Origin of the sequence: Streptomyces sp. NPDC019443 (assembly GCF_044389785.1) — a bacterium.
Taxonomy (GTDB): domain Bacteria; phylum Actinomycetota; class Actinomycetes; order Streptomycetales; family Streptomycetaceae; genus Streptomyces.
Map to the genome: position 1 here is coordinate 98721 of NZ_JBIRYJ010000016.1, position 57671 is coordinate 156391.

Annotated in this window: 48 protein-coding genes and 4 pseudogenes (2 of these 52 cut by a window edge); 27 read left to right on the top strand and 25 right to left on the bottom strand. The window is 69.0% G+C overall.

Annotated elements, in window-relative coordinates; all coding sequences use genetic code 11:
* Both ACH492_RS33260 and ACH492_RS33265 read left to right on the top strand, forming a co-directional pair.
* Positions 1 to 744, top strand: partial view of an alpha/beta fold hydrolase gene (locus ACH492_RS33260; RefSeq protein ID WP_398992098.1) — the 3' portion only. The gene continues 9 nt to the left of window position 1, outside the view; the window shows 744 of its 753 coding nt (coding positions 10–753); its start codon lies off the left edge, out of view; its stop codon occupies positions 742 to 744.
* Positions 745 to 1015: 271 nt separating this feature from the next.
* Positions 1016 to 1288 (top strand): annotated as a pseudogene (locus ACH492_RS33265) (FAD-binding protein); the annotation flags it as partial.
* A gap of 823 nt (positions 1289 to 2111) precedes the next feature.
* Here ACH492_RS33265 and ACH492_RS33270 read toward each other — a convergent pair.
* The gene (locus ACH492_RS33270; RefSeq protein ID WP_398992100.1) at positions 2112 to 3287 is read right to left on the bottom strand and encodes a catalase family protein; all 1176 of its coding nucleotides are present in this window, start codon (positions 3285 to 3287) and stop codon (positions 2112 to 2114) included.
* A gap of 445 nt (positions 3288 to 3732) precedes the next feature.
* Here ACH492_RS33270 and ACH492_RS33275 point away from each other — a divergent pair, with 445 nt between their 5' ends.
* Positions 3733 to 5796 (top strand): ATP-binding protein, encoded by a 2064-nt coding sequence (locus ACH492_RS33275; RefSeq protein WP_398992102.1) that lies wholly within the window; start codon positions 3733 to 3735, stop codon positions 5794 to 5796.
* A 193-nt stretch (positions 5797 to 5989) separates the two neighbouring features.
* Here ACH492_RS33275 and ACH492_RS33280 read toward each other — a convergent pair whose 3' ends face one another.
* Positions 5990 to 6991 carry an SCO0930 family lipoprotein gene (locus ACH492_RS33280; RefSeq protein WP_398992104.1) on the bottom strand — a complete coding sequence of 334 codons (1002 nt, stop codon included), beginning with the start codon at positions 6989 to 6991 and terminating at the stop codon, positions 5990 to 5992.
* Positions 6992 to 7363: 372 nt separating this feature from the next.
* Here ACH492_RS33280 and ACH492_RS33285 point away from each other — a divergent pair, with 372 nt between their 5' ends.
* A complete protein-coding gene (locus ACH492_RS33285) occupies positions 7364 to 8143 on the top strand; it encodes a DUF3152 domain-containing protein (RefSeq protein ID WP_398992106.1) in 780 nt (259 codons plus the stop codon).
* On the opposite strand, the pseudogene ACH492_RS33290 reads toward ACH492_RS33285, so the two are convergent.
* From ACH492_RS33290 to ACH492_RS33320, 7 genes and pseudogenes are all read right to left on the bottom strand, one after another.
* Positions 8121 to 8728 (bottom strand): annotated as a pseudogene (locus tag ACH492_RS33290) (hypothetical protein); the annotation flags it as partial. The gene ACH492_RS33285 and the pseudogene ACH492_RS33290 overlap by 23 nt on opposite strands.
* A 55-nt stretch (positions 8729 to 8783) precedes the next feature.
* Positions 8784 to 9326: a sigma-70 family RNA polymerase sigma factor gene (locus ACH492_RS33295; protein ID WP_398992108.1), complete on the bottom strand. Its 543-nt coding sequence runs from the start codon at positions 9324 to 9326 to the stop codon at positions 8784 to 8786.
* A 242-nt stretch (positions 9327 to 9568) separates the two neighbouring features.
* Positions 9569 to 10903 carry an FAD-dependent oxidoreductase gene (locus ACH492_RS33300; RefSeq protein WP_398992110.1) on the bottom strand — a complete coding sequence of 445 codons (1335 nt, stop codon included), beginning with the start codon at positions 10901 to 10903 and terminating at the stop codon, positions 9569 to 9571.
* A 186-nt stretch (positions 10904 to 11089) separates the two neighbouring features.
* Entirely contained in the window at positions 11090 to 11335 is a 246-nt protein-coding gene (locus tag ACH492_RS33305; RefSeq protein WP_398992112.1) for a zf-HC2 domain-containing protein, read from the bottom strand.
* A 502-nt stretch (positions 11336 to 11837) separates the two neighbouring features.
* On the bottom strand, positions 11838 to 12317 hold the full coding sequence (locus ACH492_RS33310; protein WP_398992114.1) for a MarR family winged helix-turn-helix transcriptional regulator: 480 nt from the start codon (positions 12315 to 12317) through the stop codon (positions 11838 to 11840).
* A gap of 102 nt (positions 12318 to 12419) precedes the next feature.
* Positions 12420 to 13724 carry an MFS transporter gene (locus tag ACH492_RS33315; RefSeq protein WP_398992116.1) on the bottom strand — a complete coding sequence of 435 codons (1305 nt, stop codon included), beginning with the start codon at positions 13722 to 13724 and terminating at the stop codon, positions 12420 to 12422.
* Between the two features lie 226 nt (positions 13725 to 13950).
* Positions 13951 to 14703 carry a creatininase family protein gene (locus ACH492_RS33320; RefSeq protein ID WP_398992118.1) on the bottom strand — a complete coding sequence of 251 codons (753 nt, stop codon included), beginning with the start codon at positions 14701 to 14703 and terminating at the stop codon, positions 13951 to 13953.
* Positions 14704 to 14839: 136 nt separating this feature from the next.
* On the opposite strand from ACH492_RS33320, the gene ACH492_RS33325 reads away from it, so the two are divergent.
* Positions 14840 to 15412 (top strand): TetR/AcrR family transcriptional regulator, encoded by a 573-nt coding sequence (locus tag ACH492_RS33325; RefSeq protein WP_398992121.1) that lies wholly within the window; start codon positions 14840 to 14842, stop codon positions 15410 to 15412.
* Positions 15413 to 15486: 74 nt separating this feature from the next.
* Here the strand turns inward: ACH492_RS33325 and ACH492_RS33330 are convergent, their stop codons facing one another.
* Positions 15487 to 17253, bottom strand: coding sequence for an ATP-binding protein (locus ACH492_RS33330; RefSeq protein WP_398992123.1), 1767 nt, complete (start codon positions 17251 to 17253; stop codon positions 15487 to 15489).
* Positions 17254 to 18157: 904 nt separating this feature from the next.
* Here ACH492_RS33330 and ACH492_RS33335 point away from each other — a divergent pair.
* The gene (locus ACH492_RS33335; protein WP_398992125.1) at positions 18158 to 18493 is read left to right on the top strand and encodes a hypothetical protein; all 336 of its coding nucleotides are present in this window, start codon (positions 18158 to 18160) and stop codon (positions 18491 to 18493) included.
* Positions 18494 to 18524: 31 nt separating this feature from the next.
* Here ACH492_RS33335 and ACH492_RS33340 read toward each other — a convergent pair whose 3' ends face one another.
* Positions 18525 to 19460, bottom strand: coding sequence for an MBL fold metallo-hydrolase (locus ACH492_RS33340; protein WP_398992126.1), 936 nt, complete (start codon positions 19458 to 19460; stop codon positions 18525 to 18527).
* Between the two features lie 348 nt (positions 19461 to 19808).
* Here ACH492_RS33340 and ACH492_RS33345 point away from each other — a divergent pair, with 348 nt between their 5' ends.
* From ACH492_RS33345 to ACH492_RS33360, 4 genes are all read left to right on the top strand, one after another.
* Complete coding sequence (locus ACH492_RS33345) at positions 19809 to 20018, top strand: hypothetical protein (protein ID WP_398992128.1); 210 nt, start codon at positions 19809 to 19811, stop codon at positions 20016 to 20018.
* A complete protein-coding gene (locus ACH492_RS33350) occupies positions 20005 to 21396 on the top strand; it encodes an amidase (RefSeq protein ID WP_398992130.1) in 1392 nt (463 codons plus the stop codon). Before ACH492_RS33345 ends, ACH492_RS33350 begins: the two co-directional genes overlap by 14 nt.
* Before the next feature lie 470 nt (positions 21397 to 21866).
* Positions 21867 to 24899 (top strand): BTAD domain-containing putative transcriptional regulator, encoded by a 3033-nt coding sequence (locus ACH492_RS33355; RefSeq protein ID WP_398992132.1) that lies wholly within the window; start codon positions 21867 to 21869, stop codon positions 24897 to 24899.
* A gap of 151 nt (positions 24900 to 25050) precedes the next feature.
* On the top strand, positions 25051 to 25779 hold the full coding sequence (locus ACH492_RS33360) for a hypothetical protein (protein ID WP_398992134.1): 729 nt from the start codon (positions 25051 to 25053) through the stop codon (positions 25777 to 25779).
* Positions 25780 to 25935: 156 nt separating this feature from the next.
* On the opposite strand, the gene ACH492_RS33365 is transcribed toward ACH492_RS33360, so the two are convergent.
* Together ACH492_RS33365 and ACH492_RS33370 are read right to left on the bottom strand one after the other, a co-directional pair.
* Positions 25936 to 26613, bottom strand: coding sequence for a response regulator (locus ACH492_RS33365; RefSeq protein ID WP_398992136.1), 678 nt, complete (start codon positions 26611 to 26613; stop codon positions 25936 to 25938).
* Entirely contained in the window at positions 26610 to 27779 is a 1170-nt protein-coding gene (locus tag ACH492_RS33370; protein WP_398992138.1) for a sensor histidine kinase, read from the bottom strand. Before ACH492_RS33370 ends, ACH492_RS33365 begins: the two co-directional genes overlap by 4 nt.
* A 260-nt stretch (positions 27780 to 28039) precedes the next feature.
* Here ACH492_RS33370 and ACH492_RS33375 point away from each other — a divergent pair, with 260 nt between their 5' ends.
* Entirely contained in the window at positions 28040 to 28501 is a 462-nt protein-coding gene (locus ACH492_RS33375; protein WP_398992140.1) for a hypothetical protein, read from the top strand.
* Between the two features lie 204 nt (positions 28502 to 28705).
* On the opposite strand, the gene ACH492_RS33380 is transcribed toward ACH492_RS33375, so the two are convergent.
* Complete coding sequence (locus ACH492_RS33380) at positions 28706 to 29320, bottom strand: TetR/AcrR family transcriptional regulator (protein ID WP_398992142.1); 615 nt, start codon at positions 29318 to 29320, stop codon at positions 28706 to 28708.
* Positions 29321 to 29346: 26 nt separating this feature from the next.
* Here ACH492_RS33380 and ACH492_RS33385 point away from each other — a divergent pair, with 26 nt between their 5' ends.
* Positions 29347 to 30681, top strand: coding sequence for a M14 family zinc carboxypeptidase (locus tag ACH492_RS33385; RefSeq protein WP_398992144.1), 1335 nt, complete (start codon positions 29347 to 29349; stop codon positions 30679 to 30681).
* 227 nt (positions 30682 to 30908) lie between these two features.
* Here the strand turns inward: ACH492_RS33385 and ACH492_RS33390 are convergent, their stop codons facing one another.
* The 3 genes from ACH492_RS33390 to ACH492_RS33400 all read right to left on the bottom strand — a co-directional run bounded on the left by ACH492_RS33390 (position 30909) and on the right by ACH492_RS33400 (position 33314).
* Positions 30909 to 31538 (bottom strand): hypothetical protein, encoded by a 630-nt coding sequence (locus ACH492_RS33390; RefSeq protein WP_398992146.1) that lies wholly within the window; start codon positions 31536 to 31538, stop codon positions 30909 to 30911.
* A 78-nt stretch (positions 31539 to 31616) separates the two neighbouring features.
* Positions 31617 to 32048 carry a subtilase-type protease inhibitor gene (locus ACH492_RS33395; RefSeq protein ID WP_398992147.1) on the bottom strand — a complete coding sequence of 144 codons (432 nt, stop codon included), beginning with the start codon at positions 32046 to 32048 and terminating at the stop codon, positions 31617 to 31619.
* Between the two features lie 690 nt (positions 32049 to 32738).
* Positions 32739 to 33314, bottom strand: a complete 576-nt coding sequence (locus tag ACH492_RS33400) for a sigma-70 family RNA polymerase sigma factor (RefSeq protein WP_398992149.1) — start codon at positions 33312 to 33314, stop codon at positions 32739 to 32741.
* A gap of 626 nt (positions 33315 to 33940) precedes the next feature.
* On the opposite strand from ACH492_RS33400, the gene ACH492_RS33405 reads away from it, so the two are divergent.
* The 4 genes from ACH492_RS33405 to ACH492_RS33420 all read left to right on the top strand — a co-directional run bounded on the left by ACH492_RS33405 (position 33941) and on the right by ACH492_RS33420 (position 38080).
* Entirely contained in the window at positions 33941 to 35053 is a 1113-nt protein-coding gene (locus ACH492_RS33405) for a trypsin-like serine peptidase (RefSeq protein WP_398992151.1), read from the top strand.
* Between the two features lie 233 nt (positions 35054 to 35286).
* Positions 35287 to 35820, top strand: a complete 534-nt coding sequence (locus tag ACH492_RS33410; protein WP_398992153.1) for a PadR family transcriptional regulator — start codon at positions 35287 to 35289, stop codon at positions 35818 to 35820.
* The gene (locus ACH492_RS33415; RefSeq protein WP_398992155.1) at positions 35820 to 36539 is read left to right on the top strand and encodes an ABC transporter ATP-binding protein; all 720 of its coding nucleotides are present in this window, start codon (positions 35820 to 35822) and stop codon (positions 36537 to 36539) included. Before ACH492_RS33410 ends, ACH492_RS33415 begins: the two co-directional genes overlap by 1 nt.
* A gap of 5 nt (positions 36540 to 36544) precedes the next feature.
* Positions 36545 to 38080 (top strand): FtsX-like permease family protein, encoded by a 1536-nt coding sequence (locus ACH492_RS33420; RefSeq protein ID WP_398992202.1) that lies wholly within the window; start codon positions 36545 to 36547, stop codon positions 38078 to 38080.
* Between the two features lie 296 nt (positions 38081 to 38376).
* On the opposite strand, the gene ACH492_RS33425 is transcribed toward ACH492_RS33420, so the two are convergent.
* From ACH492_RS33425 to ACH492_RS33445, 5 genes and pseudogenes are all read right to left on the bottom strand, one after another.
* On the bottom strand, positions 38377 to 38997 hold the full coding sequence (locus ACH492_RS33425) for a TetR/AcrR family transcriptional regulator (protein WP_398992157.1): 621 nt from the start codon (positions 38995 to 38997) through the stop codon (positions 38377 to 38379).
* A 229-nt stretch (positions 38998 to 39226) separates the two neighbouring features.
* The gene (locus ACH492_RS33430; protein WP_398992159.1) at positions 39227 to 40768 is read right to left on the bottom strand and encodes an FAD-dependent oxidoreductase; all 1542 of its coding nucleotides are present in this window, start codon (positions 40766 to 40768) and stop codon (positions 39227 to 39229) included.
* A 320-nt stretch (positions 40769 to 41088) separates the two neighbouring features.
* A pseudogene (locus ACH492_RS33435) lies at positions 41089 to 41328 on the bottom strand (MarR family winged helix-turn-helix transcriptional regulator); the annotation flags it as partial.
* Positions 41329 to 41987: 659 nt separating this feature from the next.
* The gene (locus ACH492_RS33440) at positions 41988 to 42398 is read right to left on the bottom strand and encodes a hypothetical protein (RefSeq protein WP_398992161.1); all 411 of its coding nucleotides are present in this window, start codon (positions 42396 to 42398) and stop codon (positions 41988 to 41990) included.
* A gap of 432 nt (positions 42399 to 42830) precedes the next feature.
* The gene (locus ACH492_RS33445) at positions 42831 to 43148 is read right to left on the bottom strand and encodes a transposase (protein WP_398992204.1); all 318 of its coding nucleotides are present in this window, start codon (positions 43146 to 43148) and stop codon (positions 42831 to 42833) included.
* Between the two features lie 665 nt (positions 43149 to 43813).
* Between ACH492_RS33445 and ACH492_RS33450 the strand changes: the two genes are divergently transcribed.
* Together ACH492_RS33450 and ACH492_RS33455 are read left to right on the top strand one after the other, a co-directional pair.
* Positions 43814 to 45094 carry an IS701 family transposase gene (locus ACH492_RS33450; RefSeq protein ID WP_398992163.1) on the top strand — a complete coding sequence of 427 codons (1281 nt, stop codon included), beginning with the start codon at positions 43814 to 43816 and terminating at the stop codon, positions 45092 to 45094.
* A 146-nt stretch (positions 45095 to 45240) separates the two neighbouring features.
* Entirely contained in the window at positions 45241 to 45354 is a 114-nt protein-coding gene (locus tag ACH492_RS33455) for a group II intron maturase-specific domain-containing protein (protein WP_398992165.1), read from the top strand.
* A gap of 43 nt (positions 45355 to 45397) precedes the next feature.
* On the opposite strand, the gene ACH492_RS33460 is transcribed toward ACH492_RS33455, so the two are convergent.
* The gene (locus tag ACH492_RS33460; protein ID WP_398992167.1) at positions 45398 to 45892 is read right to left on the bottom strand and encodes a hypothetical protein; all 495 of its coding nucleotides are present in this window, start codon (positions 45890 to 45892) and stop codon (positions 45398 to 45400) included.
* A 502-nt stretch (positions 45893 to 46394) separates the two neighbouring features.
* Positions 46395 to 46540, bottom strand: a pseudogene (locus tag ACH492_RS33465) (FAD-dependent oxidoreductase); the annotation flags it as partial.
* 603 nt (positions 46541 to 47143) lie between these two features.
* On the opposite strand from ACH492_RS33465, the gene ACH492_RS33470 reads away from it, so the two are divergent.
* The gene (locus ACH492_RS33470; protein WP_398992169.1) at positions 47144 to 48946 is read left to right on the top strand and encodes a DUF4157 domain-containing protein; all 1803 of its coding nucleotides are present in this window, start codon (positions 47144 to 47146) and stop codon (positions 48944 to 48946) included.
* A 186-nt stretch (positions 48947 to 49132) separates the two neighbouring features.
* Here the strand turns inward: ACH492_RS33470 and ACH492_RS33475 are convergent, their stop codons facing one another.
* On the bottom strand, positions 49133 to 49261 hold the full coding sequence (locus ACH492_RS33475) for a hypothetical protein (RefSeq protein ID WP_398992171.1): 129 nt from the start codon (positions 49259 to 49261) through the stop codon (positions 49133 to 49135).
* A gap of 271 nt (positions 49262 to 49532) precedes the next feature.
* Between ACH492_RS33475 and ACH492_RS33480 the strand changes: the two genes are divergently transcribed.
* The 8 genes from ACH492_RS33480 to ACH492_RS33515 all read left to right on the top strand — a co-directional run.
* Positions 49533 to 50015: an ISAs1 family transposase gene (locus tag ACH492_RS33480; protein WP_398992173.1), complete on the top strand. Its 483-nt coding sequence runs from the start codon at positions 49533 to 49535 to the stop codon at positions 50013 to 50015.
* A gap of 87 nt (positions 50016 to 50102) precedes the next feature.
* Positions 50103 to 52529 carry a GMC oxidoreductase gene (locus ACH492_RS33485; RefSeq protein WP_398992175.1) on the top strand — a complete coding sequence of 809 codons (2427 nt, stop codon included), beginning with the start codon at positions 50103 to 50105 and terminating at the stop codon, positions 52527 to 52529.
* On the top strand, positions 52526 to 54364 hold the full coding sequence (locus ACH492_RS33490; RefSeq protein WP_398992177.1) for a hypothetical protein: 1839 nt from the start codon (positions 52526 to 52528) through the stop codon (positions 54362 to 54364). Before ACH492_RS33485 ends, ACH492_RS33490 begins: the two co-directional genes overlap by 4 nt.
* Complete coding sequence (locus ACH492_RS33495; protein WP_398992179.1) at positions 54361 to 55425, top strand: alpha/beta fold hydrolase; 1065 nt, start codon at positions 54361 to 54363, stop codon at positions 55423 to 55425. Before ACH492_RS33490 ends, ACH492_RS33495 begins: the two co-directional genes overlap by 4 nt.
* Entirely contained in the window at positions 55422 to 56351 is a 930-nt protein-coding gene (locus tag ACH492_RS33500) for an acetoacetate decarboxylase family protein (RefSeq protein ID WP_398992181.1), read from the top strand. The genes ACH492_RS33495 and ACH492_RS33500 overlap by 4 nt, the downstream gene beginning before the upstream one ends.
* On the top strand, positions 56348 to 56833 hold the full coding sequence (locus ACH492_RS33505) for a hypothetical protein (protein WP_398992183.1): 486 nt from the start codon (positions 56348 to 56350) through the stop codon (positions 56831 to 56833). Before ACH492_RS33500 ends, ACH492_RS33505 begins: the two co-directional genes overlap by 4 nt.
* The gene (locus tag ACH492_RS33510; RefSeq protein WP_398992185.1) at positions 56830 to 57264 is read left to right on the top strand and encodes a hypothetical protein; all 435 of its coding nucleotides are present in this window, start codon (positions 56830 to 56832) and stop codon (positions 57262 to 57264) included. Before ACH492_RS33505 ends, ACH492_RS33510 begins: the two co-directional genes overlap by 4 nt.
* Positions 57261 to 57671 carry the beginning of a patatin-like phospholipase family protein gene (locus tag ACH492_RS33515; RefSeq protein ID WP_398992187.1) on the top strand. 924 nt of this gene lie beyond the right edge of the window, so 411 of the gene's 1335 nt are visible here — the first part of the coding sequence; it begins with the start codon at positions 57261 to 57263; its stop codon lies off the right edge, out of view. Before ACH492_RS33510 ends, ACH492_RS33515 begins: the two co-directional genes overlap by 4 nt.

Genomic DNA, 57671 nt, shown 5'->3' on the forward strand with positions numbered 1-57671 from the left:
GTCTTCGTCCACGGGGTACCCGAGACCAGTCACCTGTGGGATCGATTGCGGGCGCGTCTGAGCACCGACTCGGTTGCCTTGCGGCTTCCAGGTTTCGGCGCCTCCCGCCCTGATGGATTCGAGTCGACCATGGACGAGTACGTGCAGTGGGTGGAAGGGGAACTACACAAGCTCGATGGCCCGATCGATCTCGTGGGACACGACTGGGGAAGCCTTCTGGTGGCGCGTGTCGCCACCAGATCCACCGTCGCTCTGCGCAGTTGGGCCATGGACGTTGCCGGCATCCTCCACCCCGACTACGCGTGGCACGACATTGCCCAGCTCTGGCAGACACCGGGCTCGGGGGAGGCTTGGGCGTTTTCCACGCTGGAAGCCTCCGACCCCGGCAATGCCCTCAGCGCCGCCGGTCAGCTCATCGCGGCCGGGGTTCCCGAGAACGACGCCCGGGCGATGGGCGAGGACTTCGATCTGACGATGGCCTCGTCCATCCTCGCCCTGTACCGCTCGGCGACCCCCAATCCGTTCGCACACTGGGGGACAGAGCTGACGTCACCGACAACGGCTCCGGGCCTGGTCATCCACCCGACGCTCGACCCGTTCGACGACGCCGACTCACCAGCGGTGGCCTCCACCCTCGGAGCGCGTTTCGAGCGTCTCGAGGGTCTCGGCCACTGGTGGATGCTCGAGGAACCCGGTACTGCGGCCGCCACCCTGGAGAAGTTCTGGGCAGATCTGGACTCGTGATCCGCGCGAGTGGATCCGGACAGTGACGTGGCCGGGGGCCGGCTCAGGCCGACGAACTCGGCTTGCGTTGGCGGCCCATCGGAGGGATGACTCTCACCCGCGGTTCGCACTGGCAGCCGTTGCCGACGATCCGCAGCAGATCCCACCGTCTTGGCGGGCCTGTCCGGGTGCGGAGAACCGACAAGCCGTCGAAGGGGCCGGTTTGCCAAACTGACAAACTTGTTTGCCGTGGGAAGTACGTGGTGCGACCGTGCTCGAGAAGGTGGTCGCCATGACCCGCAACGGTGGAAACCACGTGACCGGAGCCCTCGATGCGGCGGACGCACCCGCCGGGCACGGCGCCTACGACGTCGCCGGTGGTGGGGCGGCAGGCCTGAGCGCGGCACTGGTTCTCGGCCGCTCACGGCGAAGCGTCCTCGTGGTGGACGCCGGTGAACGCCGCAACGCCCCGGCCGCGCACATGCAGGGATACCTGACGCGGGACGGTATGACTCCCTCGCAGTTTCTCGCCGCAGGGCGGCGGGAGTTGAAGGCGTACGGCGTTCGGCCAGCACATGGGGTGCGCTCAGGGCAGCGGCAGAGAGTCCCGACCCGCCAACCTCCCGCAGGGACCTCGGGAAGGGTCAGGGCGTGGGCAGCTGGAACAGCTGATACTCCGCGACGGTTTCGAATCCCATTTGCCGGTAGACCGGTTCCCCCATCGCGCTCGCCTGGAGCGTGCCGACCCGCAGTCCGCGTTCCCGCCCTTCGCGCAGGGCTGCCGCGGTCAGTGCCGCACCGATGCCTGGTGCCGGTTGGCCTCGGCGGTCGTGACCACGTAGACACCCGCCGCTCCGTGTGCCTCCAGCATGAGGGCGGTCCCCACCGCCTCCCTGTCGAGCCGTCCGGTCAGCCGGCCTCGATCCGTACCGTGTCGTCCCGCAGGTGCGGGGCAACGCCGAAGGACGGTCTGTAGGCGTGCACCCACTCCGTGAGCGCGGCGCGGGTGTCCACCGTCTCGATGTTGAGCCCGGCGGGCCGTCCAGTTCGGTCGGCCTGTCCAGCCGGACGGCTATGACCGGCATCTCGCCGACCTTCACCGCCCCGCGGAGCCACGGGACCCCGTCCAGCCGCTCGGTGGCGCATTCGACGGCGAGGCCGGCCTGCTCCCTGCGTCGCAGCCGCAGACCCCGTTGAGCTGAGGATGCGACACCCCGCTGCGACAGTAGGTGAGTTCCTCGTCCTGGCCGCCCTCTTGCCCCCAACCGAGCGAGTAGTAGTCACGGCAATTGGGCAGTTGGACGCAATGTCTCTCACGTCAAGCGCTCCCCTGTCCGTATCTCAGTGACAGCCCAGTCCTCGCGGCAGTCGATGTCTGCGGAAGCCGATCAGGTTTCCTGGTCGGCTCCGCGGCCACCGGGCGCCGCTCCATGCGTTCGCCCCGGGGCGGGCCGCCCCCAGGAGAGCGCGTCGGCGGGTGAGGAGGGCTCGTGCCGTGTCTGCTTGTTGATACGGCGCCGCAGTTCGGCCGAGCGTCGGTAGACCTCCCTGCGGAGGCGGTTCAGTTCGCCGAGCGGCGCGTGCTCCGGCCTCGTGCGCCAGGGATTGATCGCGGTGGCGTCAGCGGCCTCGATATTCCGCTCGTCCGAGATGTCCTGGGCCGGAACGCGCAGCAGCGCGACCGCGCGAAAGGGTGCGAGTTCCTCCGGCCATGCCACGGAGCTGTTGTCCACCGGCGTCGTCGAGAGGCTCGTGCACAGCTGGGCCTCGAGCGTGAAGGTGTGGGTGCGCTCGGCCGTCTCGGCCACGAGCGTCCGGCGGAACGGCTCGTCCTCGGCATCGGTGTCGACGCCGCGGTGGACCACGGAGGACGCCGTGCCCGTCGTGGGAGTGATGCGGAGCCTGGCGATGTAGCGCCCGAATCGGATGGCGCCGATGTTGTAGTAGCGGTACAGGAAGAGGTGCTGTCGCTCGATGCGCAGCAGGGACACGAAGGCGAGCAGGTCGTCCCACCGCCAGTCTTCCGGTTCCGCTCTTCCGCCGCTGGTGAGCAGTTGCTGCAGGACCTTGTTGCGGGACGCCGTGGTGGCCAGCGAGTCCGGCAGCTCTTGCAGCAGCTTCTGAGTGGTCAGGTAGTCGTGCGCGGTGTTCGAGAAGAACACCGGGGAATTGACCATCGGAATGTCGAGCGTGCCGCTGTCCTCTCCGTCCAGCAGCGACCGTCCTGGAACACCGAATAGCTTGATCCCCATGCCCAGGATGGGGCCGAGATACCGGTCCGCCCGGATGTGCGCGACACCGTTCGAGTACCGGGCTACGGCGTCGTACGTGCGCGGATGGGAGAAGAGCCCCTGGGCGTACTGCTTAGGCAGGCCGTCGAGCACCTCGAGTTCGCCCGCCACCAGGCCGAACGACTCTGCGTGCGCCCCCCGCAGGGCACGGCCGCCGTTGTCCCACACCCGGCCGCGCATGAAGGCCTCCATGTCGTCGACCAGGCGCTTTTCGATCTTTTGGTAGTCGGGGGGCAGGCTCTGCTGATAGGCGGAGAAGGGTACGAACGACATGGCTCTCTCTTCCTGGTCTCTGGCTCTGCCTATGCGCTGCGTGCCCGTCGCGGCGATGCGACGGGCACGCGGCGCGTCGGTGCGGCCGGGTAGTCACGCGACGGCTGGGACGCGGTTGCAGATGGCTGGTCCGTGGCCTGGCGGCGACGTCCGGCACGGAGCACCGGTGCAACACCGCCGGGCTGCGAGGAGGCGGGGCTGAGGTGCTCCGCTCCCGGCCTCCCCGGGGAGCCGCGGTACGGCCGACTGTCCAGCCCTGCTCCGCAACTCCAGTCTCTGCTACGGCCATTGGCGGCAGCGGGTTCACGCTGTTCGGGACACACCCCCGGCAGCGGGGCGGGCGTAGCCGCCGGCACGCACCGGACCGCACTCGCGCCTGACAGGTCCACGGCATTGAGAGGCACGCCGTAACCTGGGCGGGGGTGCACGCTGCGAAAGAGAGGTCATGGAATCGATGAGCAGGGGCGAAGGCGTCATCGACGACAGCCTGGCTGCCGGGCGGGACCGCGCCTTCGTCGGGCGCCAGGCAGAACTCTCGCTGTTCAAGGCCGCGTTGACGGGCGACGCTCGAGCGTGCCCCATCCACTACCTGCACGGGCCGGGCGGTATCGGCAAGTCGATGCTGCTGCGCCGTTTCGCCAGGGAGGCCCGCCTGGCGGGCCGTACGGTCGTCGAGGTGGACGGCCGTACGGCCGCTCCGACACCGGAGGGCTTCGCAGAGGCGGCCGGGCAGGAGGTGAACGCTCCGGGAGTGGTCCTGCTCGTGGACACCTTCGAGAGGTGCCAGGGACTCGAGGGCTGGCTGTGGGAACGCTTCCTGCCGCAGCTGCCCGTCGGCGCGATCGTGGTCGTGGCGGGGCGGAACGCTCCCGACCCACGCTGGGCAGCCGACCCCGGGTGGGACGGTCTGCTGCAGGTCACTTCTCTGCGCAACCTGGCGCCCTCGGATGCCGCCGCGTTCCTCACCGGGCGGGGCGTGCCGCCCCACGTCCGCACGACGCTGCTGTCGTTCACCGGCGGCAACCCGCTCGCGCTCGCACTGGCAGCCGCGCTCGCGATCAAGGACGAGGCGTCCGCACCCAGTTGGCGGCCCGATCAGGACGCCGTCTCCTTCCTCCTGCCTCTGCTCATCGGGGACACTCCGAGCTCCTCGCACCGCCGGGCGCTCGAGATCTGCGCCCATGCCTATGTCACCTCCGAGTCCCTGCTGCGGGCGCTCATGGGAGAGGAGGCATCGGAGCTGTTCTCCTGGCTGCGCCTCCAGCCGTATATCGAGACCTCGGCCGCGGGGCTCTTCCCTCACGACGCCGTCAGGGAGTCGTTGGAGGCGGACCTGCGCTGGCGGGACCCGGACGGCTTCGCCACGATGCACGAGCAGATGCGCCGGTACTTCCTCTCACAGATCCGCTCCGCGCCCGAGTCCCAGATGCTCCAGGCCACCGGCGCGCTGATCTACCTCTACCGCGGTGACGGCCTCATGTCGGAGTTCAACGACTGGCGCAAGGTGGGCCTGGTCCAGGAACAGCCGTACGGTCTGGCCCATCGCGAGCGCGTCCTGGAACTGGCTCACAAGGCCGAGGGCGAGGAATCCGCGGCGGTCGCCGCCTTCTGGCTGGACCGCCGGCCCGAGGCGTTCTACGTGTACCGATCGACACAGACGGGTGAGGTCGTCGCGTTCTTCGCCTGGCTGCGCATCGAGGAGCCAGAAGGCCTGGAGACCGATCCGGTGGTCGCCGCGGCCTGGCGGCACGCCCGGGCGATGGGGCCGATCAGACCGGGCGAACACATGGCACTGGCCCGCTTCTCGGTGTATCCCGACGAGTACCAGCACCCGTCGGCTCCGATGACGCACATGCAGTGGCGCGCGACCGGGGAAATGATCCGGGCCGACCGGCTCGCCTGGTCGTACATCGTGATGCGGGACAACGGGTCCTGGGACGCCCACCTGCGGGACATCAACATGCTGCCCGCCGACGAACGGCCCGCGGTCGGCGACCAACGCTACGCGCTGTTCGGCCACGACTGGCGCGCACAGCCGGCCGACCCCTGGCTGCAGGAGAAGACCGCCGCGATGCTGTCGGGCGCGTCCATGACCCCTGCACCGGCGCCGGCTCGCGGTGGGCTGCTCGTGCTGTCACGGCCGGAGTTCGACGCAGCGGTCCGGGAAGCACTGCGCACGCTGCGAAAACCGGCGGTGCTCGCCGGCAATCCGCTCAACCGCAGCCGTCTGGTCCTCGAGAGCGGGCGCAACCTGTCCGAAATTCTGGCGGCCGGCGCCGAGGGCCTGCTCGACGAGCGCAGCGGGGATAAGCGCCACCGTGCGGTGATCGCCACCTACTTCAGAGGCGCGCCCACCCAGGAGGCGGCTGCGGAACGTCTGGGACTGCCCTTCAGCACCTACCGGCGGCATCTCACGTCCGCCATCGAGCGGATGAGTGACCTGCTGTGGCACCACGAACTCCGGGGCACCGAGCTGCCGGTCAAGGATGGGAGCGGGGAGCCGGCCTGACAGCGCACCGGCTTCCGGGGGGCGGACGATGCGGTCCGCACCGGCGGCCCGGCACCGGTGTGTCAGGCCTGCTACATCATGAGCTGTCGCGCGGCGGTCACCGCCTCGTCGCTCAGCGGCGTGGGACGCAGGGTCTCGGGGTCCAGCCGCACCTGCACGCGATGGCCGTTGGCGTGCGTCACCGAGCCGGGGGTCACTTCTTGACGAGCTTGCCGTCGGGGGCCACCGCGAACCAAGTGCCCCCTGCGCCCTGGCCGTTGACGTCGCCCGGCTGTTTGTCGCCGGTGAACCAGTACAGCGGCCAGCAGTCGATGGTCTGCTGCTTTGTTCCGTCGGGCCGCTGGAAGGGGATGACCAGCTTCGGATCGATGCCTCGCACATCGTTCTTGGCGATCAGGGCGGCGGGCTTCCACTTCTCCAGGCAATCGCCGGCGCACGCGGATGTCATCGGCCAGTCTGTGTCCCGGGTGAAGCGGTACAGGGTACGGGCCTTGCCGTCGACCAGGATCTCGCCCAGTTCCGGGTGCTTGACGGTGGACATGCCCGGCAGATCACCGCTGCCAGCGCTCTCGTCCGCGCCGCTGCCCTTCCCGGCGCCCCCGCCGCGGATGGCGTCCAGTACGCCATCGAGGCCGGGCACGCCCTCCTCGGGGAGCGTGGCGAACCAAGTCCCGCCCACACCTTGGCCGTTGACCTGCCCTGGCTTCGTGTCCTTGGCATAGCGGTAGACGGGAATGCCGGCCACGGTCAGCTGGTCAATGCCATCGGGACGCTTCAACGAGCCGAGGAGGCCTGCCTCCAGCCCGGCCGGCACGGTCGCCCCCGCGGCGGGGACGGGCGGCCAGAGCTTGGCACAGCCGCCCACGCACGCGGACGCGGAAGGCCGTGCGCTGTCGTTCGTGAAGCGGTACAGGGTGAATCCTGTTGCGTCCGTCACGATGGGCCCCAGCTTGGGCTCGTTGGCCAGCGCGAGTTGCCCGGCCGGGGTGTCGGGACCGGGGACGTTCCCGGCCAGGTCCTGCGGGTTCACGGCGGCCGTCTCCTGCGCCCTGCCGACGGCTTGCCCGCCTTCGGAGCCGCTGCACGCGGACGTGAACACGATCGCGGCAGCCGTCAACGCGACCGCCCCGGTGCGCCAGCTCACCATGGCAACCAGCCTTCCCTCGCTGTTCCGCAGCGCCCGGCGGCGCTGCACGGATCTCCCTACGAGGGGCAAGGGGAGGAGGTTCACCGCATGTCGGGGACGGTCACTTCCCGGCGGCGTCGGGGGGGACATGGGCGTGCACCGTGACTTCTCGGCACGCCAGTACCCGTCGAAGGCCCTGGGCACGAGCGGCAGTCCCGGAGATGCTCGGCCAACGGCGTGTGCTGAGGGCGGGCCGTGGTGCTCCAGACTCTCTGCGGCCAACTCAATCAGCACGTGCTCACACTCCCGTGCCCGTCGGGCTGCGGGCATGAACGACCGCCATTCGAAAGGCTGTTGAACCGTTTACGCATTCGCGACGTTGGAACGCTGCGTAATCGAAAGTCAGGGCCTGGAGCCACCATCCGCGTCTGAAGGAGACCCGTGTCCCGTACGACGTCGCGCCGCCGACCCGCGGCCCGGCCCCGTCACAGGAGGACAGCCGTACTGGTCGCCTCCGTGACGGGCGTCGCCGTACTGACCTACGGCTGCCTGCCGGAACCGCAGAAGGGCGCTGCGACTGCCGGAGCGCGGGAGACGCCCGCATGGTCGGAGGAGCAGCCTGAACCGGACGAGCCGAGCACGCCGGCCGGCCCGTCGATCCCGGCCACCGGATCCGGGGAATTCGCTACCGCGCGTGACACCCTCGGGCCCGTCGGAAAAGGCACCCTCCGCCGGTACCGGGTGCAGATCGAGGACTCCCTGGACTTGTCACTGCCGGAGACCGCACGCGAGGTGAACGCAATCCTCGGGGATCCGCGCGGATGGACAGCCGAGGGGGATGCCTTCCAGCTGGTCCCGTCGGGACCCGTGGACTTCACGGTCAAGATAGCCACCCCCTCGACCGTCGACGCCATCTGCGGCGCCGCCGGTCTGGAGACCCAGGGCAAGGTCAACTGCACCGTGGGCTCGACGGTGGTCGTCAACCTCAGACGATGGCAGCTCAGATCACCGCAGTTCGACGGCCCCATCGAGGAATACCGTGCCCTGATCATCAATCACGAGGTCGGGCACCGTCTGGGACACGGCCACGAGGGCTGCCCAGGCCCAGGAAAGCTCGCTCCCGCGATGATGCAGCAGATCAAAGGCCTCAAGGGCTGCAAAGCCAACGCATGGCCCTACGACCGCCAGGGCAAGTACATCAAGGGGCCGCCGGTCGACTGAGCCGCGGGCTCGCGGCAGCCGGCAAACTGTGGGTCCCGTCCAGCTCGTCAGGCTGTTGCCCGGAAACCTCCGGCGTACCGGAGCCGCCGCCAGGAGTCCTGATGAGGAGGTAGGCGACGAGAGCGGACACGGCGAGTATCACGGCGGCCCATGTGAAGGCTGTTGTGAAGCCGTGGACCATGCCATGCGTTGCGGGCCGGGCCCGACCCACCGTGCGAGGCAAGATGGGCGGGTCGTCGCTCCGGCAGCAAGAGTGTTGAGCAGCGCGGTGCCGATCGCGCCTCCCACCTGCTGCGCGGTGTTGGCCATGGCCGACGCGACGCCCGCATCCCGGGGTTCGATCCCGTAGGTGGCCAGGCTCATCGCCGGCATGAAGGCCATTCCCATCCCGAGCCCGACCAGCACCTGGCCGGGCAGGACCAGAGCGACGGCGGCGACCCGCAGGGAGAGGGTGACGGGCGCGTCCCAGCCGTCGAACTCGGCGCGGGTGAACCCGTACACCAGTGACACAAGGCCGAGCGTGGAGAGGACCACGCCCCGGATGTCGAGGGGCGAACGGCGGCGGCCGCATTCAGGTTCCCCTACCCGCTGCCGAGGGGTCGGTGAAGGTGAATGCCGCAGTGCCCGGGAGATCAGGGTGTCAGGGCTGGACGACACCGCGTGCGTGGAGGATGTCGCGCAGTGCGCGCAGCGCGTAGTAGCTGCGTGATTTGACGGTTCCGGGAGGGATGCCGAGGGATGTGGCGGCTTGGGCGACGCTGTAGCCGTGGTAGTACGTCAGGGTGAGTATCTCCCGGTGGGGAGGGGCGAGTTGGCCGAGGGCATCCAGGACGATTTGTGTGGTGAGGATGTTGTCTATGGCGTCGTCGACCGGCAGGTCGAGGTCGTCTACGGAGTGGGTTTCCGGGGGTCGGATGCCGCGGGCGCGGTGGTGGTCGATGGCGAGGTTGCGTACGACGGTGAACAGCCAGGGACGGATGGAGATGGCGTCGGTGCTGTCGGAGGCGAAGTGTTTCCATGCACGGGCCGTGGCTTCCTGGAGCAGGTCTTCTGCCTTGTGCCAGTCGCCGCGCAGCAGGCGGGCTGCGTAGCGCAGCAGCGGGGCGGCGTGGTGGTGGTAGACGGCACGTACGAACTCCTCGCATCCATCGGACTGCAGGGAAGTGGCACTGGCACCCGACATCGATGCTCCGGCTTCCGAAGTCCCCCTCATGTTCTGACACCCTTTGCTCATCAGTGGTCCAGTTCTGTGGCATGCCCCGTTCCCGCGGTGTGCAGGAGGCATCAGGTTTTCCGCACCAGTCCCCGTTCAGGGCCGCGCCCGCCGGGCCTTCGCCCGAGAAACGCGCTTCGTGAGCGGACCGCTGGGACGGAACTCACGGACCGGCGTTGCGGTGCTGGGGATCAGCGCCGGTGGTCGTTCACTCATATGCCGATGGTGCTGCGTGCGAGCGCCTTCACGAGTTCGGTGCGGGACGGGCCTGTCCGCGTGGAGGACCCGGCGCTGTCCGCCAAAGTGGAGAAACGGGCCTGCAGGTCACGGGCAAGCCCGGCGGCCGGTCCCATGCCCAGCCCGGCCAGTGCCTCAGGGGCATGGGCCTCAAGGGGAAGGCTCCCCGGGGAACCGCCGTCCCGCGTCTGGAGCCGTTCCTCCCAGTCGGTGATCCGGTGGTGGAGCGGCGTCAGAAGGCCCTCGGTGAGACGGTCGAACCGCAGGACGACGTCCTCAGCATTGCCCTGCCGCACGGCATCCCTCACCAGGACGGCATGCAGAAGTCCCATCGACGGCCCCAGACCGAGCAGGGGGTTGGTTGCCGCCCACGCATTGCCGACACTCACTGTTCCGGTTGCCACCGGCCGGCCACCGATGACGAACCGCCGGTAGCAGCTGTCCAGACGTGATGTGACCCACACACCGTGCAGAGGGCTTCCGCTGCAGCGGGGCAGCAGCGGCTCGTAGAGTCCAGCTGCCCGGCTCCACGCGGACGGACCGGCGAGAGGAAACAGTTCGAGGTCTTCGTCGCTGATGCACAGCGTCATCGACCAGGGCCCCTGGCCTGCTGACAGCAGGGCGACGGAAATGCTGTCGAAGTGGTGAAGAGACCATCTTGCGCTCCCGGTGCGGGTCTCCGACGCAGCAAAGTGGCGTGTGTACAGTCGGAAGCCGGTGTCCTGGCGATCTTCCAGCGGTCTGGGGGCACCTACCTCGCTGAGCCACTTGACCATCTCCGAGCCACGGCCGCCCGCATCGACGACCAGATCGGCGAGAACGGCCTGACCTGTGTCTGTCAGGACCCCTTGGATGTGCGGCCTACCGGGGAGACGTTCTGTGCCGGTGAGCAGTGAGGCGACACCGATTCCGCGTTCCAGTCTTATGCCGTCGGTCTGCGACAGCTCCTCTCTCAGAACGGAGGAGACAACCGCGCGGGGCGCGACAAGGTCCGTTCCACCTTCGACAGCGGCGCTCGCCGAAACCAGTTTCCGAGCCAGGTCGGGCAGTTCGCGGGCCGCCATGAGCATGGCTCCGGGAAGCAGGAGAAGCGGTGGCTCCTCGGTCTTGCGCAGCGGGTCGGACGCGGTGTGGGTCTGCTCGCAGGTGCCTGAATCTGCCGACGAAGAAAGGCCGGGGCGCTGCGCGAGAACCGTTACCTGATGTCCCTCGGCCGCGAGCAGCAGGGCAACCATTGCACCCACGGGACCCGCACCGCACACCACAACATGCATCACACAACCCTCCGCCGTACCCGAGGGCATGAGCATGTCGGCCGCCACTGTTCACTTCCCAGACCGGTTTCCTGCTCAATGTGGCTCGCCAGCGCGTGGCCGCCAGTCAGTTGAGTCCTGATCAGCCAGAGATCGTGTGCGGACTGCGTGTGTTTCGGCCAGGAGGCAGGGAGCGACATTGGCCCTGTGGCTGTCGGGAACCGGTTGGTCGGCCCGTAGGCGTCATTCCCGATCCGCCTCAGCGCGGCGCGCCAGCTCGACGGCCCGCGCAGGGTCGGGAGTGGGCACTCCATCCAGCTCGTACGGCATCACCGTGTCGAGCAGCGGGAGCAAGCCGAGAAGTTCTTCCCACTCGGAATGGCACGCCGGGCACTGGTCCAGGTGCATCCCCAGACTCTCCTGCTCCGGCTCCTCGAGGGTGCCAAGCACCTGCGCAGCGAGGGCGGTACGGGCGTGCTCGCATTCCACAGGACCCTCCGAAACAGATCGGTCCAGCCGTCGCACGGCCGGTATGGCGGCTTTCTGCTGTGGGTGACGCCGGAGTTCCTCCTACTCTACGGGCTGCGCGTGCGGCACCGTCCCGGTACGTGAATGGGGCGGTCGCCCCGCCCCGTCTTCCGTACGCATGCGGGAATCGTCCCGGCGGGTGTGCGGACCGTCCTTCACAGAGAAGTTGTTGCAAGAGGTGTTCACGTCGACGGGTCGGTAGTCGGACATCCGCGCAGGCAGCGTCCCCGTGATGCTCTCCACGACGGAACGGCAGTTCGGGTTCACCGGGACGTGTCCGCGGGCCGGTGGCCGTTTGACTTCTTGATTCGTACGGCTCAGCAAGCACGACGGGCCGGGCGTAGCCCACCGGCCCGGCGACCGTCGTGGCATGAGGACTCAGGTCGGTCGTCGGGAACGGATGGTCGACCTGGTCGATCCGACCGCGAAGATGCTTGCCCCTGTTGAACGCGCCGGCTGGGAGCTACCGCGATGATTGCTCCACCCGCAGGCGCCTGGCCAGTTCGTGCAGCGAAAGGACGAGGCCGTCGTACTGCGCCGGTGAGTAGTGGAGTGCCAGGGCCTTCCGGGCCGACTCCGCGACGCCACGCCCTCGATCACGCAAGGCGTTCCCTGCTTCGGTGCTGGACACCTTCACCTGGCGTCCATCGCTCTGGCTGCGCCGTCTGTCAACGATTCCCGCGTCCTCCAGGCGATTGAGAAGGGGGGACAGCGTGCCGGAGTCAAGACTGAGCGCCTCGCCCAGGTCCTTGACGGTGACCGGACCCCGCTCCCAGAGCACCAGCATGACCAAGTACTGCGGATACGTGAGTCCAAGCTCAGCCAGGAGCGGACGATAGTGGGTGCCTGATGCCCGTGCCGCCAGATACAGGGCGAAGCAGAGCTCGTCCTGGAGCAGGGCACTCTCGGCCTCATGTGCCGCTGGCGGCCGGGTCAGTGCCATTGGGCGTTCCTCACTTTGCCGCTCCCCCGCAGTCGCGGGCCTGAATGTGTCTACGACATGGGGCACATATCGGTTCAGCACCTGCTCCGGCTCCATCGTTCGTCACCCGCAGGCGGCGGGGATGCGGATCGTGGCAGCCGCGTTCGCGCAGGCGGCCGGGGCCCTCTCCGGAAGCGGCTCGGTTGTGTGTGCGGACGCGCGCCGAAGCGACCCGATGAGCATGGCCGACGCGGCCGTGGAGACAAGGGCGACGAGGGCGGCGTACAGGTGGGCCGCTGTCCGCAGCCCGTACAGCTCCGTGAGGACGCCTGCCCCTACCGCCGGCAGGCTCATCGCCACGTAGCTGAGTACGTAGTACGCGGCAAGGGTTGCGCTCCGGTCCGGTCGCGGAACCGGAGCGAGAACCATGCGCAGCGAGCCCTGCGACACCGCGCCGAAGGCGACACCGGCCAGGACGGCCGCGGTGAATACGGCAGGCAGGCTCTTCAAGTCCATGCCGATCAGGGACAGTGCGACGGCGACGGGGATCGCGGCACTGCCGAGGAGCGCGGCGTTCACGGGGCGCAGACCGCGAGTGGCCCAGACCGTGAGGGCCGCGGACAGGCTCAGGGTGAAGAAGGCCATGCCTCCCGCCGCCTTTGGGGCGTCGGGGGCTAGGAAGCGGACGAAGGCCGGGCCGAGGGACGAGTAGAACCCGCCCAGTGCCCATACGGCGACGACGCCCCCGCCGCTGAGCAGGAGGGCCCGGCGGGCGGCAGGCGACACAGCGACGCGCGGACGCAGGGAGCGCCACGCCCCGGGGTGAGGGCGGGCCGTCTCGGGAAAGAGAAGGACAGCGACGGCCTGCGCGGTGAACACGAGCATCAACGAGAGGTACACCGTGACGGTGGGGCCGGGCGCGTAGCGTATGAGCAGCGTGGCCGTCAGAACCCCAGCGGCCATGCCGGCCGCGGGTGCGATGCTGTTGGTCAGTGCGGAGCGGCCGGGATGCCCCGGCTCGTCGAGATCCACGAGCGCGGCGCCCGCCGCACTGGTGGCCGCGCCGGTGGCGAGTCCTTGAAGGATGCGGGCGGCGATGAGCGCATCCATGCCGTCGGCAGCCGCGAAGGCTGCCATCGAGGCGGCTTCCAGGGCCAGCGCGCCCACCAGGACGGGACGCCGCCCGACATGTTCTGACAGTGCTCCGGTGGTGAGCAGGGCTGCCAGTAGCGCCAGGGTGTACGCACTGAAGACCACCGTCACGGCCAGCGCGGACAGTTCCCATCGGTCCTGGTAGAGGGGGTAGAGGGGAGTGGGCGCACTGGAGGCTGCCAGCAGGGTGATCAGGATCGATGAATCCAGCGCGAACGGCAGGCGCTTCGCCATGTCGGTGCGTTCCACCAGTGCGCCCGTGGACGCGCTGCTCATAGGACTCTCCTCACTTAAAGCAGTTGGTTTGCTTTAAGCACCCTACGCCCCACTTACCACTAAGGCAACTAATTCGCTTTAGCGACTCGATGCCGGAGGGCGCGCGACCACGCCCGGCGCCGTCGGCCGGGCAGCACGGGAATCCACGGCCGAGTGGGGGGCGGATCACACGTCGACGCAGCCGCGGGCCGTCGGCGCCGAACAGGCCGCAGCACCGCGAGGATTGCTACACCCAGATGCCGGCGAGCTGCTCCGCGAGCGCCTCGGCGCACCCCTGCAGCATCCTCTCGCCCTTGGCCTGCGAGGCCGTGCGAGCGTCACCGGCGACGCCTGACTCGGTGACGGCGTCGAAAGGGATGGATCGGTAGACGGGGCGGGCGTCGTCGGCCTGCAGCGATATGGCCGGACCCACCGCCTGGCTCAGCATCTCCTCACGGACCAGATGCGCAAACGCCGCCATGGCCAGGGACGTCTCCCCCTCGAAGGCGTGCATGAGGTGCTGCTGCGTCTCCAGGGTGTCCCGGATCACCTCACGTCCGGTCGTGAAGTAACTGGTGACGGCGATGGACGCGGACAGCTCGGCCGTCAGTTCGTTCACCAGGGCGTGCAAGGCGGTGACGTTGCCGCCGTGGCCGTTGACGAGAAGGATCCGGCGGAAACCGGCGCGCAAGATGGACCGGCACACGTCCCTCAGCAACGCATGAAGGGTTGACAGCGAGAGGGTCATGGTGCCACCGAAGGCCATGTGGTGTTCGGCCAGGCCGCACCAGATGGACGGAGCCACGACGACGGGAATGCGGTCGGCGGCTGCGCTCGCCGCCCTGCGGCACACCTCCGCGGCCAGGAAGTCATCGACACCGGTGGGCAGGTGCGCCCCATGCTGCTCGGTGGATCCGATGGGCAGCAGGACGACGGCACCCTGGGAGGCCAGAGCGCGGAGCTCCGGAGCGGTCAATCGGTTCCATCGGGTCTCGGTCACGGGCCTGGCGCCTTTCGTCAACGGGAAGGCCGAGGCGGTCGCGGCCACCGGACAGTGCATTAAAGCCAACACTTCGCCTTAGTGAGACTAAGGTGACACTCCTCAAGACGCAAGAACTTTGCTTTAAGCTGGTCCCATGAGTCGCAAGACAATGGTCCGCCCCGGCGGGCGCAGCGCCCGCGTCCAGGCGGCGGTCCACGCCGCAGTGCGTGAACTCCAGGAAGAAGTGGGCCGCCCGGAGCTGACCGTTCCGCTGGTCGCCGCCCGTGCCGGCGTCACTCCGTCAACGATCTACCGCCGCTGGGGCGACCTGCAGGAGCTGCTGTCGGACGTCGCAGTCGAGCACCTGCGCCCGGACGCCGAGCCGGAGGACCACGGAAGCCTGTCGGCGGACCTGCAGAACTGGGCCGCACAGTTCCTCGAAGAGATGGGCTCTGCTGTGGGCCGGGCGTACATCCGCGACGCTCTGCTCGGGGACCCTGACGGCGACAACGCATGCCAGTGCTCGGAATACGCAGGGGACCAGATCGAGACCATCCTCGCCCGGGCGGCGGAGCGCGGCGAAGCCACTCCGGACGTGGAGACGGTCATCGACCGGGTCGTGGCACCGATGATGTACCGCATCCTCTTCCGTCCCAGCGGCCTGACTGACGCCTACGCACGCCGGCTGGCACGGGAAGCGCTGGAGGGATTCGGCCCGTCCCGCTGACCGGCCGCAATCCCGGTCCGATGCCGTCGATCCCCGCTCATGCGGCCGTGAGGGCTGCGTACATGGCAGAGGCCTCACCAGCCGCCGTGCTGAGGGGCGCCCTGGCTCATCTCGGTGATCGTCGTTCCCTTCAGCTCGCTGCGCCACAGGAGGTCGGTGAGGCGGTCGACGCCGCTGGTGAGGTGTCTGCGGTAGGTACTGAACGGCAGTCCGAGGCGTTCGGCAGCGGCCTCCTGGGTGGGGGTTCCCGCGAGGTAGGTGGTGGTGAGGGCACGGTGGTGCTTGTCTCCCGAGCGCCCTTCCCTGAGGAGGTCGACCGCGGAGGCAAGCAGCTCGGGGAGGGTCATTCCGCTGTCGGTCACCACGCGACTGCGGTTGAGGGGGTTGTCGGCGAGCGCGTCCGGATGCCGGAGGGTGCGCAGGGCGTCGCGGACCGCGGTGTCGAACTCCGGTCTGGACAGCACCACCAGTTCCTCGTGTTTCCCTCTGCGGGGCGATGTCCTGGTTCCCGAGGCGTGGGAAAGGATCGCGTTCGACCTTTCCTCCAGCCACGGGCCGACGGGCTGCGCCCGCCAGTCATGGCCGAACAGGACATAGTTGTGCTGCCCGACGCAGGGTCGTGGGGCGCAGGGCGGCATGGCGAAGTGGCGCATGTACCTGTCCCAGTGGCCGTCGTCGCGCTTGACAACGAACGTCCAGGCCAGCCGGTCACCCCGGAAGATCTCACCCAGCCCACGCCAGTGCATCAGGTCCATCGGCGCAGAGGTGCGCTGGTACAGAGGCGGATGGACGTGGAAGCGGGCCAGTGCCATGTGCTCGCCGGGCCTCAGCGGTGCTGCGGATCGTGCGTGTGCCCAGGCCGCGTCGACAATCGGGTCGGCGTCGGTGCCCAGCGGCTCCCGCAGTCTCAGCCACGCGAAGAACGCGACGATCTCGCCGGTCTCGGTGGAGCGGTAGACGCGAAACGCCTCGGGCTGCCGGTCGAGCCAGAACCCGCAGATCTTCGCGGACGCCTCGCCCTCCGAGGTTTCGGCCAGCTCCAGCACACGTCCCCGGTCGGCCGCCTCATACGGCTCGTCCTTGACATGATCCCCTTCACGCCACTTGCCGAAGTTCGCCGAGGCCTCCTTGCGGTAGAGGTAGATAAGGGCGCTGGTCGCAGGGAGCAGCTGTGCTTCGGATACGGCGCGGACCCGCTCGACGAGGTACTGGTGAACAGTTCTGTGCATGTCGGCGAATCCCTCGGGGTCGCGCCAGCGCAGATCGGCCTCGAGTGCCTCGCGGACCACGTCGTGCGGAAAGAGCCCCGCACCCGTCGACTCGATGAAGGGCTGTTCTCGCAGCCAGGCGAACAGCTCGGGCGCTTCTGCGCCCATGAGGGCACGAAGCAGCGTCTCGGAGGTGACGTGGGAATGGGCGCAGATCTCCAGGGCCCTGCGATGTACCGCGCTGGGGATGTCGTCCAGCAGCGTAGCCAGCAAGGTGGCGATGACATCGTGGCTCGGCTGCCAGCCGGACTTGACTCCCTCCTCCCGCACCGCCACCGCGGCCGCCAGCGTCAGGGCCAGGGGGTTGCCTCCGGTGAAGAACAGCACCGCCTGGTGGGCCCCAGGCGCCAGACCGCGGGCGTGCAGCAGCCGCGCGGCATCGTCGGGAGGCAGGTTCCGCAGAGACGTGACCCGCAGCAGCTCCGCCCACCCCGGGTCGGACGTCCAGCGGGCATCCGGCGCCCGGCGCCCGGCAATCACCACCACACTGCCCACCGGAAGGCCGAGCAGGAACCGCTCACACAGCCAGCCCTCCAGACCCTGGCAGCGTTCGAACGTGTCAACCAGCAGCACCAGCCCGGGTTCTCCGACCGTCTCACCAACAGCCGCGGTAAATCCCTGAGGCGTCGGTATGACCGTCCGGCCGTCCACCTCCACGACCGGACGCCCCACCCGACGGGCCTCACGCGCGAACTGACGCAGAAGAGTCGATTTACCGATTCCTCCAGGACCATGGAAATACTGCACAGAGCACGTCCCGGGCTCCCCCGCCAACGCCACCCGGAACAGCGCAAGTTCCCCAGCCCGGCCTACAAACGCCCGATCACGCGCGGCTGCCAGCACATCTCCCAGCGCACCGCCCTCGCGCTCACGCATGCCCCTCCCCCTTTTGTTGCGAACCCCCAGCTTTGTTGCGAACCCCCAGCTCACACAATATGGGCAGGCTAGCCCGGCCCGCTGTCGGACGGCTCCGCACCCTGTGAAAGCCTCCGTCGCACCGTGCGCCCTACAGGTCCCGACCCGGACGGCGGATCGCTTTTCGACGGTGAACCGCCCGCCGCCCTGCCACGTAGCAGTGGGTGCCAGGCCCCGCCGTACAGGCAGGTCAATCCCACCTCTCGGCCCTGGTCCGGGGCCCGGCGGCGTCCCCCGACGCCAGGCTCCGGAGGCAGGGCCCCGGGAAGACGTCCCTAACCCGCGGGGCAGACCGGGCGTACCGCAGTCGTCCCGCGCGACCGGACCGGGCACCACGGCCCGGGGTCGGCCGGGCACCGGGAGGCCAAGCATCCGTCAGGACCTCGCGTCCCACCGTTCGGGCTCTCCCGGCGTCGCCCCGCCGCGGCCTTCGAGGGATCGCGGCCGCAGAACCCCGGCTGGTGAACCCAAGGGGCCGCACCACCGTGGCAAGCGTCGCGAAGCCCCGGTCTACGCCTCTCCCTGAGGCCGAGCAGCCGGACAGAGTAGGAAGTTTTCCTCCATGCAGATCAATTACTCCGCGATAATGATCGCGGTCGTCGTGATCGCTCTCGCGGTCACCATCCTCGCCCGAGGGCGTTGGAACGGGCCAGTGTGGCTGGTCGTCCTCGGGGCAGTCCTGGCCTACCCCATCTCTCACCCGCTCATGGACCGGGTCGAGGGTGCTCCGGACGGCTGGCTCCGCTGGGCCTTCCAGATCTCTTGCGGCCTGCTCCTCACGACACTGGCCAGCCCTGCGGTCCACTGGTGGCGGGCACGCGGCGCCAAGGCCCCGGCGCCCACAACGACTGCGGTGTCCCCGCCGGCCAGCCCCTCGGCGGAGCCACCCATCACCTGAGTCCCGCCGTCAGGGGTCGGCTTCGTACGTGTCAGGCCGTGGGAGCCTGGCCGTCAGCGGTTACCGGCTCCAGCCGGTAGGCGTTTCCACGGGTGACCACGCGGCCGGCGGTCGGCGAGGGGAAGTGGGTGCCGAGGACGAGGGTCCCGGTGTCGGCAAGCGAGGCGAGCAGCGAGCGGCGGGTCGCTTCGGCCTGAACGGGGTCGATGTCGACGCAGCTGCCAATGCCCGGATGCGCCAGCTGAACCGGGTGATGAATGCAGTCCCCGGTGATCAGGGCCGCGGCGTCACCACTGCCCACCTCCACGGCAACGTGACCGGGGGTGTGTCCCGGGGTCGGCACCAGGCGCAGACCGGCGGCGATGTCGGCTCCCTCGGCCGGCACATCGACGAGTTCGAGCAGGCCTGCCTCCTCGATCGGGTACACGGAGTCGCGGAACATGGCGCGCCGTGCTTCCTCCATGGCGTACCCGGCCCAGAAGTCGTATTCGGCCTTCGCCGTGAGGTAGCGGGCGTTGGGGAACGTGGGCACCCACTGGCCGTCCACCGCTTGCGTGTTCCAGCCGACGTGGTCGGTGTGCAGATGGGTCAGCACCACCAAGTCAATGGATTCCGGGGTGAATCCGGCGTCCGCGAGGCGCGCGAGGTAGTCGGTGCGGAGGTCGTGCCATGCCGGGTTCGCCCGTGCCTTGCCGTTGCCGATACCGGTGTCGACAAGGACGCGCAGACCGTCCACGACCAGCGCGAAACTGTGGCTGTCGATCTGCAGGATGCCGTCATGGTCCGCGAAGTCGGGCCGGAGCCAGTCCTGCCCGGCGACAACGTCCGCAGTGGCGGCAGGCAGCAGCCAGGGGCCTGTCTGCCGCGGCAGGAGGATCTCGTCGATCCGGTGGACGGTGATGTCGCCGACGGTCCAGGACGGGACGGTGGCGGGCGGGGCAGCCTCGGTGAGCTGTGCTGTGCGCATGTGTGGTGCTTCCTTCGTCTACAGAGAGCGGATGCCCTGCGCGGAAACGGCACAGGGGCTGGACGGCTGCACGGGAGGAGGACACAGGTGGAGGGGAGGGCGCTGCCGCCGTACTCCGGCGAGAGGGAGGCCTCGGCCGGAGCGTGCGCAACAGGCGGCTTCTCGTAGCCCGTACAGCGTGTGTGGGTGCGCCCCGGGGCTCGAAGGACTGGTCATGGCCCTCTTCCCGGCAAAAGCTATCGGTTTGCTTTAAGCGACTGTAGGCTCTATCGTCAGCTAACGCAAGCCGTTAGCTTTAGTTCGGGGCGGCAGTCGTTCCGCCCCTCAGCCCGATCAGGAAGGCCGCACATGTCCGCCGCTGACCTCACACCGCCAGAGGCGGCCCGCTGGGCCGCACGGTCCGGGCTCCTGCTGCCACACGAGCGCCACTCCGCGGTGGCAGCCACCGCCGACCACATCCACTCCGTCGTCTCCGTCCTGCGCGAGCTGGACTTCAGCGACACACCGCCGTCCGCCGCGTACTGCGCGGGAGGGGAGCAGCACGATGCAGCCGTATGAACTCTCCGTTGCCGATGCGGCCGAGGCCGTGTGCGCCCGGCAGGTGTCCCCGGTCGAGCTGGTGGACTCGGTGCTGGAGCGCATCGAACAGGTCGAACCGCGCCTGCAGGCCTACACGATGGTGACGGCTGACCACGCCCGGGACGCGGCGAGGCGTGCGGCGGGCGAGGTCGCCGCCGACGGCACGAGGGGACCTCTGCACGGCATTCCCGCAGGGTTGAAGGACTTGATCGACGTGGCAGGGATGGCGACCACCGCCAGCTCCCAGGTGCGCGCAGATCACCTGGCGGAAACGGACAGCGCGGTCGCCGCGCGACTCGCCGCAGCGGGCGCGGCGTTCGTCGGCAAGACGCATACGCACGAATTCGCCTACGGCCTGACCACGCCACAGACCAACAACGCCTGGGACCAGGGCCGGGTGGCCGGCGGCTCCAGCGGTGGATCGGCCGTCGCCGTGGCCGCCGGTGCGGCGACCTTCGCGCTGGGTACCGACACCGGGGGGTCGATCCGGGTGCCCGCCGCGCTGAACGGGGTCGTCGGCCTGAAGCCGACGTACGGACTGGTCTCCCGGCACGGCGTGACCTCGCTGGCATGGTCGCTCGATCATGTGGGGCCCATCACGCGTACGGTGGAGGACGCCGCGCTGGTGCTGGCCGCCCTGGTGGGCCACGACCCGCGCGATCCGGCCTCCGTTCCGGCCCCGCCCGTGGAGTACCGGCCAGGCCCCGGCACTGATCTGACAGGGCTTCGGGTCGGCGTGCCGGGCAACTACTACTTCGAACGGGTGGACCCCGAGGTCGAAGCCGCGGTACGGGACGCCATCGGCCAGCTGGAGGCCCTCGGCGCGCGGCTCGTCGAGGTCGAGATCCCGATGACGCGCTACATCCAGGCCACCCAGTGGGGGCTGATGGTGCCCGAGGCCTCCGCCTACCACGAGCGGACGCTGCGGGCGATGCCCGATCTGTACGCGGCGGACGTCCGCATCCTCCTGGAGGCGGGCGAGCTCATGAGCGCCGGGGACTACCTGCGCGCCCAGCGCGCCCGCACCCTCATGCGGCAGGCCTGGCAGCAGATGCTGGACACGGTCGACGTGATCGCCGCCCCGACCGTGCCCCTCACCGCCGTCAAAGTCGGCCAGGACACCGTGACCTGGGGCGACGGCAGTATGGAGAGCGTCTCCGACGCGTATGTGCGGCTGTCGGCCCCGGCCAACATCACCGGGGTGCCCTCGCTGACCGTGCCGGTCGGGCGGGACTCGGAGGGGATGCCGATTGGCATGCAGCTCATGGGCAGGCCTCTGGGCGAGGCCGCAGTGCTGCGAGTAGGGCACGCCTACGAGCAGACCGGCGCCGCCCGCGACCTGGCGCCGGCAGCGTAAGAGCCCTCGTTGGTGTGCCGACCTGCCCGCCCCGGGCAAGCCGGGCTCACAGCTGCCGCCGGGACCAGCGCCCGGCAAGTCCGCAAGCAGCCCGGCGCAGCCACCGCACGCCTTCATCGTCCTCGAAGGAGGAGGCGATCAGCCACGAAGCGATGCCTTGGTCGATCCGCGGCAGCCGTCGCCGGGGGGCTGAAGATCCTAGGAGCAATGCCGACCGCTCATTCGTCAGGGCCCCGTGACGCTGAGGCGGCTGAAACGAGCATGTTCCCTTCCCTCAAGGCAGTGAGGGTCGTCCTGCGTGTCACCGGGGGCAACCCGGCAATTCACTCGAACCTCAAGTCCCCCCACCCCGTAGGTCCGTGCAGGGCAGGACGCACCGAGGGAAACGGTGCCATGTCCATGGCCGACGCCCTGCCGTAAGGCGGCTCGGCGGCCAGGCCGTCGCCGACACCCGACCAGGGACGAGAGCAGTGAAGCGCAGAGCAGACATCGAGGCGCCGGGTGCGGCAAGCGGCCTTTGGTGCGGCCTTCTGGGACCACTGACGATCAGGCGAGAAGGGACGGTGCTGGATCTCGGGCCGCCCAAGCGCCGCGTGCTCACCGTGCGCCTGCTCCTGGAGGAGGGGCGCCCCGTCTCCACCGATCGCCTGTGCGAGGACTTGTGGGCGGGACGCCCGCCATCGCGGGCGGTCGCCTCCCTGCAGGCCCACATCAGTAGGCTGCGCGCCGTACTGGAACCGGGCAGGCCGCCTCACGGCAAGTCGGGTTTGCTCGTGCGCGAGTCCCACGGATACGCTCTGCGCATTCCCTCCGAAGCGCGCGACACCGTCCGCTTCGAGCGGGGGGTCGCCCGGGCAGGCCGCTCCCTGTCGGCCGGGAGAGTGAGCGAGGCCCGTCGGGAGATCGAGCACGCCCTGTCCCTGTGGCGGGGCGCGGCCCTGGAGGACGCCCGGGACCACCTCTTCGCCGCGCGGCAGGCCGCCCAGTTGGAGGAGGGCCGGGTCGCCGCTGAAGAGCTGCGTATCTGCACCCTGATGCACGACGGCGACGTGAACCATGCCGTCAGCGCGGCCGAGGCGCTCACGGCGCAGTATCCGCTCAGGGAGGTGGCGTGGGGCCTGCTGCTGTGCGCCCTCTACCTCACGGGCCGTCACGCCGACGCCCTGGCGCGCTTCGAGGAACTGCGCAAGCACCTGTCCGAGGAGCTTGGCCTCCGGCCGAGCCCCTCGGTGAGCAGCTTGCAGCAGGCGATCCTCCGCCACGACCTCGGATTCATCCAGCATTCCTCCCGGTCCATCGTCACCGCGGGATACGACAGCCACTACACGCCTCGGGTGCCGCGCATCGGCGTCACGGGTAGCGGCGGCAGTCGGTCGGCCCGGCTGCCGGGACCGGCCGACGCCACGACGCCGGAACGCGGCGCAGCCGAGCCCGCTCCCTACCTTGCTCCCCCACAGATACGGTCGGCCCTGAGCCCGGCACAACTTCCTGCGGCCCCCGCGTACTTCACCGGGCGCCGGACCGAACTCGACGCGCTCGCAGAGCTGCTGCCCAAGCCCTCCGATCACGGAGCCGTGGACGCAACCGCCGCCCCGGTCACCGTCATCGGAGGGGCACCCGGCATCGGCAAGACCACGCTCGCGCTGCGTTTCGCCCATCGGATCGCCGAGCGCTTCCCCGACGGACAGCTCTTCGCCGACCTGCGCGGTTTTGACCCGAGCGATCGCGCCGCCGAACCCGCCGAGATCCTCCAGAAGTTCCTGACCTCGCTGGGCGTGCCCTCCGGGGCGGTTCCGTCCTGCACCACCGCTCGGACCGCCCTGCTGCGGACGCTGCTGTCCCGGCGGCGCGTCCTGTTCGTCCTGGACAACGCCCGCGACGAGGAACAGGTCCGGCCCCTGCTGCCCGGGGCCTCCGGCTGCATGGTGCTGGTCACCAGCCGCAACCAGCTGCAGGGCCTCGTCACCATGGAGGGCGCCGCAGCACTGACCCTGGACGCCCCGCCGATGGAAGACGGCCGGGCCGTCCTGGCCAGGCGCCTGGGATCGCGGCGGGTCGAGGCCGAACCGCAAGCTGTCGAGGACATCATCAACCTCTGCGGCAGGCTGCCGCTCGCCCTGGCCATCGCCGCCGCACGCGCGACACTGCACCCGGATTTCTCGCTGCGGGCCCTCGCCGAGGAGATGCGCGCCACCGAGGGGAGCCTCGACGCCTTCATCGGCAGCGACGGCGTCGCCGACGTACGCGTCGTCTTCTCCTGGTCGTACCGCGCCCTGCCCGGGCCGTCCGCCCGGCTCTTCCGCCTGCTGGCACTGCACCCGGGACCCGAGATCTCCACCGCCGCCGCAGCGAGTCTGGCCGCGCTGCCGGCGACCACGGCACGCCGCCTGCTCACCGAGCTCACCCGCACGCGCTTGGTCAACGAGCCGTCTGTAGGTCGCTTCGTCCTCCATGACCTGCTGCGCGTCTACGCCTGGGAACTGGCCCAGGAACACGAGACGGCGGACGCCCGGTCCGCGGCCCGCACCCGCATGTACGACCACTACCTCCAGACCGCGTCGGCCGGGGGGCCCAGCCTGTGCCATACGCCACGGCCCGCGGCGTCACAGGTCTCGGCGGGAGTCGTCCGGCAGCACCTGTCGGACACGCACCAGGTCATGGTCTGGTACGCGACGGAGCAGCCGGTGCTCGAAGCCGTGCTGCGGCACGCCTCGGACGCGGGATACGACAGGCACGCCTCGCAGCTGGCCTGGCGGCTCCAGGGGTATCTGGACGCGCAGGGGCGCTCGCCGGAGGCCGCCTCGATCCTGGCCGTCGCCCTGGAGGCCGCCGAACGCGCCGACGACCGCGTTGAGCAGGCGAGGCTGCACCGGGCGCTCGCCGGATGCCGGGCGCGGTCGCACCGGTACGCGGACGCCATGTCCCACCTGGAGGAGGCATCGGACCTCCTCGAATCGGCTGACGAGCCAGTCGAACAGGCCCTCGTCCACCTCTCGTTCGCGGGCCTGCTGCATTCGGCTGGCCACAACCGCCCCGCCCTGGACAGGAGCGTGGAAGCCCTCGCCCTCGCGCGGCGTTGCTCCGACCCGGGACTGGAGGCCGACGCCTGCAACGCGGTGGGGTGGGTCCTGTCGGTACTGGGCCGCCACGAGGAGGCCCTGGCCTATTGTCTGCGGTCGGTGGCGAGCTTCCGCCGGATCGGCGGCGTGCCGCAGCGCGAGGCGTTCGCATGGGACAGCCTCGGCCACATCCACCACCACCTCGGCGACCACCGGCTGGCAGTTATGTGCTACAGAAACGCCCTGAACCTGATGGAGGCCGCCGGGGACTCCTACACCAGGGTCGGTACGTTACTGCGCCTCGGCGAAACCCATCTGCACGCAGGTGAACCGACAGCCGCAAGGACGGCCTGGGGGCTCGCGCTAAGACTCGCCGAGGAGCACCCGGAGGTGCACCGGGTCCCGGAGATCAAGGAAAAACTGGCGGGTCTGGCAGAGAGCTGACGGGGGACGCGGCCGCCGGGCGCAGGGCCGCGCGGAGTGATGAACGGTCAGCGGGCGGAAACTCCTCGAAGTCCCGGCACCAGTGAACCGACAAGGACCAGTCCACGTTGCATGGGTGGTATGCGGGGGTCGACAGACGCAGGAGTGATCTATGGATTGCGAGCAGCTGAAATTTGACCTTGCGGCCGAAACGCTGACCGGGCGGGACGAGCCGGACTACCCGGCACTGACGTCCCATCTCCGGGGCTGCCGTACTTGCCTGGAGGAGTACGCGGAACTGCGCGAGGTCGTCCACCTGTTGTCCGGTGTGGAGCCGCACGAATGGGACGGCGTACCCGTACCGGATCCCGGTCCGGCCGTCGTCCGGGCACGAGCCGCCTCGCCACCGGAGCAGCCCGCCGACTCGGAGCCGGGCCAGCCCGTCGGCTCCGCCCGGAAGGGCCGGCGCATGGCCTTCGCCCTCGCTGCCGCGTTCGCTGCGGGGCTGCTGGCGGGCGGCGGGGCGCTGGCCGGCCTCTCAGCGGACGAGGACCCCCGGGCCAGGACCGAGGCCGCCGGGGAGACCCTGCGGGCGGCGGACCCCAAAACCGGTGTACGCGCCGATGTCGGACTGCGCGAGAAGGGCTGGGGCACCGAGGTGTCGCTCTCCCTGGGAGGGGTGACGGGCCCGCGCACTTGCTCGCTCGTGGCGGTCTCCACGTCAGGTCGGAAGGAGGCCCTGGCGCACTGGACCGTGCCGAAGAAGGGGTACGGAGTGCCGGGCGCCCCCGACAGGCTGAATGTGACCAGCGCAAGTTCCCTTGCCTCAGGCGACATCGCGGCGTTCGAGGTCCTGACGCCCGACGGCGACAGGCTGGTCCGGGTCGCCCGCCGGGCCTAGAAGGCCAATGAAGATCTTAATTGTTGGAGGGGCGTCCCGGCAGGGGCGCCCCCCGCTCGAGGTGCAGGGCCCCGAGGCGATGCGGCGGGCGGTGCCGAGATGGTTCACGCTATCTGCGTACGCAGCGGCACCCCGTTCCCCTGAGTCCGCGGCCGGTCAGCCAGCGCACCCTGGAGTGACCAAACCCGTCTCGTATGCCACCACCACGGCCTGCGCCCTGCTGCCCAGGTCCAGTTTGGTCATCGTGCGATTGAGGTGCGTCTTGACAGTCGCCTCGCTGATGAACAGCTCGCCGGCGATCTCCAGGTTGGACAGACCTCTGGCGGTCAGCCTCAGCACCTCCACCTCGCGCGCGGTCAACGCCCCCAGATCGGGCGGCGGTTCGTCCGTTCTCCCGGCGTTTCCGGCCCGTTGGGCGAACGCCTCCACCAGGCGGCGCGTGACGCTGGGCGCGAAGAGCGCGTCTCCCCCGCCGACCGCCGCCACCGCGGCGAGCAGCCGCTCGGGCCCCGAGTCCTTGAGCAGAAAGCCGCAGGCACCGGCACGCAAGGCGCCGTAGACATACTCGTCCAGGTCGAAGGTGGTCAGGACGAGGACCCGGGGCAGCGGGTCCGGCGCGTCGGCGAGGATCTTCTCGGTGGCCGCGACGCCGCTCATGCCGGGCATCCGGATGTCCATCAGGATCACGTCGGGACGGGTAAGTGCGGCCAGGGCGACGGCCTCCTCGCCGTCGCCCGCCTCGCCGACCACCTCGATGCCGGGTGCCGCGCGCAGCAGCCCCACCAGTCCGGCGCGGATCAGGAACTGGTCGTCGACGACGAGCACGCTGGTCATCCCGACGTGTCTCCTCCCTCGCGTACGGCCTGCGTGGAGGTGGGCAGGGTCAGACGCACCGCGAACCCCCCCTCGCTCCGCGGGCCGATGTCGACCCGCCCGCCGTAGAGCTTGGCCCGCTCACGCATGCCGATCAACCCATGCCCGCTGCCCGGCCGAACCTTGTCCGGAATCACCCCCTGTCCGTCGTCCGCGACGGTCACCTCCAACTGGCGTGGCTCATAGCGCAGTTCCACGCTCGCGCTGGCTCCGGGCGCATGCTTCAGTACGTTGGTCAGCGCCTCCTGCACGACGCGGTACGCGCACAGGTCGACGCCGGGCGCGAGCGGGCGGGCCATGCCCTCGATCCGCAGGTCGACCCACACGCCACCGGACCGTACGCGCTCGACCATCTCCCCCAGACGCGCGAGGCCCGGCATGGGCGTGGCCGGAACGCCGTCCTCGTCCGAGGCCCGCAACACCCATAGCATGCGGCGGAGTTCATCGAGGGCCTCCGCGCTGGTGCCGGAGATCGTGGAGAGCGCGGTACGCGCCGTGTCGCGGTCCGAGTCGAAGACGAATCCGGCCAGGCCCGCCTGCACCGATATAACCGACATGTGGTGAGCCACCACATCGTGCAGCTCGCGCGCGATCCTGCCGCGCTCCTCGGCCACTTCTCGGCGGGCCCGTTCGGCCTGCTCCTCGCGGAGCCTGCGGGCAAGTTCGGCGGCACGGCGGGCGGTGACGCCGAAGCGCCACAGCACGGCGGGGAAGACGAGGGCCTGGCCGACGACGGACGGCATGGAGTCGCTGTGGCTGACCACTCCCGCGTAGATCCAGATCCCGGCCATCGCGGCGGCGCAGGTGACGGATGTGCGTACGGGACGCAGCGACGCCACCGTATAGACGGCGAGCATCGGCCCGAAGGTGTTCACGACGGGCCAGTAGCCGACCGTGACGTAGCAGAACCACACGAGGTGGACGAAGGCGCAGACGGCGACCGGCGCCCTGCTGCGCAGCGCGAGCGGCAGATTGACCAGCCCGATGAGCGCGTACGCAGGCGCGTCGAGCGCGGACCATCCCTGGCTCGCGGCCTCCTGCCCGAGGAGCACGGCCACGCTGGTGAGCGCCACGGCAATCAGCGCGTCGGCTGCCAGGCCAACACGGCCTGGGGGGCGGATCCGCATCGCCGCAGCGTAGCCGTGGGGCGGGCGGCGGGACGTCAAACTGCCGCGGTACCACGAAAGTTGCAGGAACCGTGTACCTACTGCCGCAGGTCTGCCGGGAGTTCAACCCGTCGCCGGACGCGGCCCGGTACGGGCCGCCCGTAGCTTCTTGGACCAGCACGACGGCGCCGCGGCCGACCACCGGGCGCCACGCGGACACGGTCGACACGGGGTGCCCAACGGGGGAACCCGGCCGGTGGTCCGGGAAAGGATTCGACACGATGACGGCACGAAAGAGCCTCGCCCTGGCGACGGCCACGGTGGCGCTGGGCACCGGGCTCGCGATAGCCGCTCCGGCCGCCCAGGCAGCGCCGGCGGCGCAGAGCGCACCGAGCACCGCCGCTTCGCGGGAAGCTTCCGCCGCGAAGGCGGGCTGGCACCTGATCTGGGGCCCGAAGAGCCACAAGCCCACCAAGTACTGGGCCACGCCCGACTTCGTCCCGCGCAGCGGCACGCTCGGCGTCAACGCACGCTGCTGGAACGGCGGTGACGGCACCAAGTACAAGATCGACGTGGTGCGGACCCGCGACAAGAAGGTCGTCAAGAAGGGCGGCTGGGGCTACTGCAACGGCGGCTGGATGACGGTGAAGGCGAACGCGTCGTCCGGCACGTCGTACTACATGCGCATCTACCTGAAGGGCAAAGCACACACGATCGAGGCGAAGGCCTACTACTACCGCTGAGACGGGGACGGTCGTCGCCGAGGAACCGCGTGGCGCGACCGAAGTGCGGCCCGGTCCTCCCTTGGCGGGAGGGCCGGGCGGGCGTGTCGTCATAGTCCCGCCGTGCCCCCGCCCTTCGGGCAGACGGCGGGGCGTGACGACAGAACCCAGGTCCCCTTGTCCGCACCGGACCCGCCGGGCCAGACCGGACGGGCCCTCCGACGCTCAGGGCGGCCCGAGTACATCCGGTGCGGTCAGAGCGCGGGCGGTATCGGCGAAGTACGACTCCGGGGCCGCTTCGGCGAGGCCGAGGATGACTCCCTGACTGAGGCCGACAAGGAGTGCTCTGAGCGCGGTGGCCAGACGTTGCGCCTGCCGTGGCGTCACAGGGACCCCATGGTGCGATCTGCCGACGAACAGCGCGGTCAGGCGTTCCTCGTGGGCCCGGACGGACGCGGCGAGCCTGGTCTGCAGATCCCGGTCACGCAGGGCCGTGTCCTGCAGGCTGATCTCGAACGACAGATGTCGCAACGCGTCGGGGTCGTCGCAGACGCGCCGGTAGTAGCGGGCAAAGGCGCCGGCCGCCTCCACAAGGTTGAGTTCGGCGGGAGCGGCCTGCTCCATGCCTTCATAGTGCGGGCCGAGGTAATCGGTGACCAGTGCGGTCAGCAGGCCGTTCTTGCTGCCGAACAGCGAGTAGACGGCGCCGGTGGTCAGGCCGGCCTGTTCGGCGATCTCGTCGAGCCGGGCTCGGCGGCCGTCCCTGGCGACGACCTGGCGCGCGGCGTCGAGCAGGGCGCGGCGGTTGCGTTCCTTGGCCTCCCCTCTTGGGATTCTCATAATCTTATTATTACAGTAATGAGATTATGAGAGTTTCAGAGTTCATGAGCCGGGTGCCCGGCTATGCGATGTTCCCGTCCGTCGACGTCATGCACGCCGGGCTCGACGCGGTGGCCGCCGCCCATCCTGGCCTGGTACGGCTGCAGCGTGTGGGAACCTCGCGCCTGGGTGAACCACTGCGCGTGCTGACGGTCGGTAATGGCCCTGCGGACGCGGTCGTCATCGGTGGGCCGCATCCCAATGAGCCGGTCGGGGCCCTCACTGTCAGCGCCCTGATCGAGCTGCTGTGCCGGGACGCCGCGCTGCGGGCCGAACTGGGCCACCGCTGGCACTTCATACCGTGCGCCGATCCCGACGGCGCCAGACTCAACGAGGGCTGGTTCGGCCGTCCCGGTGATCGCCGCGCCTACGTCGAGCACTTCTACCGTCCCGATCTGGCCGACCAGGTCGAATGGACCTTCCCGCTGATCGACGAGGACTACCACTTCGACCGCACCCTGCCGGAGACGGCTGCGCTGATGCGGCTCATGGACGAGGTGGAACCGTCCCTGGTCTGCTCCCTGCACAACGGCGAGTACCAGGGGGCGTTCTTCTACCTGAACCGCGACGATGTGCCGCTCGCCGAGCGGCTGGCCGAACTGCCCGGCCTGCAAGGCCTCCCGCTGCATCACGGCGAGCCGGAACTGCCCGGCTCGAAACCGATCGCCCCGGCCGTCTACACCACTCCCAACGGAGCGCAGGTGGGCGCCGCGTTCGGGGCGGGCGGCAGCAGCGCCGACTACGCGGCCCGGTTCGGTGCCCTCCACCTGGTGACCGAGGTGCCCTACTGGGCCGACGCGCGAGTGTCCGACCAGACGGTGACCGGCCGCACCTACCAGGAGATCGCCACCGCCGGGGCGGCGGCACGGCGCGAGCTGATCGAGACGCTCCAAGCGGCCCTTGGCGCCGTCTCGGGTGACCTCACTGTGAGGTCGCCGTTCCGCCGCTCGACCGAGGCCACGCTCGAGACCTTCCGCAGGCTCGCCGAGCAGGCAGAAGCGCCTGCCGGCCTGGACCGGCAGGCCACGGTCGCGGAGGAGTTCGACAGCCGTCAGGCGGTGCATCTGCGGCGGCTCCGCCTGCTTGGCGTGTTCCTGCGCATGCTCGACGCCGAGATCGCCGCGGGCAACCCGACACCGGCCATCCGCGAACAGCACCGCCTGCTCACAGAACGGTTCGACCGCTGGTTCAGGGAAGCCGAGGCCGACTCCCCGGGCCCTTCGATCGAGATCCGCAAGCTGGTCGCGGTGCAATTGGGCGCCGTCCTGCTCGCCGCCTCCCGAGCGGCCGACGAGCCCGCCGCCCGACAGATCGCATCATGACGGGCGGAGACGTGAACGGGCTGCCGTGCAGCCGGTCCGGGCAGCTGCGGGACGGCCAGAGCCAGCATCGGCTCCGGAGGCGACGGAGCGACATGACACGACTCCGGGAATTCCCGGCCGGCCGCGACGGGCCGGCCGGGAATCGCGCCTTGGACCGTCACCGGTTCGCGTGTCGCATGATCCGGGCCAGGTGCGTCCAGCACAGGTGCGGCGCCCGGGGGCGCGGATCACCACGTATGGGCAACGTCCACGATCAGCTTGTCGCCGGACTGGAGCACCCGGAACGGCAGCCGTGCCCTCACACCGAGCCCCACCTGCGTCTGTCCTTCGAAGCTCGCCCCGAACCTGGCGTCCCGGAACGTCCTGTACCCGGCAACTTCCACGCCGGGCAACGGCTTGCCGGCCCTGCCGGCATATGTCGGGCGAAGCGTCAGCGGGTCATAGCTGGGAGCGGAGACGAGGATCTGCAGAACGGCGCCCCCGCGCACAGGTATCGGGTCACCCGAGCCGTCCTGACGGAACGCCTCGACATAACCGACGTGACGGCCCACGTTGGCCGACGCGCCCGTGACATCGAAGACCATGCGGTCGAAGCACGCGCCCCGGCTCACCGTTACGTTCCTCAGCGGCACAGCACCGGCCTCAGCGGCCGACTTCACGCCGCTTCCCCACGCGGTCGAGCATGCGGAGGCGGATGCCGTCGCCCCCCTGCCCCCCATCGCGGCGCCCGACGGCACCGCCGCGCCTGTCAGGCCCGCTCCCGCGAGCACCAGCGCCGCACTCACTGCCCATAAACGCTGCACAGCCTGCTCCCACTTTCCGCTATCGGTTACGTACCCGTACGCATAGGCATACACCCGAATTCCATCGGCAAGGACACCGATGGTGGCCGAAACCACCGATCGATGCCCATGAGCCGCTGCACCCGGATGCCCTCAGAATTCGAAGACGCCCGACCCTTCGGCATTCTTGAGGCACTCATTGGAGAAGGTCTGCTCGTAGGTCACGCGCTTGCCGCGCCATACCCCCTGCGCGGTGACGGTGACGGGGTCGTACTCCTTGGTGCAGAAACGGGGCTGGCCACGGCTGATCTCCGCCAGGCTGCTGAAGTCGCCGTTCACCTGGGTGAGGGCGGCGCAGGCGTCCTCGGCGGCCGGGTGCGTGCCGGTCGCGTCGGGCGTACAGGTGAGGGTCACGGCGCGCTCCGGAGTCGCGGTGGCGGCGTTCTCTCCGTGTGCCGTGGTCAGGACCAGCACCGAGGGCGCGTAGAGCGAGGAGGGCTCGGCGTGCGCGGTACCGGCCGTCGATCCCAGCATCGCTCCTGCGACGAGAACGCCGGCCGCAGTCCATCGAGTGGTCTTCCGCATGGTGCGCATCCTTCCTGGCTGTGCTGAATTGTGCGGGAACCGATCGGCGTTCCCGAGTTTGCCTAGCGCTCGCAGCAACGGCACGCGCACCCCATGCGTTTCAGATACCTTGCGCGTTCAATCAGTGGCCAGGACGCAACGGCGCGGAAAGAGAACTTCCCTGGCGACCGTCGACCCGCGTGCGTCCGTTTCGGGCGCGACGGCCGAATCGCCCCGGATCACATTCGGCCGGAACGGTCCCCTCCCCAGTCAATTACCGGCGTGGCTCATTGAACATCGGAAGGGTGAAGCAGGCTTCATTGCAATGCGCTTGTCAAGCGACGCGGAAGGGACCCCGATGCGCGGCCCTCGACTCCGTCGCGAGCCACAACCCGTGCGGGCGGCCGGCGAAGAGCGGCGACCTGATCGTGAGCAGGGACGCCGTTACCGGAAATCGAGGTGTAGCGGCAACGCGGTGACGCCGTGACGCCGTGTCGGCGCGCCGGCAGTGGCGAGCCTGGTCGATCCGGTCACCAGAGGCCTGCACGGGCAGCGCGACCGCGACAAAAGGGGCTGAACCTGGTACCGCCCCGGCCGGGGCGGCCGGCATGGCTGGAAGCCGAGCACGCAGCGGCCGGCGCACAAGACGGGGCGCCATGGGAGGCGGGTGCCGATCGGTCCGCGCCGGAGCGCGCCGCGCCCGAAGACACCTCAGCCGGTGACACCCCGGTCTTCCAGCACTTTCCGCAGGGCCCGCAGCGCGTAGTAGGAACGGGACTTGACCGTGCCGGGCGGAATGCCGAGGTGTGCCGAAACCTGGGCCACGCTGCACTCCAGGTAGTACATGAGTTTGATGATCTCGCGGTGCTGATCGGTCACTTCACCCAGAGCCTCGATGACGACCTGGGACGTGAGCAGGCGTTCCGTCCCGTCCGCCACGGAGATGTCCAGGAGTTGGAGCGACATGGCCTCCGCGGGGCGGACCTTTCGCGCGCGATGCTGGTCGATGACCAGGTTCTTCACGACCGTGTACAACCACGGCCGCGCCTCGGCCACGTTCATGTCCAGTGCGGACGCATGCTTCCAGGCGCGGACCGCGGCCTCCTGGAGGATGTCCTCGGCACGGTGCCAGTCGCCTCCCAGGAGGCGCGCGGCATAGCGCAGCAGCAGTGTTCCGTGCTCGGCGTACAGCTCTCGGATGAACTCCTCACATCTGTCACTCAGGGCCGCGTTGGACTGCAGCCTCATACCGACGGTGCTTGGCACGGCGTCCGTGGTCCGCCTCATCTTGTGGCGTCCTCATCCATCGATCAGGTTCGTTGTGGCGTGCCCCGGGTAAGACACGAGGGCGGATTCACAGTGGTCGGACGGACTTGGACGTTCCTTGCCGAATTCTTGTCGCCGGCACTGGTCCGCCCCATCGCCCGCCGGGGGGCCGCGCACGCGGGCCGCGGAGATCAGCGGGCGCCCGATCCGGCGAGCAGCCATCGTGGATCCTCGGCCCGGACGAGGTCTGCCCGGCCGGGGCGTACGACGACGACTGTTGCCACACATGGATCACCAGGGTCCGCTCCACGTTCCACGGCTCTGTGGCCGCCGCTTGGATAGACCACGCACGACGGCTTCAAGCACCCCAGCACCGGGGGCAGTTCCGGACTCGACCCTGCGGAGAGGCGGCCCGTCCCGGCGGACACGGTCGCCGCCTGGGCGAGCGCCTGTGCCCCGCAACAAGCGGCGTGCGGCCGGGCATTGGGTGCGTCACGGGAGGGCCACGCCGACAAGCAGTGAACCGGGTCATGCGCACCGACGTAGGTACCACGACATGTCGCGGCAGGCTTGCCCGCGGCCGCCTTGGGGGCGCCGGCGGGGCAAGCCTGCCCAGGACGACGGGCCACGCATCAGGGAGTTCCACAGTGAAGCCGTTCTTTACGCTCCGCCTTTTCGGCCGGGCAGGCCGGAGGCGCTCCCGCCGCGGCCTCGGCACGGCAGGCGGCCTTCTCGCCCTCGCCGTCCTGCTCACTGCGTGCGGGTCGGACGCGACGGGCACCGCAGAGGCGCGGAAGGACGGACGGGGCGACTGGAGCGCGGACAGATGGGCCCGCGAGGCAGCGGACTTCAGCAACCCGGTCATCGAGGGGCTGTGGAAGCCCGAGCGCATGCGAGAGGCGGGCGATCCCGGCAAGGAAGTGCGCGGGGACATCACCGGCGCGCAGGATGTGACCGATCCGGAGCCGGCCCCGGTGGAGGCCGAGCCCTTGCCCGCGCCGTACCACCAGAACGCCGCGCCGGTGGGCAAGGTCTTCTTCGACAGCCCGAAGGGGTCTCAGACTTGCTCCGGGACCGTGGTGCAGGACCCGGAGCGCCCGGGTCGCTCCAATCTCGTGTGGACGGCGGGCCACTGCGTCCATGCCGGGCGCGAGGGTGGCTGGTTCCGCAACATCGTCTTCGTGCCGTCCTTCAACGACCAGGCCCTGCCCGCAGACCGGCTCGCGACCGCCTCCGCCCGGCAGATGGCACCCTTCGGCACCTGGTGGGCCGACTGGGGGGCCACCTCGGACCAGTGGATCGCCGAGGGTACGTCCCAGGGCGGGAACGGAGCGGCCTTCGACTTCGCCGTCCTGCACGTCGCGCCCGCTCCCGGATCCCGCGCCGCATCGCTGGAGGAGGCTGTGGGCACGGCACTGCCCGTCGCGTTCAACGGCCCCGCGGTGCAGGACGTTTCATTGCTCAGCGCCTGGGGATATCCGGCGGCTCCGCCGTTCGACGGCAGCACGATGCATTCCTGCACCGGTAGACCGGGCCGTCTGTCACTGAAGAAGGACGAGCCGACGCTGTACCGGGTCGGCTGCACCATGACCGGCGGGTCCTCGGGCGGCGGGTGGTTCACGATCGGCCCGGACGGAAAGACCGCTCTGGTGTCGAACACGTCCATCGGCCCGGACCCGTCGGTCTGGCTGGCGGGGCCCTACCTCGGTGACGCCGCCAAGGCCGTGTTCACTCAGGTCAGCAAACGGTTCGCCTCATGACGGACGCGCCGGGCGGTCGGCGACCGCCCGGCGCGTGTCCCGGGTTCTGACCGGCGGCCGCCGGCGCCGACCTCGGAACGGTGGTTGCCCAACAGCCAGAGTTTGCACGTCGGTTCGAAACTGAAGAAGTCCAGGCGCATCCGGCGCGCCTTGATGTGGTCGTCCGCCGGTGAGCAGCACCCGGGCGCACTCCGACTTGCCCCCGACTATTCGCTTAGTAAATAGTGGCGGATGTGTCCACGTCCCACATCCTTCTCGGCCTGCTGTCGCCGCGCCCGCTGCACGGGTACGAGCTGAAGCGGGCGCACGACACGCGCCTGCCCAGCGCCCGGCCACTGGCTTTCGGGCAGGTGTACGCGACGCTCAACCGTCTCGTCCGCGACGGCCTGGCCAGCCAAGCGGGTCATGAGCGGGCCGGCGGACCGGATCGCACGGCGTACGAAGTCACCGATGACGGCCGCCGGTCGCTTTCCGACTGGCTGGGTACGCCCGAGCCGCCGGCTCCGCATCTGTCGAGCACCCTGCTCGCCAAGACGGTGATCGCCCTGCTCGTCGCCGACGAGGCGAGTGCCCGCCGACAGCTGTCCGAACAACGGGCCGCCCACCTTGCGCGAATGCGCGAACTCACAGCGGTGAAGACCGCCCCGGGCACGGCCGTCGCCGAGGTACTCGCCGCCGACCTGGCGATCGCCCACCTCGACGCCGACCTGCGGTGGATGCAGACCGCAACGGAGCGCGTCGCCGACCTGCGCCTGGAGGTGCACTGATGGTGATCGAAACCCGTGCCGTGACAAAGTCGTACGGACCAAGTCCGGCCCTGCGCGGCATTTCGCTCGCGCTGCAGGAAGGAGAGATCGTCGCGGTCACCGGGCCCAGCGGCTGCGGCAAGTCGACGCTGCTGCACGTCATGTCCGGCATCCTGCGCCCGGACGGCGGAGAGGTCCGCTATCGCGGCGCCCGCATCGACGAGATGAACGAAGCGAGGCGCTCCCTGCTGCGGCGCACAGACTTCGGCGTGCTGTTCCAGTTCGGCCAACTCGTGGCGGAACTCCCGGCGGTGGAGAACGTCGCGCTGCCTCTGCTGCTCGGCGGAACCGGCCGGCGGGAGGCGACGGCGCAGGCGGCCGACTGGCTCGACCGGCTCGGTGTGGCCGAGCTGGCGCAGCAGCTGCCCGGGGAGATTTCCGGCGGCCAGCAGCAGCGGGTGGCGCTCGCCCGCGCCTTGGTGACCGGTCCGAAGGTGCTCTTCGCCGACGAGCCCACTGGTGCACTGGACAGCCTCGCCGGGGAGGTGGTGATGGGCCACATGGTCCGCGCCGCCCGCACCCAGGGCACCAGCGTCATGCTGGTCACCCACGACGCGACGGTTGCCGCCTACGCGGATCGCGAAATCCGCCTGCGTGACGGCATGCTGGACAGCGACGACGGCCCACCACACGGCGCGGCCGCCGGACACTCCAGCAGCCTGACGGAGACCTCCCGGTGAGCCCCATGACCGCGCTGCGCCTGTCGGTGGCGGGCAGCAGCTCGGACCGCGTGCGCATCGTCCTGACCGCGATCAGCGCGGTGCTCGGCACGCTGTCGCTGCTCTGCGCCGCCACGGTGACCGCAATACCCCCCTCCCGGGCGGAGCGCTACACCAACGACCTGCTCAACGGGAGCGGACTACGACCGGGTGTCGCGCTCGCGATGGTGCTGCTGACCGTTCCGGCACTGACCCTGGTCGCGCAGTGCAGCCGGCTCGGTGCGCCCGCGCGCGAGCACCGGCTTGCCGCGATCCGGATGGCGGGGGCGACGCCACGTCAGGTCGTGCGGATCGTGGCGTTGGAGACGGGACTCGCGTCCGTCCCCGGAGTCGCGTCGGGCTTCGCGGTGTTCCTCATCGGACGCGCTCTGCTCGACGCCCCCGACGCGCAGGGCCGTCGCCCACTGCCCACCGATGTGCTGCCGCACACCGCCGCCATGGCCGGCATCGCCCTGGGCGTGCCGCTGATCGTCGCCGCACTGACCGTGCTCACCCTGCGCAGGGCGGCCCTGACCCCCCTCGGTGTGGTCCGCAGGACCCGGCGCGCCAGGCCCCGTATCACGCCCGGCGTGCTCATCCTGACCGGGCTCGGCGCCTGCGCACTGGTCGAACCGGTGCACTCCTACTTCACCCGCCACCCGCAGACCAACGACACGCCGATGCTCGTCACCGGAGGACTGATCCTCATCGGCGTCCTCGCCGTCGGCACCGGCGTCGTCACCGGCACAGGCTGGATCACCCACACGATCGGCCGTCTCCTCCAGCGCTACGCCCGCAAGCCCGCCGGGCTGCTCGCCGGCCGGCGTATGACGGCCGATCCCTGGTCGGGCAGCCGCACGTTCTCCGCCATGCTCGTCGCGCTGGTCATCGGCTCGGCCGCAGCAGGCCTCGCCGCGCTGACGATGGCATCCGTCTCGGCACAGCAGGAGAACACCCGCCGCTTCGCCTCGCTGGTCGGCGAGCCGTACAAGCCTGCGGGCACAGGCCTGTACGAGCGGGCGTACGAACTCGTCGGCTACGCCTCACTGGTGGCCCTGGTGATCGCTGCCGCCGGACTCCTCGTGGCGCTCGCCGACACGGTCCTCGCCCAGCGGCGCGCTCTCGCCTCGCTGATCGCCACAGGAACGCCGCGCGGGATCCTGGCCCGCGCGATCGGCTGGCAGACGCTCGCTCCGGTCGCCCCGGCAGTGGGCCTCGCGGTACTGGCGGGCGTTCTGCTGCCCCGCTTCGCCGTCCCCGACGCGAACGACACCATGGACATGCAGACCTGGCGCTGCTCACCGCTGCCGGGTGACAGCGCCTCTAAGTGCGAGGACCCAGCGTACTCCCAGGCACACAGCGTCCAGGTCAGCGCAGAGAAAGTCCCCGTCACCGTGCACACACCGTGGGACCAGGTGTTGCTGCTCGCCGGAACGGCGATCACCGCAACCGTGGTCATCACACTGGTCGCCCTGCTCTTCCTGCGGATGAGCACGCGTGCCGGCGAGTTGCGCACCGCCTGAGAGCCCGGACGCGTGGCGGACCCGTCCCTGTGCCTCGGGATACCCGGCCCCGGAAGTTCACCGGAACGGGACGTGCCCGGCGCACTTCGAAGCCAGGCCCAGCAGTGGGTTCCGGTCACCTGTTGCGGCAGACAGAGCAGGTGACCGAAGCGGAGCGAGACTGATCTCCCCGTCAGACGTCGCTCGCCCACCGATGCCTGCGGCCGCGGTCGGCAGGTGCACCATGTGCCGCAGGTTTCCTGCACCAGCCGTTGAATTCCCCGGCGTTGCAGGATTCCGCACGGCGCTGAGGCACGTCAGTGTGTCCCGTCCGAAACCGGCTGCGGGCACCCGAGGCTAGGCGGCACCACCGAGCGGAAGTACTCCCGCAGATAGGCGGCATCGGGATCACGCCCCGTCAGGAGGTGCCTCGACACCAGGGCGCCGACGACCAGTTCGGCGAAGTACGGCACAGCGGGACAGTCCTGCCCGACCTCGCCCCGCCGCACGGCTCGTGCGACGAGCGCGCGCAGCGATTCGAGCTGCACGTCGATGAAGTGGCGGCGCATGGACTGTTCCAGATCCGGGCGGGTGCGCATCGCATGCATCATCGCGGAGAAGAGACTGCACGCCTCGGCAGCGGAGCCGCCGGCCCGCACCGCGAGCTCGTCGAGATCGCGCGACAAGGTGCCGCTGTCTATGGTGTCGGCGGACACCGGCTGGGCGTGTGACAGGGCCGCAGCTACGAGTTCGGCCTTGTTCGCCCAGCGGCGGTACAGGGTCGCCTTGCTCATCCGCAGCCGAGCGCTGACCAAGTCCATGGTCAGCGCCTCGAAACCGACCTCCCGTACCAGGCCGAGCACGCCGGCGTAGATCGTGCGCTCCCGTTCGCCATTGACGTGGGACCGGGGGGCGCCGGAGCCCTGGAGTGCTGACATCACGTTTCCGTCCGATGTGCTGGTTGTCGACGCCGCTCGGCAGTGGCAGCACCACCAGATACCACCGGTGCCGGCATCTGCCGATCGGCGTTCGGGCCGCATGGGCCGCGTCACGCTGACAGGTTCTGTCCATCGCCCTTTCCAACCGCAGCAGCACAGCCGTCCACCGCGTCCGGGAGGTCCGTTCGGGAGACCGTAATCGGTGGCCACCGCGGCGTGGCCGCTGCACCTACTCCCCGTCGCGCACGGCGGCGAGAAGCTCTTCCCGGTTCGGACCCGGCTCGCTGTAGCGGGGCGCGTCGGCGCCGAGTGTCACCACCCGCTCCACCAGGCCGCTCTTCACGAAGGCCTCGTCGGCGGAGGCGAGCAGGGAACCGACGTCGCCCCAGGCGCGCAGGATGTCACCGTCTTCCAGGAGAACGGCTTCGACCATGGAGCGCAGCGCCCAGCCCGGGTCGTCCGTCTCGTAGCGCTCGCCGCGCATTTCGGCATCGATCTCGGCGGTGCGGTGCCGGTTCCAGGCGGCGTCGTCCTGCCACGAGGACCCGAACTCCGCGTCGATCTCACGATCGACGCTCAGGGCGAGTTCGACGGCATCGTCCGTGCCGAGCAGGCGCAGCACGTCACGCATCCGTACCGCGTGGCGCAGACCGGTCGTGATGCCCGCGCCGAACTGCGGGTTGGTGGTCATCCGCGCGTCGCCGATCGCCATGATCCCGGTGGCGACCGGCTGCCCGTCGGCGACCAGGCGACGCTGACTGTTGTGGGTGCCGCCCACCACATTCACCTCGGTCAGCGGGATACCTTCGTTCCAGTGGGCGGCGTGGGGGTACAGGGCGAGCACGCGGTTCCACACGTCCACACGGCTCAGCGGGCGCAGCTCCTGGTCGCGGTCGGCGGTGACAAGGGTGGTCGACCAGGTGTCGCCGTCTCCAGGGGCGGTGGAGATGGAGATGCTGTTGTGGTGGGACAGTGGCCAGGTCCGGGGGGTCGGCACTCCCCGCTCGTCGGCGCGGAAGTAGCGGGTGTAGTAACGGAATCCCGCCTCCTCGCGCAGCACCTCGGGCGCGCCGCCCACCTGCGTGAGCAGATCGGGCACCTCAGTCCGCCGACCTGAGGCGTCGACGACGAGGTCGGCCTCGATTCGCGCCCCGGACTCGGTCACCACTCCGGCAATATGCGTGCGGCCGGATGTGCGGGACTCGCCGACGAGCAGCGACACCACCTTGGTCCCGGCGAGGATGCGCACTCCGGGCGTCTCTGCCGCCGTGGCGAACAGCGCGGCCTCCAGGACAGGTCGCCGGGCGGTGACGGTCTCGAAGCGCTCGTCACCCGCCTGTCGCGGGCCGGCACTCCCCGCGTTCCAGGTACCGCAGATCATGTTGTAAGTCTTGCCGCCTGCCTCGCGGATGCGGTCGACGGCACCCGGCAGTTCCTTGTCGAGGAGGCGGAAGCCGCCCGGCATGAGGATGTGCGTATGCCCGAACTGCTTGACACCAGGCCTCCGCCAGTCGCCGCCGGTGGCCGCCTCCACCGTTCGTGCGGCAGCCGGATCCCGGTCCAGCACGGTGGCGCGATGGCCGTCCGCGGCGAGCAGCATCGCAGCGGCAAGGCCAACAGGACCGGCTCCGATGATCAATACGTGGGCCATGGGGGCACTCCTTGCGTCAGAGAATGCCTCACCTTCCGTCGGACGACTGCTCACCTTCCAGGCCGGTTTCCTGCTCAGTTGTCCCGGTGGGAACTGCGAGCAGGCGGAGTCTGCCGACACCTCACCACCCGGCCAGAGCCCGCCGACCGCTCCGTGTGGCTTTGACGTAGTTCAGCGGCCCCGCGACGACGGCGCGACCTGGTCCCCGTACCGCTCTGAGTCGCTTGCCGGAGTCTCCCGAGAAGCAGCAGGTCAGATGGCATAGGGACCCTGGTAGAGCGACTCAAGCGACTCAAGTCTCCTATAAATGGAGCGGACGCCAACTTGCCTAGCTCCTCATGTACAGGGATTCTGCGTCGCTTCGGTCGCTGATATGGCATCGCACCCCTCTGACCAGCCTTTTCCCGCGATGAACGGGCGGCCAAGCGCGCCGCCGTCAGTCACTGGCGGCTCCTCACGAGGAGCAACCGAAGGCAGACCGGCGGTCCGAGCATTCGCCGGAGCAGGTCGCGCAGAGTGGTGCGCTCCTCGTTGGACAGTTCCGCCAGCGGCTGGCTCGCAAAGTCCAGGGACTGGCCCAGCTGCCGCGCGGTGCCGCGGCCCTGCGCAGTGGCGGCGGCCAGCTTTACCCGACGGTCCTTCGGGTCCGGGAGACGCTCAACCAAACCCCGGGCTTCCAAGAAAGGTCACCCTCAGGTCAGACCCCAACTGCTCGCGGGCAACCGCCTGGACAGCAGCGTCGAGTTCGACCGTGACCAGACGAGAGGCTCCGTCCATCCCGCTCAGGAGCCAAGCGGTGCCTTCGCCCACACCCGTGCCGAGTTCGAGAATGCGGCCACCCGGCCGGGCAGCCGCAAGTACGGCCAGCAAGCTTCCGGTTCGCTCCTCACACGACATGGTGAAGCCCGCCTCGCGCGCCGCAGCGCGCAACGCGGGCAAGGCAGTTGGGAAAGTGCTGGTGTGTCGTCCATCCAGGGATGAAGCAAGCGCCACGCTTCGCACGCAACATCAAGTGCTACCCTCGGCGGCGGGCGTTAGCGCCCTGTACTGCCGTCGATCTGCTCGCGCAGAAATGTCACCACCTGCATGCGGCGGACGTAACCACCCGCAGCGAGCGACCGTGGATTCTTCAGCGAACACCGGCACGCAACAGATCAGTCGTGCTTAAGAATCACGGTGAGCCATTCAAGATCAATCTCGCCGATGCTGGCTGTTCCGTTGGTCCCCAAGGCCGATCACGGCTTTGAGGTACGGCTGTGAGCCGCGCGCAGGGTGCTCAGTCGATCCGCACACAGATCGCCACCGGCAGTCTCGGCGACCAAGTCCTGGTGCTGTAGTGCTACGCCTGGGCGTAGCCGTTGTTCCCGGGGGCACAGGGAGCGGCGATGTTCGTCTCCAGATAGACGGCCCCGCCGGGAACGCCGGAATTCGTCTTCGCGATCACGTTCCCGTGGTACTTGACCTGCCCCGAGTTGAACTTGACGGCCACGTAGACCTTGCCGCCGAGGGTGAAGTTGCCGCCGCCGATCTTGAGATGGCCCCGGTAGGTGTACCTGAACAAATAGAGGCCTTGCGGTGCCTTGTCCAGACTGGCCGGGGCCGACCCGGTCAGGGTGACCAGGCTGGCGGGCGCCGCGCCAGCCGTCGCCGTCGCAGCCGGCGAGACCGCGAGGCCGACCACGGCCAGTGCTGTTGCGCTCACCGCGAAGCGGCGCGGCCAGCGAGATGTCGAGCGCGGAAGCGTGCCCATGACTGCTCCTTACAGAGGTTCGAAACCATCAGTACGGGCGTGCGTTCAGGTAGATCTGCGGGGACCACCGGGTACAGCTGGTCAGAACGCCGCCGCGGTTGCATGCCTGGACTACGAAGTTGTAGTCACCGGCTGGGCGGTGATGGTCCAAACCTTGTTCGTACCTCCGACGAACTCTCGTTGTACCCAGCGTCCGGAAGTAGGCGACACGTAGCGGATGTTTTAGTGCGTGGCGTTGTAGCCGCCCATGTGAAGACACTCATGGTTTCGTCCTCCGAATGAGAATGAGGAACTACTGCTGAGCGGCGCGATCGGCCGGCCCGGGGAGGCTCGTACGGCATGGCTGGGGCAGGAAACTCGACGGCCCTTGATGTCGGCGGCGTTCACGGTCTGCTGCCTGGCGGAATACCCGCACTCCGCGCAAGACCCCGGTTACAGGCTAAGCCGGACGGGTGAATGCCGCCTGTTGAGCCGACGTTCCGTACCTGCGGAGTACCCGGGCGACGAGGAGACGGCGAGGCCACCGGGGGGAGGGACCCGTACGAAATCCGGGCCGGCCGGCCGCTTACCCGGCCGCGTCAGCCCCCTCCGGTGGCAGACCCTGCGGGCCACCAGGCCGAGCTCGGCCATGACCGTCGCGATGGTGTCCACCGAGACCCGCCAGCCCTGCCGGATCAGCCTGATCCAGACCTTAGGCGAGCCGTAGGTGCCACCGGAGCCGGTGAACTCCTCCTGCACCGCCGCGGCCAGCTGCCGACGACGGACTTCCCGCGGGTGGGCTTACCGGTGCGGTGCTTGTATAACCACGACTCGCTCACTCCCAGGGCGCGACAGGAGACGCGGTGCGGAATGCCCTGCTCGGCCCTGAAGTCGCTGATCACCCCGACCACTTGTGCCGGGTCCCCACGGCTACTTCACCCACAGGACCATGCAGCGTTTGAGGACATCACGCTCCATCACCAGTTCCTTGTTGTCGGCTTGAGCTGGGCATTCTCCCGCCGCAGCCGCTCCAGCTCATCGCTGTCGCCGCCTAGCGCCGTCCCGGCCCGGCAACGTCGCGCTCTCGGTACTGGACGAGCACATCGCCCAGGCGTCGGGAGGCGCCGGAACTGATCTCAACGACGCCGGAGGCGTCGACGCCGAGGTCTGCCCAACTACCGGCTGGCTCGGTATGCGGACGACTGGTGCCTGATGGTGCACGGCACCAAGGCAGACGCCGGGAACGCTGCGCGCCGAGATCGCGGAAGTCCTCTCCACGATCGGCCTGCGCCTGTCGCAGGAGAAGACTCTGATCACCCACATCGAGCAGGGGCCTGGACTTCCTCGGGTGGCACATCCAGCGCCACCGGAAAGCAGGCACTAATAGGACTCCGTTAGGTCTTCCGGTCGGGCCTGTTCAGGAGCATGTTGAGTGTGTGGACGCACACCAAGTGAACCGTGTTCGGGCGACGTTGGCGTTATTCGTGGCTGACGTATTCGCGTCGGTGCCGCGCAAGGACCAGCGGGCCAAGGGCGACTGCTATCTGCGGGGACTGATGCTGGACGGTCGCCGCAAGTCCATCCAGGCGATGGCCTCGCGGCTGCCGGACGGCAACGAGCAGAACCTGCAGCAATTCGTGAACCAGTCCACCTGGGATCCGGTGCCGGTGCAACGGCGGATCTGCGAACGAATGCTGCCGCAGATCGCCCCGACGGCCTGGGTGATCGACGATGTGTCGGTGCCCAAGGACGGCCGGATGTCGGTCGCCGTTGCCCCGCAATACTGCGGAGCCCTGGGCAAACAGGCCAACTGCCAGGTCGCGGTCAGCGTCCACGCCGCAACCGACACCGCCTCCTGCCCGCTGCAATGGCGCCTGTTCCTGCCCAAGGACTGGGCGTCCGACACCGACCGCCGCGCCACGACCCGTATCCCGCCCGATGTCACACACCGCGAGAAGTGGCGACTGGCCCTGGACATGCTGGACACCCTTGCCTCCTGGGGCCTGACGCCGCCGGTCATCGTCGCCGACGCCGCCTACGGCACCAACGCGCACCTACGGGCCGCCCTGTCCGACCGCGGACTCGCCTACGTGCTCGCCGTCCGCGCGGATGTCACCGCCCAGCCGTTTGATGCGAAACCCGTCGCCCCGGACCGCAACGGTCCCATCGGATGCCGGCCCCAGCCCCGCTACCGGCAGCCCGCACCGTCGGTGGCAGCCCTGGCCGCCGGCCTCGGACAGGAGGCATTCACCCCCCTCACCTGGCGGCAAGGCTCACGAGGGGAGTTACGCTCCCGCTTCGCCGCCGTGCGTGTACGCCCCGCAGGCAAAGCAGTCGAACGCCCTGTCAAGGCCGCCGCCTCAGCCGAACAGGGCTGGTGGGACGGGGTCCTGCCCGACTGCTGGCTGCTGATCGAATGGCCCGTCGGCGCCGAGGCGCCGACCGATTACTGGCTGTCCGACCTGCCGGCCGACACTCCGATCGCCGACTTGGTCCGTCTGGCCAAGGTCCGCTGGCGCATCGAGCACGACTATCGCGAACTCAAACACGGCCTGGGCCTGGACCACTTCGAGGGGCGTTCCTGGCCGGGCTGGCACCACCACGTCACCCTCGTGACCGCCGCCCATGCCTTCCTCACCGAACAGCGCCTGGCCCCAAAAGTGCCCGGACCGCTCTCACCCTCTACCAAGTCCTCGACGCCCTCCAGGACGTCCTGAGGTGCTGGACCGGCATCTGCACCACCTGCCACCAAGCCCTGCCCGCCAGAACACACACCACGCCAAGATCGAGAACGACCTAACGGAGTCCTACTAATCGGTACTACGTCTATACCTACCCGGCTAAGAAGGCCCGGCGGGCCATCATGGCCAAGGTCAAGACGCTGTGCCGAGAGGTCGGTACGAATCAGCCGCTCGACGCCCTTTTGCTCCGGCTCAACCCGGCAGTACGGGGCTGGTGCGCCTACTTCCATCCCTGAGTGTCGTTCGCGACGTCTCATCACCCCAACCGGAACGGCGAGGTCAGTCCGCGTCGGCGGGCCGGCCGTCGCCGGCCATGAACCTCCAGACCAACCCGTGGCCCAGGACGACCAGCAGGATCAGCAGAACCGCCTCGGCCTGGATCGGCTTCAGGTCGACGACGTCGGCGAGTTCGGGCTCCGCGCCCACCACCGCGATCAAGGCGTAAAACAGGGCCGCCACCGCCTGCGCCAGGATCAGGAACACGGACGAGCCGTCTGGGCGGCTGTGCCAGGTCAGGCGCAGCGTCGACACACAGCCGATCACGGCGAGCACCACGAAGCTGAACCGCCAGATCTCCGGGGTCTCGGTGCCGCCGACCTGCGCAAACAGGCCCATGAGCGCGGGGAGCAGGAACGAGAGATAGATACCACCAACGATCCGGCGCAGCGCCGGATCGCGCAGCCAGTCCCGGTGCCCCTGCACCACGTTCCACCAGAGGCCGACCAGCGTGAAGCAGGTGGCCGAGAAGAGTGCGTAGAACGTGCTGACATCCACCGGGCCTCCCACGTCAGGACTCGCACAGCGCGTGCCCGGGACCGCCTAGAACGGTCACGGTCCTGGCGACGTGGACCCGTGCGGAGTGATGCCAGCGTCCCATGACAACGCCGCCGCCCTGGTGGACCGACACTCTCACGCACCCCAACGGACGCCAGGCCAGCCGCCGACTCGCTGTTCACCGAGGCGCCCCGGAGCAACGAGGCGCCGCCGACGAGGCAGCGCCCGGATTCTGTGCAACGTGTATGAGTTCAGCGACATCCCGCTGATCTCGCGACCTGCGGCACCCCCCGTCCGATGCAATATCCGAGGGTCGGGCTTCGAGATCAAGGTCCTCGAAATCCGCGACCCCGACCCGATGTTGGGACTCTCGGAAGAGGCTCTGCGGGGCCGGCGCCTCGCCCTCTGAGGGAGCTCTCGACGGCGGCACCGCAGACGTCCTCGGGCACGTGAACGTCTCCGGCTTGTACGCCTATCTGCGTGCCAGGCCGGGCAAGGGGCCGATGCCGTAGCCCTGGCGGATCGCGGCCGCGTCGCCCACGGCATACACATCAGGGTGCGACAGCGACCGCAGCGCGGCGTCGGTGACGATGCGGCCGCGCTCGTCGACCGTAGACCAGCGGCGGCCGCCAGCGGCGACACCCGCGTACTGGGGGCGCCGTTAACAAGCGGCGAACCATGACAAGTAACGCGCCAGTAACCTTCGGATCGAAGGGGCGCATGTGCTGGTCCGCCCGCGCCGTACGGGCACTTCACCTGTCCGGCTGATCTGCCGGGTTCCGGGTGTGAGTAGTTGAGGTACAGGAAATCCCGGTGAGAACGATCATGGGCTTGGCCAGCAAGTTCTCTACATCTCGAACGTGAGCTGTCCGGAGGCTTCGAGCGCTGGCGGCGGGCTTCGGCCCGGGTGCGGGAGTGGTGGTCCTGGTCGTAGTGCAGGTGGCAGCCCTGGCGCATCGCGCGAAGATTCTCGGGCTCGCAGCGTTCCGGCGTGTGGTCGAGGTGAGCGGTCGTCAGGATGACGCGGGAGCCAGTGCCGTACGCGGGCTGTCCGTGCCGGTTGGGGCACCGGCCGGTATGACTGCCGCGTCCGCACTCCCCTTCACACAGCCCCGAACTCTGCACGATCAGCCGCCAACTCTGCCCCCGCACACCTGGCGCCGCGCGCGCTCCAGCGGGTATCCCGGAGATGCTCACCTTCACACCACTTCACCTCCCTCTGTACCCCATAGCCAAGAAAGAGAGACTCCCGTGCACGATCAAGCCGACGAAAAGGCCACCGGAGGCGGCGTCAGTCGACAGCCGCGTCGTCAGCGGTCGACAAGCAACATGACCGGACCCCGGGGTCTTGCCGCAGCCCAGGCCTCGATGGGCAACGCCGCCGTGGTCCAGATGCTCCGAAAGACCGGGCATCCCTGGGCGCAGGAACAGCACCAGCACGGCCCTGGCTGCGGACACCGGACCGGCGAGCCGGCCAATGTGCAGCGGCGGGCCATCGTCAACGGCGACCTCGCCCAGCCGGAATCAGAGATGCAGCAGGCCATGGCAGAAGAGGCCGATATGCAGCGCGCGAGCCTGGACAAGGTTCTGAACAGCCCGGGACGGCCGCTGGAACCCCAAGTCGCCTCCGAGCTGGGGGCGCTGATGGGCTCGGACTTCTCCACCGTGCGCCTGCACGACGACGCGGCGGCGGCCGAATCCGCCAGAATGATGGGCGCGCAGGCCCTGACCGCGGGCGAGCACATCGTCGTCGGCGACCGCCCGCTGGACCGGCATACGATGATCCATGAGCTGGATCACGTCAAGCAGCAGCGCAGTGGCGATGTCGAGGGAACCGTTCAGCGTAGCGGCATAAAAGTCAGCCACCCCGACGACAAGCACGAAAAGGAAGCGGAGGCCACCGCGCGGGCCCTCAGCAGCGCGCCGGTCCCCTCGCTGGAAGACACCGCCGAGGCGCACGACCACCGGACACACAATCCGGATAACCGGGGCAACCTCGCCACGCCCGCGGTCCAGAGACGGGTCAGTTTGGAAGATCCACAGTCGTCGACCACTCAGGAACTGGAAAATACCGAGGATGTGAAGAATTTCCTCCAACAGTACAACGTTTCAGTAGTTCTCATCTACAGTTCGCGTCACAATGTGAGTCCACTCCGCGCGGCATCCCATGCAGGATTTCGCCTCGGCCCAGTGGTCGACGGGATGTTGGCTGACGGTGAGGCTCGCCTCTATGAGAATAGCGAAAACGGCGCAAAGAAGCTGGCTGAAGCAATTTGCGATAAAATCGGCGACCCCCCCAAGGAGTCGATCGGGAATCTCTCTCAATCCGGCCCCGCCATTAATAAAATGTCGCTCTATGACATAGCTCCGGTTCTCTTGCAGAGACTCTCCGCCGCTGAGCCCAGTGCCGGTCATTCCGCCAAACCGCCCAAAGTCGGCCTCGGCTCCGCGGGGCTCGCCGACGCTCTATCACAGAAGGTCAGGCCAGAATTTGCCAAACATACGCCGGAAAATCCGCTGTCGGCAGGGATAATGGAGGGAGTGAGTGGAGCTTTCACTGGCCGCGCCGAGGCGATTACCAGGGCTCCGCAGGCCCCGGGCAATACAATAGAAATGATGCGCTGGGGGCTCTGGTTCGCAGATTCGGGACTGGAGAAAATGAATTCAATAATGGAGGAGATTGCGCAACGGGCAGGTCCGAATGAAGGAGAAAGACTTCGCCAAGACTTCGAGGCGATGAAATCCGAGACAGCAAAAAAGGCTGCGGCCTCTACTGCGGGCTCTCTCGCGACGGGTGCGGCAATCGGCCGGGCCGCATCGGCATTCCCGCATCCTATCGTTAGTGCGGCGGGAAGGGTTGCATCGATGGTGACTGGGGGCGTGGCAGCGCATAATAAAATCGCCGACAACTATGAAACCATTAAAGATTTCCAAAAGAAAAACCCCGTAGTCTTCGATGCCATCGAGAAACAGCGCGACAAGGATCTAAGAGGTCAGGTCGCAGTGAATAGTGAGACTATCCGGAACGTATGGGTGAACTCAGAATGGGGGTGAGCCAATGCCGGCGAGCAGTTCCTTGACGGACTTCACGGGGGCAGGGCTTCGGCGTAGTCGCGTGACGCCCGGTTCGTGACATTCTGTCAGCTCGGTGGTGCCCCGGAACGTAACAGGCACGGCTTCCAAGATCATGGAGTTCTCTACGCCCTGTGATCCGCGTGGAAGACCGTGCCTGCCGACGCATCATCGCTGCTCCCGCCTGCCCTTGACCAGCTCCGCGAGCATCCCGAGGGCGTATCCGACGAGGTCCCGCACCTGCTGGAGCAGCCGACCGAGGTGCCCGACCCGCGAGATGCACGCGGCGTACGGCACGCTCTGGTTGCCGTGCTCGCGTTGACCGCGTGCGCGGTTCCGGCGGGGGCGACCTCTGTGCCGGCAGTCAGCGAGTGGATCGCCGACGCCCGCCGCACATTCTGGAACGCCTCGGCATACGCCTCGACCCACTCTTCCCGAGGCGGTTCCTGCCTGCGGAAACGACGGTCCGGCGGCTACTGGCCCGCATCGACGGCGACGCGCTGGACCGGGCGTCGGACGCTGGCTCGCCGACCGACGCCCGAAGGCGACCGGGCCGCGCGGCCTCGCAGTGGACGGCAAAGGCCTGCGCGGCGCGGCCAAAGCGAAGGGCCGCAAGATCCACCTACTCGCCGCACTGGAGCACACCACCAGCCTGGTCCTGGCCCAGATGGACGTCGGCGAGAAGACGAACGAGATCACCTGCTTCCAACCGCTGCTGGACACCGTCGCCGACCTGGCAGGAGTCGTCGTCACCAGCGATGCGATGCACACCCAGCGCGAGCACGCCGACTACCTCCACGGCCGGGGCGCCCACTACATCGTGATCGTCAAGGGCAACCAGAAGCAGCAGTACGACGTTCAACTCCGGGTGCCGCTCGGCCATCTCCGCGGCCGACTCAGTGCCGGTCAGCCTGCTGCCACCGAGCACCACCGTGCCGCTGCCGAGCCGCGCCAGCCGGTCGGCCAGCAATCCCGAGGCTGCTTCGGAGGACGCCGAAGCCATCGATGCCCGCGACGCGGCACTGCGGGCGTTCGGCCACCGTCGCCCTGACGCGCCGTCCGCTTGGTGTGCCTGCGAAAAGCGAACTAAGATCCATTTCGGTCCGGCTTGTGCATATTCGTCGTAAGGGAACTGCCCATGACGACCGAACGGCTCCACAGGCAAACCGAAATCGAACGCCGAACCGAGGTCGACGTCGTCGTGGTCGGCTCCGGTTTCGGTGGTTCAGTCGCCGCCTACCGACTCGCCGACGGCGGCCTGTCCGTGGTGGTTCTGGAGCGCGGCAAGCCGTACCCGCCTGGCAGCTTCCCCCGCACGCCGGCCGGTATGGCCCGCAACTTCTGGGACCCGAGCGAGGGCCTGCACGGGCTGTTCGACATCTGGTCCTTCCGCGGTCTGGAGGGGGTCGTCTCCAGCGGCCTCGGCGGCGGCTCCCTCATCTACGCCAACGTCCTGCTGCGCAAGGACGATAAGTGGTTCGTGCACGAGTCGCCGCTGCCGGGCGGGGGTTACGAACACTGGCCGATCAGCCGCCGTGATCTCGATTCGCACTACGACGACGTCGAGAAGATGCTCGGCGCCACACCGTACCCCTACAACGACACGCCGAAGACCGTCGCAATGCAGGAAGCGGCGGACCAGCTGGGCCTGCAGGTGTCACGGCCGCCCCTCGCCGTTGCATTCGCCCGCCGCCGCGGCGAGGGGCCGGTCCCCGGAGCGCCCGTCCCCGAGCCGTGGTATGGCAACATCCACGGCTTGCCGCGCGAAACCTGCCGGCTGTCCGGCGAATGCGACGTCGGTTGCAACTTCGGAGCCAAGAACACCCTTGACCACACCTACCTGTCGGCCGCGCGGCACCGCGGCGCCGACATCCGCACGCGTTGTGAGGTGCGCGGCTTCGCGCCGCGGCCCGGCGGCGGCTACGAGGTCCGGTACGTCCTCCACGATGCGGCCGACGAGGGCCACCGCACCCCGACCGGCAAGCTGCCGGTGCACCGGATCAACTGCAAGCGTCTGGTGCTGGCGGCCGGCTCGTTCGGATCGACGTATCTGCTCCTGCGCAACCGCTCCGCGCTGCCCGGCATCAGCCCGGCTCTCGGCACCCGGTTCTGCGGCAACGGCGATCTCCTCGGCCTGGTCCTCAAGGCGGCCGACGGAGCCGGACGCGGACCGCGGACGCTGGCGGCCAGCACAGGACCGGTGATCACCAGCGCCGTCCGCGTGGGCGATGAGCTGGATGGGGACGGCTCGTCGGGACGCGGCTTCTACGTCGAGGACGCGGGCTATCCCGCGTTCGTGGACTGGCTCGCGGAGGCGGCGCAAGTGCCTGGCAGCCTCCGTCGTACCGTGGGATTCGGCCTGCACCGGCTGCGGTCCCGCCTCGGGTTCAACCCGCAGAGCAACATCAGCAGCCGGCTCGCCCTGCTCCTCGGACCGGGCGTGTTCTCGGATTCGTCGCTGCCCCTGCTCGGCATGGGCCGCGATCTTCCGGACGGCCGGATGGGCCTGCGCCGCGGCTACCTCGACATCGACTGGACCACTCAGACGTCGCGCCGCTACTTCGAGCGCGTACGGTCGACCATGAGCGACATGGCGGGCGTGCTCGGCGCGGAGTTCCGCGACAACCCGCTGTGGTGGACCCGCCGGGTGGTCACCGTGCATCCCCTCGGCGGCGCGCCCATGGGCCGCCATGCCGCGGAAGGCGTGTGCGACTCGTTCGGCGAAGTCTTTGGCTTTCCGGGACTGTACGTGCTCGACGGCGCTGTGCTGCCGGGCCCGGTGGGCGCCAACCCGTCGCTCACGATTGCCGCCTTCGCCGACCGGGCCTGCGATCACATCCTCGGGGAGCGTGCCGCGCCGCGCGTCGCGCAGCAGGCAGCTGCCACCGCCCCAGCGCCGGTCGCGGACGTCCCAGCCGCCGCCGCGAACAGCGAACATCCCACGAGCCTGTCCTTCACCGAGGAGATGAAGGGGTATGTGGCACTCGACGTCGACGACCCCGAGGAGGGACGGGCGCTCGGCCGCTCGCTGAACCAGCGGCTGTCGTTCCGGCTGACCATCACCGCGGACGACGTCGACCGCTTCACCGCGGACCCGGAGCACCTGGCCAGGGCCGCCGGCCATATCGACTGCGACGTACTCGGCGGCCGACTTCCGGTCGAGGGCGGCTGGTTCAACTTGTTCACCCGCGGCGAGGACCCGAGCCGGCGGCGGATGCTGTACACGCTGCACCTGCGCGACCCGGGCGGCAGTCCGCTCACGCTCGTGGGCCACAAGGAAGTGCACGACGACCCGGGCATCGACGTGTGGAGCGACACCTCGACGCTCTACGTCCGCATGCTCACCGGACACGTACCGCCCGACGGCAACGGTGGCGGCGCCGTACCGGTGCTCGGTGCGGGGGTTCTCGTCATCCTGGCCGGTGACTTCGTCCAGCAGCTGACAACCTTCCGCGCCGTGGGGCCGCATCGCGTACAGGCACTGGAGAGCTTCGGCCGTCTCTTCCTGGGCGAGTTGTGGGACGTCTACGGCTCCCACCTGGCGCCGACCGGGGAGCCGACGTGAACGTAAGGGAGTTGCGCAAGCACGCCGACGAGCTGCGCTTCACCCCGCAGGATCCGGTGCGGTGGCTTGCCCCGAGGGAACTGGCCCGTACAGCGGTCAAGGCCGGTCTGGCCGCCGTCTTTGCCGACTACTCGGACAAGCGGGAGATCCAGGGAGCGCTCGAGAGCAGTCTCCTGTCGGCACCGCTCAAGAACCCCGGCGCCGAGGAGATCTGGGTCGACTACGTTTCCGACATCGGTGACGGTTTCGACGCGACGAGCTCAGTGGCTTGGACCCTGGCGGCGGACGAGCTCGACGTCGGCGCATCCCTTCCGTTGCGCCGGGGCTCGCTGCTCGTACTCGGCGGGGACGAGGCTTACCCGGTGGCCTCGGCGACGGTGTACGAGGACCGGATGAAGGGACCGTACCGGGCCGCTCTTCCGACAGCGGAGGACCAGCCGCTCATGGTCGCGCTACCCGGCAACCATGACTGGTACGACGGCCTTACCGCCTTTTTGCGGATTTTCGCCCAAGGGCGACGCATCGGAGGCTGGCAGACCCGGCAAACCCGGAGTTACTTCGTCGTGCAGCTGCCGCAGCGCTGGTGGCTCGTCGGCCTGGACAGTCAGCTCGGGTCCTACTTCGACGACCCCCAGCGGCGATACTTTGAATCCCACCTCTCGGCGGGGCTGCTGCCGGGCGACGGTGTGATCGTCTGCTCCGCAGAGCCAACGTGGGTCAAGAGCCACGATGAGGTCAACGCCTTCAACGCACTCCACTGGTTCGACCGGAACATCATCCGGACAAGACTCGACCGGGAGACCGGAGAGCGGGTGCAGACCGGGGCATCGATCCGTCTGTGGCTGACTGGTGACAAGCACCACTATTCCCGGTACGCGGAACGGTTCCCCGGGGAGCCGTTCGGGGACCACGAGCCGCTTCCGCCGGATCCGCGGCGGCGCCAGATGGTGACGTGCGGGATGGGCGGTGCATTCCTGGCGTCCACGCACCGGCTGCCCACGTCCCTTCCCCTGCCACCCAGCACCTCGCGGATGCGGCAGAAGGACGACCCGCCGTCAGCGTTCGCCCGCGCGCAGCACATTCACCCCAGTGAGCAGGAGTCCCGCTCGATCGCCCGGTGCGTCGCGAAGCCGTGGTCACCCCACTGGCTGCCGCGACGCAATCGGGGGTTCGCCCTGATGGCAGGGATGCTGCACGCAGGCCTGTTCTTGCTGCTCAGCTTTGTGTTCGCGCTGTTGCAAGGCGGTGGCAGTCCCGTCGCCGCTGTTCGGCGGTCAGGTGCCGGTGACCTGTTGTGGTTCGTGGGGGTGGGCCTGGTGGTCGTGGTGGCGCTGCTCCTGAGTCGTGCCTGCAGCCTCTTCCTGACTCGCAGGCGGAGACACCCGGCACGGGCCAGCGCGCTGACAGCCTCGCTGGCTCAGATCGCTGTCGCCCTGACGGCCATGCTCACCACGGCCATTCCTTTTCCGCGCAGCTGGCCCGGCTGGGGTGTACTGCTGGTGTGTCTCGGCAGCGCCGCTCTCGCGGGCGCAGCCGTGGGCTCCGAACTCTTCGCTCTGTGGGTACTGCGGGCGCGCGGTGGCGCGGTCGCCGAGTGGGCGATGTCGGCCCAGTCGATCGAGGACCACAAGGGGTTTGTCCGCATGCACATCGCGCCGGACGGCATCCTCACCCTCTATCCGCTCGTACTCGAGCGCATTTGCCGCGACTGGGACCTTCAGGATGTCGAGGACCACCCGGCGGCCAGGTGGCGGCGGCCAGTTCCCAGCAGCCGCCCGGCCGCCCGCCTGATCGAGGATCCCGTCGTGATCGCCCGGAAGGTGAGGACACCATGACCGGTACGCCGCGGCCCGATTCACCCCGCACGACCCGCCACGATCACGTCACTGAGGTGCAGCCGCTGACCGCGCTGGACGGGCGGCCGCTGACGCTGGTACACGTGCAGGGCCGGCAACCGCCTACCCGCGGCCCGGTCCTCGTGGTGCACGGCGCAGGGGTACGGGCCGAGTTGTTCCGGCCACCGCTGCGACGCACCTTCGTCGACGCCCTGATCGACGACGGCTGGGACGTATGGCTGCTCAACTGGCGCGCGTCGATCGACCTCGCCCCGGTGCCCTGGACCCTGGACCAGGCGGCGGCGTACGACCATCCAGCCGCGGTGGCCCGGGTGCTGTCGGCCACGGGCGCGGACCGGCTCAAGGCCGTCGTGCACTGCCAGGGCTCGACGTCCTTCATGATGGCGCTGTCGGCGGGGCTGCTTCCCGAGGTGGACACGGTAGTCAGCAACGCGGTGTCGCTGCACCCCGTCGTTCCCCGCCTGTCCACCTTCAAGATCGGCCGCGTCGCGCCGGTCGTCGGCCGACTGATGCCGTACATCTCACCGGGATGGGGAGACCGACCGGCCGGCGCGCTCTCCCGGCTCATGGTCTGGTTCGTTCGCGCGACCCATCCGGAGTGTCGTAACTCGGTGTGCCGCATGGTCAGTTTCACCTATGGCAGCGGATGGCCTGCCCTGTGGTCCCACGCGAATCTCGACGAGGAGACCCACGACTGGATCCGCGGCGAGTTCGCCGAGGTCCCCATGACGTTCTTCACGCAGATGAACCGGTGTATCCAGGCTGGCCAACTCGTCTCAATGGAGGGCATCGCGGGACTGCCGCAGTCCTTTGCCGAAAAGGCGCCCCGGACCGACGCGCGGATCGTGCTCCTCGCCGGCGAGGACAACCGGTGTTTCCTGGCCGAGAGCCAGCAACGCACCTACGACTTCCTGGAGAGGCACCGGCCCGGCCGTGACAGCCTGCACCTTCTGCCCGGCTACGGACACCTCGACGTGTTCCTTGGCCGCCGCGCGGCCGACGACACCTACCCACTCATTCTTGAGGAGCTCGCCCGATGAAACGGATCCTCCCCCTTGCCAAGCTGGGGTTGTCGGTCGTGCCGTCTCCCGTACCGCGTCGGCAGCGCCGGCTCACCGGACGACACGCCCTGGTCGACGGCATCCCGTTCGCCCTGCCGGTCGACTCGGTCGACACGCCCGCGCTGATGGCGGGGTTCACCATCGACCGCGAGGCTGCTGCCCGGATGCTTCCCGGCAGCGAGCTCCACCCCGTCGCGCTCCCAGGCGGCAAAGGGCTGCTCGTCATTACGGTCGTCAACTACCTGCGCACCGACATCGGCCGGTACATCGAGTACTCCATTGCGATCGCCTGTACGCACGGGTCCCGGCCGGCTCCGCCTCTGCTACCGGGACTGCTGCGGGGCACGTTCCGCACCGGGCAGTACGTCGTGGACCTGCCGGTCAGCAGCGAGATCTCGGTGAAGGGCGGCAAGGGCATTTGGGGGATGCCCAAGCACCAGGCCAACCTGGACTTCAAGGTGAGCGACTCCGCGGTGTCGAGCCAGTACGAGGTCGACGGACACCTTGGGATGTACATCGAGATCGAGCGTCCGCCCGCGACCGGGCTGCCGCTGCGCGTGGGAGCGGTGAACTACTGCGCGTTCCGCGGCATGCTGATGAAGTCGTCCATCTACTTCGACGGCAAGGCCGATGTCGCGTTCGGCAGGCGGGCGCGGGCGCGTCTCGTGGTCGGGGACGCCCCCCAGGTCGCCGGGCTGCACGATCTGCGGATCGCCACCGACCCGCTGTTCACCGTGTACCTGACCTCTGCCCAGGGCGTGCTCGACGACCACTTCGAGTGCTGGTTCCTCACCAGCGACGAGCCCGGGCGAACGTACGGCGACCCGCTGGACAGCGTCGTCGGCCTCGGCCTGTCGCAGGTCTGGCCGGAGCCGCCGAGCATCGACGTCCGGGCCCGCTCATGAAAGAGACGTGGCTGCTGATCAACACGCTGTACTTCTTGTTCGGCGCGACCATGTACATGGGCACCATGTGGGTGCTGCGATTCTTTCTCTATCCCACCTGGCGAGTTCTCACCCCGGAGAACGTCGACGACCACTTCGGTGTGCCCACCACGCTGGCGACCAGGTTTTTCACGGTGGTGGTCCCCCCGATGTTCATCTCCGGGATCATTCTGGTGTGGAGCGAGTGGGGCCACTGGTACGTCGTCCTGTCGGCCGTCTGCCTGGCTGGCATCTTCATGCTGACGTGGGTCGGCCAGGGCATCATCGTTCCGGTCAACAAGATGATCCGTGGCGGTGAGTTCAACGGCATGGCCGGGCTCACGCCGTTGCTGGTGCGCTGGATGAAGCTCAACGACATCCGGTTCGTCGGCGCCACGATCACCTGGGCGGCGATCGTCTGGTACATCGTCGCCAAGGGCGACCTGCTTGGAGCCCTCAAGTGAGCCTGCTGCCCAGCGGAGTCACCCGCGACCCGCTTTGCCTCGTACTCGTGCTCATCGGTGCCGTGACGGTCCTGACCGGCGTGTGCCAGCTGATTGCGCCGGGCCCAGTCCTGGACCTTCTGTCGGTGGACTCGACGGCGACCAGCAGGCATCTGTTCACAACTGTCGGCATGTTCATGATCATCATCGGTGGCCTGCTCATCCAGGGGCTGCTCTCGGCCACTCCGCCGCCCTACCTGCTGTTGTGGGCGGGCCTGCAGAAGTTTGGCGCCTTCGCCCTGGTGGGCATCGGCGTCGCCCGAGACCTGTTCGGACCGCTTGCGCTGCTGGTGGCGTTCTTCGACCTGGCCACCGCCCTGCTCTGCTGGCTGATGTGGCGGCGGCTCGGGCACCGGGCAGGGAAGCTGCGCGCCGCGGGGGCCGGAGCGTGAGGCGGTCGCTGCTCCTGGCGGGCGGCGGTATGCGGGTCGCCTGGCAGAGCGGTGTGGTGCGGGCACTGCGCGAGCACGGTGTGGCCTTCGACCATGTCGACGGTACCTCGGGCGGGATCATGACCGCGGGCATGCTGCTGTCGGGACAGGACCCGGCGGAGATGGGCAGGCGATGGTCCGAACTGCGCGTACGCGACTTCAGCTCGCTGCTGCCGCTCACGGACTATCTGAAGGGGCCCTGGGCACTGCCCGCCTTCGGCGACGCTGACGGTGTTGTGCACAGGGTGCTTCCCGCGCTCGGCATCGAAGCGGACGCGGTCCGGTCCTCGCCCGTGGCGGGCACTTTCAACATCGTTGACTTTGCCACCAAGACCTGCGTGGCCGTGCCCCATACGGAGATCGACCTG

Coding starts and splice junctions, on each gene's coding strand:
- ACH492_RS33270 (WP_398992100.1), bottom strand. CDS start 3,287: ATGTCGTTCGTACCCTTCTCCGCCTATCAGCAGAGCCTGCCCCCCGAC.
- ACH492_RS33275 (WP_398992102.1), top strand. CDS start 3,733: ATGGAATCGATGAGCAGGGGCGAAGGCGTCATCGACGACAGCCTGGCT.
- ACH492_RS33295 (WP_398992108.1), bottom strand. CDS start 9,326: ATGTCGGGTGCCAGTGCCACTTCCCTGCAGTCCGATGGATGCGAGGAG.
- ACH492_RS33300 (WP_398992110.1), bottom strand. CDS start 10,903: ATGCTCATGCCCTCGGGTACGGCGGAGGGTTGTGTGATGCATGTTGTG.
- ACH492_RS33310 (WP_398992114.1), bottom strand. CDS start 12,317: ATGGCACTGACCCGGCCGCCAGCGGCACATGAGGCCGAGAGTGCCCTG.
- ACH492_RS33315 (WP_398992116.1), bottom strand. CDS start 13,724: ATGAGCAGCGCGTCCACGGGCGCACTGGTGGAACGCACCGACATGGCG.
- ACH492_RS33325 (WP_398992121.1), top strand. CDS start 14,840: ATGAGTCGCAAGACAATGGTCCGCCCCGGCGGGCGCAGCGCCCGCGTC.
- ACH492_RS33335 (WP_398992125.1), top strand. CDS start 18,158: ATGCAGATCAATTACTCCGCGATAATGATCGCGGTCGTCGTGATCGCT.
- ACH492_RS33340 (WP_398992126.1), bottom strand. CDS start 19,460: ATGCGCACAGCACAGCTCACCGAGGCTGCCCCGCCCGCCACCGTCCCG.
- ACH492_RS33345 (WP_398992128.1), top strand. CDS start 19,809: ATGTCCGCCGCTGACCTCACACCGCCAGAGGCGGCCCGCTGGGCCGCA.
- ACH492_RS33350 (WP_398992130.1), top strand. CDS start 20,005: ATGCAGCCGTATGAACTCTCCGTTGCCGATGCGGCCGAGGCCGTGTGC.
- ACH492_RS33360 (WP_398992134.1), top strand. CDS start 25,051: ATGGATTGCGAGCAGCTGAAATTTGACCTTGCGGCCGAAACGCTGACC.
- ACH492_RS33365 (WP_398992136.1), bottom strand. CDS start 26,613: ATGACCAGCGTGCTCGTCGTCGACGACCAGTTCCTGATCCGCGCCGGA.
- ACH492_RS33370 (WP_398992138.1), bottom strand. CDS start 27,779: ATGCGGATCCGCCCCCCAGGCCGTGTTGGCCTGGCAGCCGACGCGCTG.
- ACH492_RS33375 (WP_398992140.1), top strand. CDS start 28,040: ATGACGGCACGAAAGAGCCTCGCCCTGGCGACGGCCACGGTGGCGCTG.
- ACH492_RS33380 (WP_398992142.1), bottom strand. CDS start 29,320: ATGAGAATCCCAAGAGGGGAGGCCAAGGAACGCAACCGCCGCGCCCTG.
- ACH492_RS33385 (WP_398992144.1), top strand. CDS start 29,347: ATGAGAGTTTCAGAGTTCATGAGCCGGGTGCCCGGCTATGCGATGTTC.
- ACH492_RS33395 (WP_398992147.1), bottom strand. CDS start 32,048: ATGCGGAAGACCACTCGATGGACTGCGGCCGGCGTTCTCGTCGCAGGA.
- ACH492_RS33400 (WP_398992149.1), bottom strand. CDS start 33,314: ATGAGGCGGACCACGGACGCCGTGCCAAGCACCGTCGGTATGAGGCTG.
- ACH492_RS33415 (WP_398992155.1), top strand. CDS start 35,820: ATGGTGATCGAAACCCGTGCCGTGACAAAGTCGTACGGACCAAGTCCG.
- ACH492_RS33420 (WP_398992202.1), top strand. CDS start 36,545: ATGACCGCGCTGCGCCTGTCGGTGGCGGGCAGCAGCTCGGACCGCGTG.
- ACH492_RS33425 (WP_398992157.1), bottom strand. CDS start 38,997: ATGTCAGCACTCCAGGGCTCCGGCGCCCCCCGGTCCCACGTCAATGGC.
- ACH492_RS33440 (WP_398992161.1), bottom strand. CDS start 42,398: ATGGGCACGCTTCCGCGCTCGACATCTCGCTGGCCGCGCCGCTTCGCG.
- ACH492_RS33455 (WP_398992165.1), top strand. CDS start 45,241: ATGGCCAAGGTCAAGACGCTGTGCCGAGAGGTCGGTACGAATCAGCCG.
- ACH492_RS33485 (WP_398992175.1), top strand. CDS start 50,103: ATGACGACCGAACGGCTCCACAGGCAAACCGAAATCGAACGCCGAACC.
- ACH492_RS33495 (WP_398992179.1), top strand. CDS start 54,361: ATGACCGGTACGCCGCGGCCCGATTCACCCCGCACGACCCGCCACGAT.
- ACH492_RS33500 (WP_398992181.1), top strand. CDS start 55,422: ATGAAACGGATCCTCCCCCTTGCCAAGCTGGGGTTGTCGGTCGTGCCG.
- ACH492_RS33505 (WP_398992183.1), top strand. CDS start 56,348: ATGAAAGAGACGTGGCTGCTGATCAACACGCTGTACTTCTTGTTCGGC.